Genomic DNA, 57,671 nt, shown 5'->3' with positions numbered 1-57,671 from the left:
GCGTCGGGCCTTCTCCTCCCGACGAGCGGGGCCCAGCTCCTGTGGATGCTCCACCAGGCGCGGGGCGGGCTCGACGGCGTCGACGTGTACGGCTTCTCCACGATCGACGGCAGCGAGGAGCTCGGCCACTACTTCGACGGCCTGGGCGACATGGGCCACCGGCACGACGCCGACGGCGAGGGCGCGTTCCTGCGCGGCCTCCTGGCCGCCGGCTCGCAGCAGTCGGACGGCGCAGCGGACGGCATGACCGACGAGCTCGCGGTGCGCCGCTCGGCCCGGGACGCCGTCCCGCACGCCGGCGAGGTCACGGTGGTCAGCTGCGCCTACCGGCAGTACGACCCGGCCACCGGCAAGACGGGCGGGCCCGGCGGCGTCCTCGCGACGCAGCGGCTGGCGCTCGGCGACGAGTACCGCGGACAGCGGCTCGCGTACCTGTTCGACGAGGGCGGCAAGGGCGCGCTTCGGGACCGGCTGGCCGTGCAGCTCGCGGGGCTGAGCGCCAAGGTCGCGGACATCGTCCTCGGGGCCGAGTACGTCCGGACGTCTCCCGAGGTCCTGCGGGCGCGGGCGGAGGGGCGCAAGCTCCTGCTCGTCTGCCACGAGCTCGGGACCGCGTACGGGGCCCACCTGCTCGGCGTGCCGTACGTGCTCGTCTACCACCAGCAGGGCAGCACCCTCCAGGAGATCCGGTCGCTCGGCCGGCAGCCGGGAGCGCACGAGGCGCACGTCGCGGACCGGCTGGAGCGGCTCGTCCTGGAGAACGCCGAGCGGGTCTACTTCCCGAGCCTCGGCGCCCGCGAGGCCTACCGTTCGACGTCGCGGATCGACGAGGCCGGCCATGTCGAGCTCGCCGACACCGCGCTGTACAACACGGTCTCGGCCGTGGACCACGGCGAGGACGACGGCGACCGTGCCGCCCTGCTCCGTACGCTCGCGCACGAGCTCAAGCTGCCCGAGAAGGACGACCGCACCGACGTCTTCGTCAGCGTCGGCGACTTCAACAGCGACAAGGGCCTGGACCGCGTCCCCGCGCTCCTCGACCGCTACGCGGAGCTCACGGGCCGGCAGGTCGTCTGGGTCGCCGTCGGCGCGGCCGCCGACCGCGCCGAGTTCCTCGCGTTCCGCGACGCGCAGAAGAGCCGGCGGTTCGTCGCCCGGCTGTTCGGCGAGCGGATGACCCACGACAAGCTGCTGGCACTCCTCGACTACGCCGACTACTACGTGATGCTCCACCGCAGCTCGATCTTCGACCTCGCGACCCTCGAGGCGATGCGCGCGGGCAAGGCGCTCGTCCTCTCGCCGGTCGGCGGCAACCTCGAGGTGGACCTGGACGGCAACGTCCTGTTCGTCGACGACGCCACGATCGACGACGCGTGCCGGGTCATCGAGAGCCGCGACGCGGTCGCCTGGGGCGAGCGCAACCGCCGGGTCTTCGAGGACCACTTCTCGCTCGCACACTTCGCCGAGCGCTACCGGGCGATGCTCGACGAGCAGCTCGACGCGCTGCTCGACCCCGCGCCGTCCGACGCGGCCGAGGGGCAGGCGTCGTGAAGCGCGCGCTCTGGATCACGTGCGGGCCGCGCGGCAACGCCGGCGACGCGCTCCTGTACGAGGTCACGCGGTCCCTGTTCGACGGGCTCGTCGACCTCGACTTCCGGCACGTGAGCGACACGTCGTACCTGCGCCGCGGCGACAGGCGCACGGACAACGTGATCATCGGCCCGGGCGGGCTCTTCGTGCAGACCAACTCCTCGCGCCACCTGCACGCCAAGCTCGCCAAGCAGTGGGACGCGTTCGAGAGCAAGAAGTTCTTCCTCTGGTCGACCGGGATCCTCCAGCAGCCGTCCGAGGAGGAGCTGCCGGCGGTCCGTCGGGTGACCTCGCGCTCCCGGCAGATCGTGGTGCGGGCGACCAAGGAGGCGGAGCTTCTCCGCGCGATCGGGCCCGTCACCGACCCGGTGTGGGCGCCGTGCGCGTCGCTGTTCACCGACCGCCTGCTCGACGTGCCGAAGACCGTCCGCGACGTCGTCGTGCTCAACCTCGACGCGTTCCTGTTCACGGCGGAGAACGCTGCCGACCACCCGCTGCGCCGGTTCGTCGACCACGCGAACGCCCAGGGCCTCGAGGTCAGGTCGATGGTCAACGCGTCGGGCGACTTCAACCCCTGGCTGCTCGACCTCGTCCCGCCGATCGACATCGACGCCGCGCCGTTCAAGGCCGCGCTCGACGCGCAGCTGCCCGCCAAGGACTTCCACCGGACGTTCAACGAGGCGCTCGCCGCGCACCCGTCCTACGGGGCGCGCTACACGTCGTGCCGGTTCGCGTTCGGCAAGCGCCTGCACGGCTGGCTGCCGTTCCTCGCGTTCGACCAGCCCGCCGCGTTCGTCGGGATGCAGGCGCGCCGGGGGATGCCGCGCGACTACTTCGGAGACGACACGTTCCTGTGCGCCGTGCCGCGCCGGAACCCGATGTCTGGCGCGCAGCTGGATGCGACCGCCGACGCGATGGTCGCCAAGCTCGACACCTTCATCCGGGACGAGGACATGCTGTCGGCGCGGATCGCCGAGCGTCGCGAGGAGCTCTGGGCCCAGCTCCACGGGCAGGCGCGGGCGCTCGCCGACGCGCTCACCTGACGCGACGACCCGTCGCGGCTCGCTAGGATGGGCGGCACAAGGCGTCGACCCGGCCATCACCGGCGAGCCTCCGGAAGAACGGCCGCCGCGACGGGGCTCAGTAGAACCGGACGGGAGGGCCCGTCACAGCCCTGAAGGAGCGGTCGTCGGAACGCCGGCGACAAGCGGGGTGGTACCGCGGTCCGCCGCCGGGCAACCGGTCGGCAGGTCGTCCTCGCAGCACCGCCGCACGCGACCACCCTCTCCACCGCTCCGGGAGCCGAACCGATGGCCCAGTATCCCCAGCACCGCTCCGGCGACGACGCGCGCGTCCCCGCCTCGCCGAACCTGCCCGCCGTCGAGCAGGCGAGCCTCGCCTTCTGGAAGGCCGACGGCACGTTCCAGGCGTCGATCGACCAGCGGCCGGCGGGCGAGGACGGCAGCAACGAGTTCGTCTTCTACGACGGCCCGCCCTTCGCGAACGGCCTGCCGCACTACGGCCACCTCCTCACCGGGTACGTCAAGGACGTGGTGCCGCGCTACCAGACGATGAAGGGCCGCCGGGTCGAGCGGCGCTTCGGCTGGGACACGCACGGCCTGCCCGCGGAGCTCGAGGCGGAGCGGATCCTCGGCATCACGGACAAGTCGCAGATCGACGAGATGGGCATCGCGGCGTTCAACGAGGCGTGCCGCGCGTCGGTGCTGAAGTACACGAAGGAGTGGGAGGACTACGTCGAGCGGCAGGCCCGCTGGGTGGACTTCGAGCACGACTACAAGACGCTCGACGTCACCTTCATGGAGTCGGTGCTGTGGGCGTTCAAGCAGCTCTACGACAAGGGTCTCGCGTACGAGGGCTACCGGGTTCTGCCGTACTGCTGGCGCGACGAGACCCCGCTGTCCAACCACGAGCTGCGGATGGACGACGACGTGTACGCGTCGCGCCAGGACCCCGCTGTCACGGTCGGGTTCCGGTTCGCGGGCGCCCGGGACGGGTCGGCGGCAGCGGCGCTGACGCCCGAGGTGCGTTCAGTCGTCGACGGCGCCCTCGTGCTCGTGTGGACCACCACCCCCTGGACGCTGCCCTCGAACCTGGCGGTCGCCGTCGGGCCGGACGTCGACTACGTCGTCGTGCAGGCGCAGGACGGCTCGCCGTTCGCCACCGAGCACCCGGGGGAGCGCGTGCTGCTCGCGCAGCCGCGCCTCGGGGCGTACGCCCGCGAGCTCGGCGAGGAGCCGACCGTCCTCGCGACGGTCCGCGGCGCGGACCTGGCGGGCGCGACGTACCACCCGCCCTTCGACTACTTCGCGGGCCACGAGAACGCCCACCAGGTGCTCCTCGGCGACTTCGTCACCACCGAGGACGGCACCGGCGTCGTGCACATGGCGCCCGCGTTCGGCGAGGACGACATGGCGGCGTGCGACGCGGCGGGCATCAAGCCCGTCGTGCCCGTCGACCAGCGCGGCCGGTTCACGAACCAGGTGGGCGACTACGCGGGCGAGCAGGTCTTCGACGCCAACCCGATGATCATCGCGGACCTCAAGAGGGTCGCCGGGCCCGTCGAGCGCCGGGCGGCGGACGAGCGCCCCGTGCTCGTCCGGCACGAGACCTACCAGCACTCCTACCCGCACTGCTGGCGCTGCCGGAACCCCCTGATCTACAAGGCGGTGTCGAGCTGGTTCGTGCGCGTCACCGAGTTCCGCGACCGCATGGTCGAGCTCAACCAGGAGATCTCCTGGACGCCCGAGCACATCAAGGACGGGCAGTTCGGCAAGTGGCTCGAGGGCGCACGCGACTGGTCGATCAGCCGCAACCGCTACTGGGGCTCGCCCATCCCCGTGTGGCAGAGCGACGACCCGGCGTACCCGCGCACCGACGTGTACGGGTCGCTCGCGGAGCTCGAGCGCGACTTCGGGCGCCTGCCCACCAACGAGGCGGGCGAGCCCGACCTGCACCGCCCGTTCATCGACGACCTGGTGCGCCCCAACCCGGACGACCCGACGGGCCGCTCGACGATGCGCCGCATCCCCGACGTGTTCGACGTGTGGTTCGACTCGGGCTCGATGCCGTTCGCCCAGGTGCACTACCCGTTCGAGAACACCGAGTGGTTCGAGCACCACTTCCCGGGCGACTTCATCGTCGAGTACGTCGGCCAGACGCGCGGCTGGTTCTACCTGCTGCACGTGCTGTCCACGGCGCTGTTCGACCGCCCCGCGTTCCGCACGGCCGTCTCGCACGGCATCATCCTGGGTGACGACGGCCGCAAGGCCAGCAAGTCGCTGCGCAACTTCCCCGACCCCCGCGAGATGTTCGACGCCTACGGCTCGGACGCCGTCCGCTGGTCGCTCATGAGCAGCCCGGTGCTGCGCGGCGGCAACCTCGTGGTCGCGGAGGACAGCATCCGCGACTCCGTCCGCCAGGTCCTGCTGCCGCTGTGGAGCACGTACTACTTCTTCACGCTGTACGCGGGCGCGGTGAACGGTGGCGAGGGCTACCTCGCGCGAACGATCGGCGCCGACGGCGGTAGCTCGCCTGCGAGCCTCGGCGCGCTCGACCGGTACGTCCTCGCGCGCACGCGCTCGCTCGTCGGGCGCACCACCGAGCTGCTCGACGCGTACGACGTCGCGGGGGCGTGCGAGGCCGTGCGCGAGCACCTCGACGTGCTCACCAACTGGTACGTGCGCACGCAGCGGGACCGGTTCTGGGCCGAGGACCGCGCCGCGTTCGACACGCTCTACACGGTCCTCGAGCTCCTCACGCGGGTCATGGCGCCGCTGGCGCCGCTCGTCACGGAGGAGGTCTGGCGCGGGCTGACGGGAGGGCGCTCGGTGCACCTGGCCGACTGGCCCACCGTCGACGAGCCGGCGCTCGCGGGCGTCGGCGACGCCGCGGCCGAGGCGCTCGTCGCGTCGATGGACGAGGTCCGGGCCGTCGTGTCCGCCGCGCACGGCGTGCGCAAGGCGCACCAGGTGCGGGTGCGGCAGCCGCTCGCGCTGCTGACGGTGCTCGTCGCCGAGCCGGGGGCGCTCGCACCGTACGCGGAGCTGATCGCCTCCGAGCTCAACGTGAAGGCGGTCGAGCTCGGGGGGACATCGGACACCGGGTCGGGCGCCCCCGCGGCCCGCTTCGGGATCAGCCAACGCCTCGCGGTCAACGCGCGGGCCGCCGGGCCGCGCCTCGGGCGCGGGGTGCAGGCCGTCATCAAGGCCGCGAAGGCGGGGGACTGGTTCGTGTCCGACGGCGACCGGGTCGCGGTCCGCACGCCCGACGGCGACGTGCCGCTCGAGCCCGCCGAGTACGAGCTGAGCACGGTCGTCGGCGGCGGGACCTCCGAGGGCGCGGAGGAGAACGTCGGCGCCGCCGTGCTGCCGGGCGGCGGGTTCGTCGTCCTCGACCTCGCGCTCGACGACGCCCTGCGCTCCGAGGGCTACGTGCGCGACCTCGTGCGCGCCGTCCAGGACGCGCGCAAGGCCGCCGACCTCGACGTGGCCGACCGGATCGACCTACGCGTCGAGGTGCCCGCCGAGCACGTGGCCGACGTCGAGGCGCACCGGGAGTTCCTGGCCGCCGAGACGCTCGCCACGAGCCTCGACCTGGCCCCGCTCGCGGACGTGGCGCAGGACCGCGCGCCGGTCGTCGTCGTGAGCCGGGCGGTGCGGTCATGAGCCCGCGCAAGGGCGGCGCGGCCGAGACGCCCGCGGACGCCGCCGCCCGGGCCGACCTCGACCGGATCTGGGCGCACATCGTCGCGCGGGCGCCGGAGCACGACTTCGACCCGACGCTGGCGCGCGTCGCCCGGGTGTTCGAGATCCTCGGTGACCCGCAGCACGCGTTCCGCTCGATCCACCTGACGGGCACCAACGGCAAGACGAGCACCGCCCGGATGGCCGAACGGCTCGTGCGCGAGCACGGACTGCGGACCGGTCTCTTCACGAGCCCGCACCTGTCGAGCGTCACCGAGCGCATCCAGATCGACGGCGAACCGATCTCGGCGCAGCGCTTCGTCGACACCTGGAACGACGTGTTCCCGTACATCCAGATCGTCGACGGCGAGCTGGAGGGCTCGGGCCAGTCGCAGCTGTCGTTCTTCGAGGTGCTGACCGTCGTCGCGTTCGCGGCGTTCGCGGACGCGCCCGTGGACGTGGCCGTCGTCGAGGTCGGGATGGGCGGCGAGTGGGACTCGACGAACGTGATCAACGCCGAGGTCGCGGTGGTGACGCCGATCGCGCTGGACCACCAGCGCTGGCTCGGCAACACGGTGGGCGAGATCGCGAGCGTCAAGGCCGGGATCATCAAGGACGGCGCGACCGTCGTCACGGCGGAGCAGTCCGAGGAGGCGGCCGAGGTGCTGGCGGACGCTGCGGCCGCTCGCCACGCCCGGCTCCTGCGCGAGGGCGACGAGCTCGCCGTCCTCGAGCGGACGGTCGCCGTCGGCGGTCAGATGCTCACGCTGCGCACCGCCGGCGCGGTCTACCAGGACGTGTACCTCCCGCTGTTCGGCGAGCACCAGGCGCACAACGCGCTGCTCGCGCTGGCGGCCGGCGAGGCGCTGCTCACCGGTGGGCGCGCGCTGGACGGCGCGGTCGTCGAGGCCGCGTTCGGGGACGCGACGTCGCCCGGCCGGCTCGAGGTCGTGCGCTCGTCGCCGACCGTCGTCGTGGACGCCGCGCACAACCCGGCCGGCGCGGAGGCGCTCGTCGCCGCGCTCGACGAGGCGTTCGCGTTCACGCGCCTGGTGGGCGTCGTCGGGATCCTCGGCGACAAGGACGCCGAGGGCCTGCTCGCGGTCCTCGAGCCTGTCCTGGCGGAGGTCGTCGTCACCCAGTCGTCGTCGCCGCGCTCGACGGCGCCCGAGGACCTCGCCGAGATCGCGAGCGACGTGTTCGGCGAGGACCGCGTCCACGTCGCCGACCAGCTCTCCGAGGCCCTGCAGATCGCCGTCGACCTCGCCGAGGCCGGCGACGAGACAGGCGTCGGCACCGGCACGGGCGTCCTGGTCACGGGCTCGGTCATCATGGCGGCGGACGCCCGGACCCTCCTCGGCCGCGGCTGAGGAGGGTCCGCGGCGGCGGGAAGGGGCGCACGGTCTTCCATCCGCCTCGCTCGTTCCTCGCTCGGCTCCCGCCAGACCCTCCACGACCGTGCGCCCCTTCCCGCCGCCGCTTCTCGTCGGTCACCTCCGGCGGGGGTCCGTGCACGTTCTCTCGGGCGCCGGGCGCGAACGCGCACGCCGGTGTTTGATTGATCCAGGCGGCGGGCACCTGGGGGCGGCGCACCGTCGGCGACGTCGCCCCGGGCACCTCCGGGGCTCAGCACAGCCACGGAGGACGAGCACAGTGAAGAAGCTGCTGAACGATCCCGCGAACGCCGTCGTCGAGTCCGTGGAGGGCTTCGCCGCGGCGCACTCCGACATCGTCGAGGCGCACTACGACCCGATCTACGTGACGAGGGTCGGCGGCGCCGTCCAGGGCAAGGTCGGGCTGGTCTCCGGCGGTGGTTCGGGGCACGAGCCGCTGCACGCCGGCTTCGTCGGGCAGGGCATGCTCGACGCCGCCGTGCCGGGCCCGGTGTTCACGTCGCCGACGCCGGACCAGATCGCCCCGGCGTTCGTCGCGTCGAACGGTGGCGCGGGCGTCCTCGCGATCGTGAAGAACTACACGGGCGACGTCCTGAACTTCGAGACTGCGGTCGAGCTGGCGGAGGCCGAGGACGTGGAGGTCGCGTCGGTCGTCGTGAACGACGACGTGGCCGTCGAGGACTCCCTCTACACGGCGGGACGCCGCGGCGTCGCCGGGACGGTGTGCGTCGAGAAGATCGCGGGCGCGGCGGCGGACCGCGGCGACGACCTCGCGGGGGTCGCGGCCGTCGCGGGGCGTGTGGTCGCGAACGTGCGGTCGATGGGCGTGGCGCTGACGGCGTGCACGGTCCCGGCGTCGGGCCGGCCCAGCTTCGACCTGCCGGACGACGAGGTCGAGATCGGCATCGGAATCCACGGCGAGCCCGGACGGCACCGGATCGGCCTGGAGCCGGCGGACGCGATCACGCAGCGCCTGCTCGACCCGGTCGCGGACGACCTGGCCCTGGCGGGCGGCGAGAACGTGCTGCTGTTCGTCAACGGGATGGGCGGGACGCCGTCGTCGGAGCTGTACGTCGTCTATCGTCAGGCGCGCAAGCTGCTCGAGGCACGGGGCGTCGTCGTGACGCGCTCGCTGGTCGGCAACTACGTGACCTCGCTCGAGATGCAGGGCGCGTCGGTGACCGTCCTGCGGCTCGACGACGAGCTGACGACCCTGTGGGACGCTCCCGTGCACACGGCGGCGCTGCGCTGGTGACGCCGGCGGGCACCGGCCGAGGAGCACGGACGACGAGAACGAGGAGGGCGGCATGGCGGCTGACGTGGCATGGGCGGAACGCTGGGTCCGGGGATGCGCGCGCAGCATCGCGGAGCACAAGGACGAGCTGACCGAGCTGGACCGGCAGATCGGCGACGGCGACCACGGCGAGAACATGAACCGCGGCTTCACGGCGGTCGTCGCCAAGCTCGACGCGCTGCCGGAGCCCCCGGCGCACGTCTCGGACGTCCTCAAGCTCGTCGCGACGACGCTGATGTCGACCGTCGGCGGCGCCGCCGGCCCCCTGTACGGGACGGCGTTCCTGCGGGCCGCGAAGGTCGCGGACCTGCCGGAGCTCGACGGCCGCGGGGTCGTCGCGGTCCTGGAGGGCGCGCTCGAGGGGGTCCAGGCGCGCGGGAAGGCGACGGTCGGCGAGAAGACCATGGTCGACGCGCTCAGCCCAGCCGTGCAGGCGGCGGTCCAGGCCGCCGACGAGGGCGGCGACGCGCGTGCCGTGTTCGCCGCGGCCGCCGCTGCCGCGCAGCGGGGGGCCGAGGAGACCATCCCGCTGCTCGCGACGAAGGGCCGCGCGAGCTACCTCGGCGAGCGCAGCGTCGGGCACGAGGACCCGGGCGCCGCGTCGACGGCGCTGGTGCTCGCGGCCGGGGTGGCCGCGTCCGAGGGCGCGGACGGCGGGGAACCGCTGCCATGACGGACCCCGACACAGGCCGCCCGCACACCGCGCTCGTCCTCGTCTCCCACGCGGACGAGCTCGCCCGCGGCGCCGCCCGGCTCGCCGCGCAGATGGCCCCGGCCGTCACGATCGAGGTCGCGGGCGGGCTGCCCGACGGCGGCCTCGGGACCGACTTCGATCGCGTCCAGGAGGCGCTCGGGCGGGCGCTCGCGGCCGCGGACGGCGTCGTCGTCCTGGCCGACCTCGGTTCGGCGATCCTCACGGTCGAGTCCGCGACCGAGTTCCTCGACGCCGACGACGCCGCGCGCGTCCACCTCGCGACCGCGCCGTTCGTCGAGGGCGCGGTCGCCGCTGCGGTGTCCGCGAACGGGGGCGCGGGCGCGGAGGAGGTCCTGCGGGTCGCGGAGCGCGCCGGCGGGTCCTTCGCGCCGACGACGACGCCGGGACCGCCGGCGCCCGCCGCGCTCGACGCCGGCGGCAGGGCGGGCCTGGGCGCGCCCGCCGAGGTGCTGCGCCGGACCGTGACGATCCGTAACGCGCTCGGCCTGCACGCGCGCCCCGCGGCCGAGCTCGCGCGGACGGCGTCCGGATTCGACGCCGAGGTGACGGTCGGCGGGGTCGAGGCCGCGAGCGTCCTCGAGCTCATGGGCCTCGGCGCGACGGGCGGGCAGGCGGTCGAGGTCACCGCGCAGGGGCCGGAGGCCGCCGAGGCGCTCGACGCCGTGGCCGGTGCGATCGAGGGCGGCTTCGGCGAGGCCTGACCGCCGCCCCTCCGCGAGGTAGACGGGCGGCCCGTCTGCTTCGCGAGAGTGGGGGAGCCGCGCCGGACCGTATCCTGGAGCGGTGAGCAGCACCCCCTCCGACGGACCCGCGCGGCCCGAGCCGCCGCGCCGCACCCTGCCCAAGGACGTGCCGCTGCCCGGCGACCGGATCAAGCCGCGCGCCGCAGCGAAGCCGCAGTTCACCCAGACGGTGCTGCTGCTCGAGGCGTTCGTCGTCTTCTTCTGCACCCTGGTCGCCTACGGGCTGCGGACCGTCCCGAACGCGTGGCCGCTGTTCGACCCGCCGAGCGGCGCGGTCATCTGGACCGTCGGGCTCGTGCTCTCGGTCGTCCTGCTCGTCCTGTCCCGCGTCGTGACCCGGCCGGGCGGCTACGTCGCAGGCACCGTCGTGCAGGTCCCGGTCATCGCCGGGGGCCTCGCTGTCCCGTTCATGTTCCTGGCGGGTGGCATCTTCGCGGTGCTCTGGGTGGCCGCCCTGCGGCTCGGCGGGCGCGTCGACGTGGAGCGCGCGCGCTACGACGCGGAGCACCCCGAGACCGCCCCGAACGTCCCGCCGCGCGCGGCCGGGCGCCGCCCGGCGGGCAGCGACCCTGCGAGCTGACGCGAGCGGGAACCGGGCAGGGCGGCCTTCGCCGCGCCGGTAGGGTGTGGCCCATGAGCACGCCGAACAGCACCGAACGCACCCTCGTCCTCGTCAAGCCCGACGGCGTCCGCCGCGGCCTCGTGGGGGAGATCCTGCGCCGGGTCGAGGCCAAGGGCTACACGCTCGCGGCGGTCCAGCTGCTCACGGCGTCCGACGACCTCCTCGCCGCGCACTACGCCGAGCACGAGGGCAAGCCGTTCTACGGCCCGCTGGTCGAGTTCATGAAGTCCGGGCCGGTCGTGGCCGTCGTCGCCGAGGGACAGGGCGTCATCGCCGGCTTCCGCTCGCTCGCGGGCGCGACCGACCCCACGGCGGCGGCTCCCGGCACGATCCGCGGCGACCTCGGCCGCGACTGGGGCCTCAAGGTCCAGCAGAACCTCGTGCACGGCTCGGACTCGACCGAGTCGGCCGAGCGGGAGATCGGGCTCTGGTTCCCCGGCCTGTGAGCCGCCCGGCCCCGCGGCGCCGGCCGACCCGGCGGGCGCCCGAGGTCCCCGGAATCCCGCGGCCGTCGAACTAGGCTCGGGGCCGTGCACCTCAAGACGCTCACGCTCCGCGGGTTCAAGTCGTTCGCGTCGGCGACGACGCTGCGGTTCGAGCCCGGCGTGACGTGCGTGGTGGGGCCGAACGGCTCGGGGAAGTCCAACGTCGTCGACGCGCTCGCCTGGGTGATGGGCGAGCAGGGCGCCAAGTCGCTGCGCGGCGGCAAGATGGAGGACGTCATCTTCGCCGGCACCTCCGGCCGCCCGCCGCTGGGCCGCGCCGAGGTCTCGCTCACCATCGACAACGCCGACGGCGCGCTGCCGATCGAGTACTCCGAGGTGACGATCAGCCGCACGCTGTTCCGCAGCGGCGGCAGCGAGTACGCGATCAACGGGTCGTCGTGCCGCCTGCTCGACATCCAGGACCTCCTCTCCGACTCGGGCATCGGGCGGGAGATGCACGTCGTCGTCGGCCAGGGCCAGCTCGACGCGGTCCTGCGCGCGACGCCCGAGGAGCGCCGGGGTTTCGTCGAGGAGGCCGCCGGAGTCCTCAAGCACCGCAAGCGCAAGGAGAAGGCGGTCCGCAAGCTCGACGCGATGCAGGGCAACCTCACGCGGCTCGCGGACCTCACGGCCGAGGTGCGGCGCCAGCTCGGGCCCCTCGGGCGGCAGGCCGAGGTGGCGCGCAAGGCGCAGACCATCCAGGCCGACGCCCGGGACGCGCGGTCTCGCCTCCTCGCCGACGACCTTGCGCAGGCGCTCGCGGCGCTCGAGCAGGACCTGGCCGGCGAGACCGCGCTCCGGGAGCAGCAGGCGCGCGTCGAGGCCGCCCTGGCGGCCGCACGTGAGGCCCTGGCCGCGCTCGAGCAGCAGGCCGCGGAGGCGAGCCCGGCCGTCGCCGAGGCCAACGACACCTACTACCGGCTGTCCGCGCTCCGCGAGCGGCTGCGCGGCACGCAGACCCTCGCGGCCGAGCGGCTGCGGCTGCTCGGCGCCGCGGAGCCGGTCCAGCGCGGCGCCGACCCCGACGACCTCGACGCGCAGGCCGAGCGCGCCCGCGACGCCGAGCGCGAGCTCACGAGCGAGGTCGAGCTCGCGCGCGCGGCGCTCGAGGCGGCGGTGGCCGGCAGGGCCGGGGCCGAGGACGCGGCAGCCGCCGCCGAGCGCGAGCTGGCGACGCTGCAGCGCGCCGCCGCCGACCGGCGCGAGGGCCTCGCTCGGCTCTCGGGCCAGGTCGCGGCGCAGCGTAGCCGCGTGGAGGCGACCCATGCCGAGCTGGGCCGGCTGCGCGAGGCCGTGGCCGAGGCCGAGCGCCGCGGCGTCGAGGCGGGGGCGCGCTTCACGGAGCTGGAGGCCCGGGTCGTCGGCGACGAGGCGGGCGAGGTCGACCTCGACACCGAGCACGAGGAGGCGTCCCGGGCGCTCGAGGCCGCGTCCGCGCGCGTCGCCGAGCTGCGCGAGCAGGCCGCCACGGCCGAGCGCGACCGCACGCAGTGGTCCGCGCGCGTCGAGGCGCTCGAGCTCAGCCTGGATCGCAAGGACGGCGCGGGCGCGCTGCTCGCCGACGACCGACCCGGCACGCTCGGCTCGGTGGCCGCGACCCTCGCCGTCGAGCCCGGCTTCGAGGACGCGGTCGCCGCCGCGCTCGGCCCGCTCGCCGACGCCGTCGCCGTCGAGTCGCTCGACATGGCGGTCGACGCCCTCCGCTGGTTGCGCGAGCAGGACGCCGGACGCGCGGCGCTCGTCGTCGGCGAACCCGCCGGGTCCGCGGCGCCTCGCCCCGACGACGTCCCGCTGCCCGACGGCGCCCGCTGGGCCTCCGACGTCGTCACCCCGGCCCCCGACGCGCGGGCGGGGATCGGCGCGCTGCTCGCGGACGTCGTCGTCGCGCCCGACCTCGCCCACGGGCGCGCCCTGGTCGCTGCGCACCCCCGCCTGCGGGTCGTGACCCTCGCCGGGGACCTGCTCGCCGGGGCGCACGCCGTGGGTGGCTCGGCCTCCTCGCCCAGCGTCCTGCACCTCCAGGCCGCGCTCGACGAGGGACGGCAGGCCCTCGACGTCGCCGTCGCGGCGGGGGAGCGCGCCCGCTTCGAGCTCGCCGGCGCCACCCGGGCCGAGGAGTCCGCCCGGGAACGGCACGACGAGACCCTCGCCCGCCTCAACGAGTCCGACGCGCGGCTCGCGGCCGTCGCCGAGGAGCTCGGGCACCTGGGCGCGACCGCCCGCGCGGCCCGCGCGGAGGCCGAGCGGGCGGGGGAGCGGCTCGCCGCGGCGGAGGCGTCGCTCGTCGAGCAGGAGGAGGCGCACGCGGCCCTCGCGGCCCGGCTCACGGCCGCCGAGCGAGCGCCCGAGGAGTCCGAGGACGCGATCGACGCGGCGGCCGCCGAGCGGGACGCGCGCGCCGAGGCCGCCACGGCGGCCCGGCAGCAGGAGACCGAGGCGCGCCTCGCTCTGCGGACGAGCGAGGAGCGGGCGCGCGCCCTGGCGGGCCGCGCCCAGTCGCTCGCCCGGGCGGCCGCCGCCGAGCGCGAGGCGCGCCGCGTCGCGGCCGAGCGCGAGCGGGCCCGAGCCGTCCAGGCGGCCCGTGCGCGCGCCGTCGGCGCCGGGGCCGCGGAGGCGGCGGGCGCCGTCGAGCGTGCCGTCGCCGGAGCCGCCGACGAGCGCGCCGCCGCCGAGGTCGCCCGCGCCGAGCGGGAGGCGGGGCTCGTCGCCGCCCGCGCCGACGTCGAGAAGCTCACGGGCGAGCTGCGCGAGCTCACCGACGTCGCCCACCGCGACGAGGTCGCGCGGGCGCAGCAGCAGCTCCGTGTCGAACAGCTCCAGCAGCGCGCCGTCGACGAGCTCGGGCTCGACCCCGAGGTGCTCGTCGACGAGTTCGGGCCGCACCGGCCGGTCCCTGTCCTCGGGGGCCCGCCCTCCGGGGGCGAGTCCGACGACGACGCCGAGGACGCCCCGCGCGAGGTCCCCTACGACCGCGCCGAGCAGGAGAAGCGGCTCCGGACCGCCGAGCGCGGACTCGGGCAGCTCGGCCGCGTCAACCCCCTCGCGCTCGAGGAGTTCGCCGCCCTCGAGGAGCGGCACACGTTCCTCACCGAGCAGCTCGCCGACCTCAAGAAGTCGCGCGCCGACCTGCTCGAGATCGTCAAGGAGATCGACGAGCGCGTCGAGCGGGTGTTCGCGGAGGCCTACGCCGACACGGCCGCCCAGTTCGAGCAGGTCTTCCCGCGGCTCTTCCCCGGGGGCGAGGGGCGGCTCGTGCTCACCGACCCGACCGACATGCTCGCCACCGGCATCGAGGTCGAGGCGCGGCCTGCTGGGAAGAAGGTCAAGCGACTGTCGCTGCTGTCCGGCGGCGAACGCTCCCTCACCGCTGTCGCGCTGCTCGTGTCCATCTTCAAGGCCCGGCCCAGCCCGTTCTACGTCATGGACGAGGTCGAGGCCGCGCTCGACGACACCAACCTCGGGCGGCTCCTCGAGATCTTCGCCGAGCTGCAGCGCGACTCCCAGCTCATCGTCATCACGCACCACAAGAGGACGATGGAGATCGCCGACGCGTTGTACGGCGTGACGATGCGTGGGGACGGCGTGACGACCGTGATCAGCCAGCGGCTGCGGTCGGAGGAGTCGGTCGGCGCGTAGGCGAGGACGCGTGCAGACTCGGCGAGGCGGGCTTGCCGCTCATCGACCTCCCACCACGTCACGGTGAGGTCACGGATCCGTAGCAGTTGTGTGCCCCGAGTGAAGGTGTGTATCGATTCGGATACGCACAGGGTGCCTGACGTGCGCGCCCAGGGTGGGCCACGATACTGGGACCGTGGTGCAGCTCTGGTTCTGGATGGTTCTCGCTCTCGTCGCCGCCGTCGCGGTGCTCTACGCCGTGCACCGGGTCGAGCGGCGGGACAACCCCGAGCTGCCCTCGACGGGGCTCAGGGGCTTCGCCGGTGACTTCCGCGCCGGCTGGCAGGACATCCGTGCCGAGCGCTTCGCGCGGCGCCACCCCGACCGGGCGCTCAACGTCGCCTCGCACCTCGCGCCGCCCGTCGTCGACACGGACCTCGACGAGGTGTTCGAGTGGTCCGAGCCCGACGACGCCGACCACGACTGGCACGACTGGCGGCACGCCGCCCGCGGCTGAGCGCACGAGGCCGGTCCCGCCGTCACCGGCCGACTGCGTCGAGCGGGTCGGGTAGGCCGAGGCCGCCGGGCCTGGAACACTGGTCCGCGTGAAGGACCTCTGGCTGTGGATCGTCATCGCTGTCGTGCTCGTCGCCCTCGTGGCGGGCTTCGTCGGGAACCGGGTCGCGACGTCGCGCAGGCGTGGCGCAGATGCGGGAGCGCCGCCCGTCGCGGAGGCACCGCCGTCCGCGGCGCCCGGGCCGGCCGGTGCGCCGGCCCCCGAGGCACCCGAGACGCCCGAGACGCCCGAGACCCCCGAGGCCGAGCTTCCCGAGGCGGCGCCCGCGCTCGAGCAGCCCGAGCCCGTCGCCGGCCGGCTGGTCCGGCTCCGGGGGCGGCTCGCCCGGTCCGGCTCGCCGCTCGGCGCGCGCCTGCTGGCGGTCCTCTCGCGCGACCACCTGACCGAGGACGACTGGGACGAGCTCGAGGAGACGCTCCTGCTCGCCGACGTCGGCGCCGGCCCGACGGGTGAGATCGTCGAGGCGCTGCGGACCCGCGTCCGCGTCGAGGGCGTGAAGGACGCGGCGCAGGTGCGTGAGCTGCTGCGCTCCGAGCTCCTCGCGATCGTGGACCCGACCCTCGACCGCTCGCTCGCGACCGAGCGTCACCCCGGCGCCGACGGGAACGACGTCCCGGCGGTGCTGCTCGTCGTCGGCGTCAACGGGACCGGCAAGACGACGACCATCGGCAAGCTCGCCCGCGTGCTCGTCGCGGAGGGGCGCACCGTCGTCCTCGGGGCCGCGGACACGTTCCGCGCCGCCGCCGCCGACCAGCTCCAGACCTGGGGCTCGCGCGTCGGCGTGCCGACGGTGCGCTCCGACCGTGACGGTGCCGACCCCGCCGCGGTGGCGTTCGACGCCGTCCGGACGGGGCGCACGGAGGGCGTGGACGTCGTCGTCGTCGACACCGCCGGCCGCCTGCAGAACAAGGCCGGTCTCATGGACGAGCTGGGGAAGATCACCCGGGTGATCACCAAGGAGGCGCCCCTCACCGAGGTGCTGCTGGTCCTCGACGCGACCACCGGCCAGAACGGGCTCACGCAGGCCCGCGTGTTCGGCGAGGTGGCCGGGGTCACCGGCATCGTGCTGACCAAGCTCGACGGCACGGCTCGCGGCGGGATCGTCGTCGCCGTGCAGCGCGAGCTCGGGGTGCCCGTGAAGCTCGTCGGTCTCGGCGAGGGCCCGGACGACCTCGCGCCGTTCGACCCCGAGGCGTTCGTCGACGGCCTCCTGGGCGACTGACGGCCGCGCGAAACCCAACATTTACGCTCGCGAGGTTCATGTCACCTGCCCGTAACACGGCCCGCGACCGAGTGAAACCTGTCGCCGAGAACGTTGTCCCCGACCGGCCGCCCAGGTCGGCGGAGGGAGAGACGGGCACATGGCAACAGGAGCCTTGATGGCAGCGGATGCCTTCAAGCTGGACACGGGCAACACGGCGTGGATGATGACGTCGGCGGTCATCGTGCTGATGATGACGGTCCCCGGGCTGGCGTTCTTCTACGGCGGCATGGTCCGCTCGAAGTCGGTCCTCAACATGATGGTGATGAACTTCGTCGCCGTCGGGGTCGTCGGGTTCATCTGGATCCTCTACGGGTACTCGATGACGTTCGCGGGCAACACGACGGGCTACGCGCAGTTCTTCGACAACCCGTTCAAGTACTTCGGCCTGGTCGGCCTTCAGGACGACGGCGGCCTGGGTGCCGCCACGGGCGTCCCGGCGCTCGTCGGGGTCGGGTTCCAGGCCACGTTCGCGGTCATCACGGTCGCGCTCATCACGGGCGCCATCGCCGACCGCATCAAGCTGGGCAGCTGGATCGCGTTCTCCGCCGTCTGGGTCACGGCCGTCTACTTCCCGCTCGCGCACATGGTGTGGGGCGGCGGCTTCCTCGGCGTCGGCGGCAAGGTCTCCGAGTGGCTGTCGACGCCCATCGACTTCGCGGGCGGCACGGTCGTCCACATCGACGCCGGTGCGGCGGGCCTCGCGCTCGCGCTGCTGCTGGGCCGCCGCAAGGGCTGGCCGAAGGAGCCGATGCGCCCCCACAACCTGCCGTACGTGATGCTGGGCGCGGCGCTCCTGTGGGTCGGCTGGTTCGGCTTCAACGCGGGCTCCGAGGGCGCGGCCGACGGCACCGCCGGGCGCGCGTGGATCAACACCTTCGTCGCCACCTGCGTCGCGATGCTCGCCTGGATGCTCACGGAGAAGTTCCGCGACGGCAAGGCCACGTCGCTGGGCGCCGCGTCGGGCGTCGTCGCCGGCCTCGTCGCGATCACCCCGGCCGCCGCGGCGGTCGACTCGTACGGCGCGATCGTCATCGGCCTGGTGGCCGGCGTCGTCTGCGCGCTCGCCGTCGGGCTCAAGTTCAAGTTCGGCTTCGACGACGCGCTCGACGTGGTCGGCGTCCACCTCGTCGGCGGCCTGACGGGCACGATCCTCATCGGCTTCTTCGCGACGAACAAGCAGGGCGGCTGGTACCCCGACGGCGCCAAGAACGGCCTGCTCTACGGCGGCGGCCTGACCCAGCTCGCGACCCAGGTGCTGGTCGCCGTGATCGCCGTCGTGTTCTCCTTCGTGCTGACCTACGTGATCGGATACATCATCAAGGCCATCACCGGCCTGCGCGTGGCCGAGGGCGACGAGGTCGGCGGCGTCGACTTCGCCATCCACGGTGAGACCGCGTACGACACCACCCCCGCCACCGGCGGGCGCGTCAAGGAGGGCATCTCGGCATGAAGCTCGTCACCGCAATCATCCAGCCTCACCGGCTCGACGACGTGAAGTCGGCCCTCGAGGCGGCCGGCGTCAAGGGCATGACCGTCTCGGAGGCGAGCGGCTACGGGCGCCAGAAGGGCCACACCGAGGTCTACCGCGGCGCCGAGTACACCGTGGACCTGGTCCCGAAGGTCCGCGTCGAGGTCCTCGTGGACGACCCGGACGCGTCGGCCGTGACCGAGGCGATCGTCTCGGCGTCGCAGACCGGCAAGATCGGCGACGGCAAGGTCTGGACCGTCCCGGTGGACGCGGTCACCCGGGTCCGCACCGGGGAGAACGGCGCGGAGGCGCTCTAGCCGATGACCGACCCACGACAGCCTGCCAGGGGGCAGCAGCCTGTCGGGGAGCCGCACGAGCCGCAGGTCCCGGGCCCCGCTGGGGTCCGGGACCTGCGGTCCGCGCTCCTCGAGACCGGGACCCGCCTGTCGGGTCCGGGACGCAGCGGCGTCGCGCGTCGCGCGGCGCTCGTCGAGCTCGTCGAGGACGCGCTCCGGGGACTGTGGTCGGAGGCGACCTCGGACCTCGCCGACGACGACGGCGCGACGCCGGGCCTGGCGCTCGCCGCGGTCGGCAGCCTCGGCCGGCGTGACCTGGGGCCGGCGAGCGACCTCGACCTCGTCCTCGTCCACGACGGGCGGACCCACGACGCGGACACCGTGACGCGCGTCGCCGAGGGTCTGTGGTACCCGCTGTGGGACGCGAAGATCGAGCTCGACCATGCGGTCCGCACGCTGTCGCAGTGCCGCCAGGTGGCGTCCAAGGACCTGCCGGCGGCGGTCGGCTGGCTCGACGTGCGCCCGGTGGCGGGCGACGCCGTCGTGGTCCACCGGGCGGCGTCGGCGGTGCTGGGGGACTGGCGGTCGGCGTCGCGCCGCCGCCTGCCCGAGCTGCTTGCGTCGACCAAGGAGCGCGCCGACCGCTTCGGCGAGCTCGCCTACCTGATCGAGCCGGACCTCAAGGAGTCCCGCGGCGGCATCCGTGACGCCGTCGTGCTCTCCGCGCTCGCGGCGACCTGGCTCACGGACCGCCCGCACGGCGACGTCGACCGGGCCGCGTCCCACCTCCTCGACGTGCGCGACGCCGTCCACGTGGTCGCGCGCCGGCACACCAACCGGCTGGTCCTGCAGGACCTCGACGACGTGGCCGCGGTCGCCGGCTACGACGACGGCGACGCCCTCCTCGCGAGCCTCGCCGAGTCCGGGCGCGAGGTCAGCTACGCGCTCGACACGACGGTGCGCCGGGCCCGGCAGTCGCTCCAGCGTCCGCGCCTCGGCCGGCCCGTCCTCGTCCGGGGTCGACGCGCCGCGCCCCGGCTGCGCCCCGTGGGGGACGGGCTGGTCGAGCACGACGGCGAGCTCGTCCTCGCCGTCGACGCCCACCCCGAGGCCGACCCGGTCCTCCCGCTGCGGGCGGCGGCGACGGCGGCGCGCACGGGCCTCGTGCTGTCGCCCGTCTCGGTCGGCTCGCTGGCTCGCTGTCCCGCCCTGCCCGAGCCCTGGCCTCGCGCAGCCCGTCAGGCGTTCCTCACCCTGCTCGGCAGCGGCCACGCCCAGGTGCCGGTCTGGGAGGCGCTCGACCTCGCGGGCATCGTGACCACCTGGATCCCCGAGTGGGCAGGGGTGCGGAACCGCCCGCAGCGCGCCGCGATCCATCTGCACACCGTCGACCGGCACCTGGTCGAGGTGGTCGCGCGGGCCGCCCGGGACAAGCGGCAGGTCGCGCTGGGCGACACGCTCCTGCTCGCCGCGCTCCTGCACGACATCGGCAAACGAGCCGGCGCCACGGACCACTCCGTCGAGGGAGCGCGGCTCGTCCCGGCGATCCTCGACCGGATGGGCTTCGAGCCCGGCGTGCGCGACGACGTCGCGCTGCTCGTGCGCCAGCACCTGACGCTGTCGCGGCTCGCCGTCGGCTCTGACCCGGACGACCCGGAGACGGTCGCGGCGCTCGCCGCCGCGGTGGACCACCGGGCCGACCTGCTCGAGGCGCTGCGCGCCCTGACCGAGGCCGACGCCTCCTCGCTCGGGCCGGGCGCGTGGACGGCGTGGCGCCGTCGGCTCGTCGACGACCTCACCGGGCTCACGAGGGTCGCGCTGGGGGGCGTCGCAGCCGACGGATAGGGGTGGGGGCGCGGCCCGACGCCCGCGGGTCCGAGCCCGCCGGGTAGGCTGGTGACGCTCAGGATCCCGAGCCCTGCGTCTTTCGAAACCGTCCCCGAAACCTTGAGGTCCCCTGGTGTTCAACACGCTCTCCGACCGGCTCGCGCAGACCTTCAAGAACCTGCGCACCAAGGGTCGCCTGTCCGAGGCGGACATCGACGCGACCGTCCGCGAGATCCGTCGCGCCCTGCTCGACGCCGACGTCGCGGTGCCCGTCGTGCGCGAGTTCACCGGTCAGGTGCGCGAGCGCGCCCTGTCGGTCGAGGTGTCGGGCGCGCTGAACCCGGCGCAGCAGGTCGTCAAGATCGTCAACGAGGAGCTCGTCGGCGTCCTCGGCGGCCAGACCCGCACCCTGCGGTTCGCGAAGAACCCGCCGACCGTGATCATGCTCGCGGGCCTGCAGGGCGCCGGCAAGACGACGTTCGCGGGCAAGCTGGGGCGCTGGCTCAAGGAGCAGGGCCACACGCCGCTCCTCGTCGCGGCGGACCTCCAGCGCCCGAACGCGGTGACCCAGCTGAGCGTCGTCGCCGAGCGCGCGGGCGTCCCCGTCTTCGCGCCGCACCCCGGCAACACGAGCGGCGCCGACGCGGAGGACGGGCCCGTCATCGGCGACCCGGTCGCCGTCGCCCGCGACGGCGTCGAGACCGCGCGCCAGCGCCAGCACGACGTCGTGATCATCGACACCGCGGGCCGCCTCGGCGTGGACGCGCTGCTCATGCGCCAGGCGTCGGACATCCGCGACGCCACGCAGCCCGACGAGGTCCTGTTCGTCATCGACGCGATGATCGGCCAGGACGCCGTCGCGACCGCGAAGGCCTTCGAAGAGGGCGTCGACTTCACCGGCGTCGTCCTGTCCAAGCTCGACGGCGACGCGCGCGGCGGTGCCGCGCTGTCCGTCACGGGCGTCACGGGCCGGCCCATCCTGTTCGCGTCGACGGGCGAGAAGCTCACCGACCTCGAGGTCTTCCACCCCGACCGGATGGCCTCGCGCATCCTCGACATGGGCGACGTGCTGACGCTCATCGAGCAGGCCGAGAAGGCGTTCGACGCCGAGCAGGCCGCCCAGATGGCCGCCAAGGTGGAGTCGGGGCAGGACTTCACGCTCGCCGACTTCCTCGTGCAGATGCAGCAGCTCAAGAACATGGGCTCGATGAAGAAGATGCTCGGGATGCTCCCGGGCATGGGCCAGATGCGCGACGCGATCGAGAACTTCGACGAGCGCGAGGTCGACCGCATCGAGGCCATCGTCCGGTCGATGACGCCCGCGGAGCGCGAGAACCCGAAGATCATCAACGGCTCGCGCCGCGCGCGCATCGCGCGGGGCTCGGGCAGCACCACGACGGACGTCAACCAGCTCCTCGAGCGGTTCGAGAACGCGCAGAAGATGATGCGCCAGGTCGCGCGCGGCGGCGGCGTCCCCGGGATGCCGGGCATGGGCGGGATCCCCGGGCTCGGCGGCGGCAAGAAGGCGCGCGGGCGTCAGGCGCCGCAGCGCAAGGTCAAGGGCAAGTCCGGCAACCCCGCCAAGCGCGCGGCGCAGGAGCGCGCCGCCGCCGCCCGGGCCGCCGGGCAGACGGTGGCCGGCCCGAGCGCGCCCGGGTCCGCGTTCGGCGTCGGGGGAGGGGCCGCGTCGTCGGACCAGGCCGGCGCCGGGCTCGACGGCCTCGAGCTGCCCCCGGACCTGGAGAAGTACCTGGGTCGATGACGGCCCACCGAGCCGCTATCGTTTCGTCACCCGGCCGGGCGCGCTCACCGCGGCGCTGACCCGCACGCCGGCGGCGGCCGCGGCCTGAGATCGTCCGTCGTGCCGTCCGTCGTGAAGGAGCCGAATGTCCGCGCTCGAGGGCCCGTCCCTGCATCTTCGCGGCCACGTGCTGCTCGGCGACTCCCGCGAGCTCACGGAGCTCTGGGTCAAGGACGGCGTCGTGACGTTCACGCGGCCGTCCGCGCCCGGCACCCACCAGCGGACCGTCGAGGGCTGGGTGCTGCCGGGGCTGGTGGACATGCACGCGCACGTCGGGCTGGGAGCGTCCGGCGCGGTCGGGCTCGCGGAGGCCGAGGAGCAGGCGCGGGCGCACCGCCGCGCGGGCGTCCTCGCCGTGCGGGACGCCGGCTCGCCGACGGACACGTCGCCCCTGGTGCACCGGCCCCACCTGCCGCGCATCGTCCGGGCGGGTCGGCACCTCGCGCGGCCCAGGCGCTACGTCCGCGGCCTCGCCCGCGAGCTCGACGACGTCGCCGGGCTGCCGGAGGCGGCGCGCCAGGAGGCGCGCGCGGGGGACGGTTGGGTCAAGCTCGTCGCCGACTGGATCGACCGCGACCTCGGTGCGGACGCCGACCTCACGCCCCTGTGGCCGGGCGACGTGCTCGCTGCCGCGGTCGCCGCGGCGCACTCCGAGGCCGCGCGGGTCACGGCCCACACATTCTCGGCGGAGGCCGTCCCCGGCCTGCTCGCGGCGGGGGTCGACTGCCTCGAGCACGGCACCGGCGTGCCCCCGGAGCTCATGGGCGAGCTGGCGGCGCGAGGCGTCCCCGTCGTGCCGACGCTGCTCCAGGTCGGCCAGTTCGACCGGTTCGCGGCGCAGGCCGACGGCAAGTACCCGCGCTTCGCGGCGCGCATGCGGCGCATGCACGAGAACCGCTACGCGCAGGTCCGTGCGCTGTTCGACGCGGGGGTCCCGCTGCTCGTCGGGACGGACGCCGGCACGACCGTCGAGCACGGCCGCCTCGCGGACGAGTGCGCCGAGCTCGTGGCCGCCGGCATCCCGGCGTCCGAGGTGGTCGCGGCGGCCAGCTGGCGTGCGCGGCAGTTCCTGGGCCTCGGGCAGCTCGTCGAGGGCGCGGTGGCCGACCTCGTCGTGTACGACGCGGACCCGCGCGAGGACGTCAGCGTGCTGCGGTCGCCGAAGGCCGTGATCGTCGCGGGGGAGAACCCGCGCCGGTAGGCGTCGTCGTCGTGAAGGGGCCGGCTTGGAGCCGGTTGTCGTCGTCTGGCACAATGGAGCCGTACTCGGCGTGCCCGGCCCCTCTCTCCGCGCACCGCCGCGTCCCTGGTCCACCATCGTCCCTGGCCCCACCTGGGACGGAGCACGGACCTCACCCCACGAACCAGGAGAGACCACCACTGTGGCCACCAAGATCCGTCTGAAGCGCCTCGGCAAGATCCGGGCCCCGTACTACCGCGTCGTCGTCGCCGACTCGCGCACCCGCCGTGACGGCCGTGCGATCGAGGAGATCGGCAAGTACCACCCGACCGAGGAGCCGTCGTTCATCGAGATCGACAGCGAGCGCGCGCAGTACTGGCTGGGCGTCGGCGCGCAGCCGACCGAGCAGGTCCTCGTCCTCCTCAAGATCACCGGCGACTGGCAGAAGTTCAAGGGCCTGCCGGGCGCCGAGGGCACCCTGCGGGTCAAGGGCGAGAAGACCGACGCCGCTGCCGCGGTCGCGGCCGCCGCCGAGGCCGCCGAGAAGCACAAGGCCACCGTCGCCGAGAAGGCCGCCGCCAAGGCGACCGCGCCTGCCGAGGAGCAGGAGCCGGCCTCCGACGAGCAGGCCTGATGCTCGCCGACGCGCTCGAGCACCTCGTCCGGGGGATCGTCGACAACCCTGACGACGTGCGTGTCGCGTCGCGTGCGACGCGCCGCGGCGACCTCCTCGAGGTCCGGGTCCACCCGGACGACCTCGGGCGGGTCATCGGCCGCGGCGGCCGCACCGCCCGCGCGCTGCGCACCGTCGTGGGTGCGCTCGCGCGGGACGAGCAGGTGCGGGTCGACGTCGTGGACGTCGACCGCCGCTAGGCACGGCTGTCTCGTGCCCGGCGCTCCGGTGCCTCGGCACCGCAGCAAGCATGACGCGTGAGGCCCGGTCCCCCCGTGGGGCCGGGCCTCACGCGCACCACCGACCCGAACGAGAGGACGCCCCCATGGAGCTGACCGTCGCACGCATCGGACGCGCGCACGGCCTGCGCGGCGAGGTGCGGCTCGACCTGCGCACCGACGACCCCGAGACGCGGCTGCACGTGGGCGCCCGGCTCACCACGGTGCCGGCGTCGGCGGGCCCGCTCACGCTGGACGGCGTCCGGAACCAGCACGACGCGTGGTACGTGCGCTTCGCGGAGGCGTCCGACCGGACGGCCGCCGAGGGGCTGCGCGGCGTCGAGCTCGTCGTCGACGCGGAGGACTCCGACGAGGAGGACGCCTGGTACCCCCACGAGCTGGCGGGCCTGCGGGTCGAGCTCGCGGACGGCACCGTGGTCGGCGAGGTCGAGGGGCTCGACACGTCGTCGCCCGCGCACGACCTGCTCCTCGTCCGCGAGACCGGCGGCGAGCGCACGCTCGTGCCGTTCGTCCGAGCGATCGTCCCGGTCGTGGACGTCCCCGGGGGCCGCGTCGTCCTCGACCCGCCGGGAGGCCTCCTGGCGCGGGACGCCGCGCTGCTCGAGGTGGACCTTCCGGACGACGGCGCGGCCTCCGAGGGCGGGGCCTGACGTGCGCGTCGACGTCGTCTCGATCTTCCCCGACTACCTGGCGCCGCTCGAGCTGTCCCTCGTCGGCAAGGCGCGGCAGTCCGGCCTGCTGGACCTGCGCGTCCACGATCTGCGCGAGTGGGCGCACGACCGCCACCGCACCGTCGACGACACCCCGTTCGGCGGCGGAGCGGGCATGGTCATGCGCCCCGACGTGTGGGGGCGCGCGCTCGACGACGTCATCTCCGGCGAGGACGACGCGGTGCGCCTGGTCGTCCCGACACCGTCGGGCGAGGTCTTCACGCAGCGCACCGCCGAGGCGTGGGCGCAGGACGACCGGCTCGTGATCGCCTGCGGGCGCTACGAGGGCATCGACGCGCGGGTCGCGGACCACTACCGCGAGCGCGGCGTCGTCGTGAGCGAGATCTCGATCGGCGACTACGTCCTCAACGGAGGCGAGGTCGCGGCGCTCGTGGTGGTCGAGGCGGTCGGCCGCCTGCTGCCCGGCGTCGTCGGGAACCCGGAGTCGCTGGTCGAGGAGTCGCACGGCGCTGCCGGGCTCCTCGAGTACCCCGTCTACACGAAGCCGCCGGCGTGGGCGGGCCTCGAGGTGCCCGAGGTCCTGCTGTCGGGCCACCACGCGCGGATCGCCCGGTGGCGGCGGGACCGCGCGCTCGAGCGCACGGCGGCGCGCCGGCCGGACCTGCTCGCGGCACTCGACCCGGACGCCCTGGACGCGCACGACCGGGAGGTCCTGCGCGCGGTCGGCTGGGAGTCGCCGGCGTCCTGAGGACGCCGCGCTGCGTCGGCCGGGCGCCGGAGTCGGCCGTCCATTGGTGGGCAGCGGCCCCGCTGTGGCAAGATTGGCCCCTGGTGTGCGCCCGACGTCGCCGTCCCGCCCGCTCTGCCACGGGGGAGCAAGGGACGCACGGGCACACGCGCACCACACCCGCATCCCGCACCGGACCGTCCGCGGCACGCCCGCCGACGGCCACGAGATCGGACCTGACCCGTGGCAGGCCAGGAGACCGACATGCACACGCTCGACAGCGTCGACGCAGCATCGCTGCGCAGCGACGTCCCGGCATTCCGCCCGGGCGACACCCTCAAGGTCAACGTCAAGGTCGTCGAGGGCACCCGCTCCCGCGTCCAGGCGTTCCAGGGCGTCGTCATCGCCCGCCAGGGCGGCGGTGTCCGCGAGACGTTCACCGTCCGCAAGATCAGCTTCGGCGTCGGCGTGGAGCGCACGTTCCCCGTGCACTCGCCGCAGATCGACACCATCGAGGTCGTGACGCGCGGTGACGTGCGTCGCGCCAAGCTGTACTACCTGCGCAAGCTGCGCGGCAAGAAGGCCAAGATCAAGGAGAAGCGCGAGACCACGCCCTCGAAGTAGGCATCGCGCAGCACCCCGCGACGGGCGGTCGTCCTCACCGGACGGCCGCCCTTCGTGCGTTCGGGGAAGGCGCCCTTCCGGCCGACACGTCCAGTCGAGCCGCGTTTCGTGGGGCACAGGTGAAGGTGGCACAGTGGGCGGCGTGACCGAACCCACGCCGGACGTCGCGCGCGTCCCGACGCCGCCCGTCGACGCCCAGCCGACGGACGCCCAGCCCACGGCGGGCGCCGACCCCCACCCCCACGAGCCCGCGGCCGGGCACGGCTCGGACGATGGCCGGGCGACGTCGAGGCATGCCGCGGCGGCGGCCCCCGCGCCGAGGCGGTCGTCGGTCCTGCGGGAGACGGCGATCATCGTCGTCGCCGCGCTCGTCCTGTCGTGGCTCATCAAGACGTTCCTCGTGCAGGCGTTCTACATCCCGAGCGAGTCCATGGAGGACACGCTCCAGATCGGCGACCGGGTCATGGTGTCGCGGCTCGTCCCGTCGCACCTCGACCTCCACCGCGGTGACGTCATCGTCTTCAAGGACCCGGGGGAATGGCTCCCGCAGCAGGAGAAGGCGGACCACGGTCCGGTGGGCAACGCCGTCGTCGACGCGCTCACGTTCGTCGGGCTCCGGCCCAACGACGCGGTCGGGCACCTCATCAAGCGGGTGATCGGGCTGCCGGGCGACACGGTCGCGTGCGCGGGCCCGGGCAAGCCGGTGACCGTGAACGGCGTGGCGATCGACGAGCCCTACATCAAGCCGGGCTCCGAGCCCAGCCAGGACGCGTTCAACGAGAAGGTCCCCGCGGGCATGCTCTTCGTGATGGGCGACAACCGGCAGGACTCGAGCGACTCGCGCTACAACACCGGCAAGCCCGGCGGCGGCTTCGTGCCGCTGGACGACGTCGTCGGGACCGCCTTCGTCAAGGTCTGGCCGCTGTCGGACGCGGGGCTCATGCGCAACCCCGGCGACACGTTCAAGGACGTCCCCAACCCGTGACGACGACCCCCACCCGCACCTCCCGTCCGGCGGCCACCCGCCCGGCGGCCCGTCCCCGTACGGCGCACCTCAAGCGCGAGACCGCGTGGTTCGAGTCCGGGGCGCGGACCGTCGCGGGCATGGACGAGGTGGGGCGCGGGGCGCTCGCCGGTCCGGTCACGGTCGGGGTCGTGGTGGTCGACGTGACCACCCGCCGCGCGCCGCGAGGGCTCACGGACTCGAAGCTCCTCGCGCCCGCGCTGCGCGAGGAGATGGTGCCGCGGGTGCGCCGGTGGGGGCTCGCGTGGGCCGTCGGGCACGCGAGCAGCGCCGAGATCGACGACGTCGGGATCATCGGTGCGCTCCGGCTTGCGGGCCGGCGCGCGCTGGCCACGGTCGCGGACGCGGGGGTCGAGGTCGACGCGGTGCTCCTCGACGGCTCGCACGACTGGCTCTCCGACCCGCAGCGCGACCTGCTCGACGAGCTCGAGGCGCTGGACGGCGAGCCGGGCCCGGACCCCGTCCCGGCCCCGGCTCTCGGCACGCGGTACCGGACGCTCGACCCGGCGACCCTGCCGGCGCGGGTCCCGCCGCTCGGCGTGCGCACCCTGGTGAAGGCTGACGTCCAGTGCGCGTCCGTCGCGGCGGCGAGCGTCCTCGCCAAGTGCGAGCGCGACGCGCTCATGCGGGACCTCGCCGGCGAGCACCCGGCGTACGAGTGGCACCAGAACAAGGGCTACGCGACAGCCGCACACGTGCGGGCGCTCGCGGAGCACGGCCCGAGCGCCCTGCACCGCACGAGCTGGAACCTGCCCGGCGTCACGTCGTCCGGCGGCGCGGGCGGCGCGGCCGTCGTCCTTGATGGTCCATGATGGACGCGTGAGTGCCGAGGACCTCGAGAACTACGAGACAGAGATGGAGCTCGCGCTCTACCGCGAGTACCGGGACGTCGTCGGGCTGTTCTCGTACGTGGTGGAGACCGAGAGACGCTTCTACCTGGCGAACCACGTCGACCTGCAGGTGCGGTCGGCGGCGGGCGAGGTCTACTTCGAGCTGAGGCTCGCGGACGCGTGGGTGTGGGACGTCTACCGGTCGGCGCGCTTCGTGAAGTCGGTGCGCGTCGTGACGTTCAAGGACGTGAACGTCGAGGAGCTCGCGAAGGCCGAGCTCCAGCTCTAGCCTCGCCGCGGACCTGGGGGGCCACCCACAGGGACCGGCAGCGACCGGCAGCGCACAACGGCCGTACCGCCCTCCGCACGAGGACGCCGCCCCCGGGCAGGGTTGCCCGCGGAGGTGAGGCCCATGCGGGCGAAGGACGCGGTCGGGCGGTACGGCGAGAAGGTGGCGGCGCGCCACGTGGAGGGGCGCGGCTGGCGGGTCGTGGACCGCAACTGGCGGGGACCGGGCGGCGAGCTCGACCTGGTCGCGCTCGACGGCGACGTGCTCGTCGTGGTCGAGGTCAAGACGCGGCGGGGCCTCGGCTTCGGGCATCCGGCCGAGGCGGTGACGCCCGTGAAGCTCGCGCGGCTGCGCCGGCTCGCCGCGGGCTGGCTGACCGCCCACCCGGAGGTGCGGTTCCGCTCGGTGCGGATCGACGTGGTGGCCGTGCAGCTGCCCCGCGCCGGGGCCGCGCGGGTCGAGCACCTCGAGGACGTCGCGTGAGCGCGCTCGGCACCACGCGCGCCGTCGCGCTCGTCGGCCTCGAGGGCCACGTCGTCGAGGTCCAGGCGCACCTGGCCGCTTCCGTTCCCGGCTTCACGCTCGTGGGCCTGCCCGACGCCGCGCTGAGCGAGTCCCGGGACCGGGTGCGGGCGGCGGTCGCGTCGTCCGGGCTGCGGTGGCCCAACAAGAAGATCACGGTCAACCTGTCGCCGGCCGCGCTGCCGAAGGCCGGCTCGAGCTTCGACCTCGCGATCGCCGTCGCAATGCTCGCCGGGGCGCGTCTCGTCGACGCCGAGCGCCCGCAGCAGGTGGTCCACCTCGGGGAGCTCGGCCTCGACGGGCGCGTGCACCGCGTCCGCGGCGTCCTGCCCGCGGTGGCGGCCGCCGTCGCGGCCGGCTACCCGCGTGTGGTGGTCCCCGAGCACGACGCGAGCGAGGCGCGGCTGGTGCCCGGCGCGGAGGTCGTCGGGGTCCGGCACCTCGCCGAGCTGGCGGCGCTGTACGGCGCGGACCTCGAGGAGCTGCCGGACCTGCCCGGGGACCTACCGGCCCCGCCCGTCGCGACCACCGCGGCGACGGGCGACCTGGCCGACGTCCTGGGCCAGGCCGAGGCGCGTGCGGCCCTCGAGGTGGCGGCGGCAGGCGGCCACCACCTGCTCATGGTCGGGCCGCCGGGCGCCGGCAAGACCATGCTCGCCTCGCGGCTGCCCGGCATCCTGCCGGACCTCGACGAGGCGGCGGCCGTGGAGGTCACGGCCATCCACTCCGTCGCCGGCACCCTCGACGCCGCGCAGGGCCTCGTCCGCCGGCCGCCGTTCGAGGACCCGCACCACACGGCGACCCCGGCCTCCGTCGTCGGAGGCGGGTCGGGGCTGCCGCGGCCGGGCGCGGCGTCGCGCGCGCACCGCGGCGTGCTGTTCCTCGACGAGGTGCCCCACTTCGGCTCCAGGGTCCTGGAGACGCTGCGGCAGCCGCTCGAGCACGGCGAGATCGTCATCCACCGCGCCGCCGGGACGGCGCGCTACCCCGCACGGTTCCAGCTCGTGCTCGCCGCCAACCCGTGCCCGTGCGGCAAGGCCGTCGGCAAGGGGCTCGACTGCACGTGCACGCCGATCGAGCGCCGGCGATACCTCGGGCGGCTCTCGGGGCCACTGCTGGACCGGGTGGACGTCCAGGTCGAGCTTCCGCGCGTGAGTGCGGTCGAGCGGCGCGAGCGCGGGGAGGCCAGCGCGGCCGTCGCGGCCCGGGTCGCGGCGGCGCGGGCCGCGGCCGCCGAGCGGCTCGCGGGCACGCCGTGGGCCCTCAACGCCGACGTGCCGGGCACCTGGCTGCGCGAGCGGCTCGGCCCCGCCCCGAGCCTCCTCGTGGACGTCGACCGAGCCCTCGAGCGAGGGACGCTGAGCCTGCGCGGCGCCGACCGGGTGCTCCGGCTCGCGTGGACCCTGGCGGACCTCGCCGGCCGGGAGGCGCCCAGCCGGACCGACGTGGGCCGAGCCCTGACCCTGCGCACCCGAGGTCACCGTGGCTGACGCGCGCGTGGACCTCGACGACCCGCGCGCGGTCGCCGCCGCGTGGAGCCGCCTGGCGGAGCCCGCGGACGTGGGCGCAGGCCGGCTGGTCGGGGCGCTGGGGGCCGCGGCGGCGCTGGCGTGGCTGCTGGAGGCAGCGCCCGGACCCGACGTCGCGGAGCGCGCGATCCGGCGCCTGCACGCCGAACGGCCCGCGCTCCCGGAGGACCTGGCGCCGGCTCGCCTCCTGCGTGCCGTGTCCCGGTGGGCGCCCCGCACGCGCGGGCTGGACCCGCGCCGCGAGCTGCGCGCGCTCGACCTGCTCGGCGGCACGCTGCTGCTGCCCGGCGACCCGCGCTGGCCCGGTGCCCTCGCCGACCTCGGGGCCGCCGCGCCGCACTGCCTGTGGGTCCGCGGGGCCCCCGACCTCGCGGAGCCGGCCGCGCGCTCCGTCGCCCTGGTGGGGGCGCGCGCCTGCACGGAGTACGGGCGGCACGTGGCCGCCGAGCTCGGTCACGGCCTCGTCGGGCGCGGGTTCACGGTCGTGTCCGGCGGCGCGTACGGGATCGACGCCGCGGCGCACCGGGCCGCGCTCGCGGGCGACGGGCGCACCGTCGCCTTCCTCGCGGGCGGCGTCGACCGGCTCTACCCGGCCGGGAACGCCGACCTGCTGCGCGGCGTGCTCGACGCCGGCGGGGCGGTGGTCAGCGAGGTGCCGCCCGGCTCCGTACCGAGCCGGGTGCGGTTCCTGCTGCGCAACCGGCTGATCGCCGCGACCGCCCGGGCGACCGTGGTGGTCGAGGCGGCCTGGCGGTCGGGCGCGCTCTCGACCGCGACCCGGGCGACGGAGCTCCTGCGCCCGGTGGGCGCTGTCCCCGGGCCGGTCACCTCGATGGCGTCCGGCGGCTGCCACCGGCTGCTGCGCGACGGCATGGCGGTCTGCGTCACGGATGCCGACGAGGTCGCCGAGCTCGCGCTGCCGGCCGGCGCCGGCGAGGCGCCAGGTACGGGCGGCCGGGGCGCCGGCGCGGGCGCGGGGGAGACCGAGGCGCTGGACGACCTCGACGGTGTGGGGCGGCGGCTGTTCGACGCGCTGCCGCTCCGGCGGGCCGCCGACGTCGCGTCGATCGCCCGCGCCGCTGGGCTCGCCCTCGACGAGACGCGCGGCGCGCTCGGGCTGCTCGAGCTCGCCGGGTTCGCCGTGCAGGAAGCGGGGTCGTGGCGGCGGGCTCCGCGCGGCTCCTTGCCCCGGGGCGACCGCTCCGCGACCCTGGGGACGTGAGCGCATCGCACGGCGAGTTCGAGGAGGCGGTCGCGGCGTTCGTCCGGCACCTCGACCTCGAGCGCGGGGCGAGCGCCCACACGCTGCGCGCCTACGCGGGAGACGTCGGCGGCCTCGCGGACTTCGCGCGCGAGCACGGCGCCCGCGGGCCCGGGGACGTCGACCTCGCGCTCCTGCGCTCGTGGCTGGCCGACCTCGCGTCGACGGGCCATGCGCGCTCGACGCTCGCGCGACGCAGCGCCGCCGCCCGCGCGTTCTTCGCGTGGACGGCGCGGACCGGGCGCACCCCGACGGACCCGGCGTCGCGCCTCGGAGCACCCCAGGTGGACCGGCACCTGCCGCAGGTCCTGTCCGTCGCCGCCGCGCGCACGCTGGCCGACCACGCGGCGGCGCTCGCGGCCGACGGCGCGCCCTCGCGCCTGCGGGACTGGGTGACGGTCGAGCTCCTGTACGCGACCGGCCTGCGCGTGGGAGAGCTCGTGTCGCTCGACGTCGACGACGTCGAGCTCGGCACCCGCACGGTCCGAGCGCTCGGCAAGGGCCGCAAGGAGCGCGTCGTGCCGTTCGGCGTGCCAGCCGCGCGGGCGGTGGACCGGTGGCTCGGCGGGGGGCGGCCGGAGCTCGCGACGCCGACGAGCGGCCCGGCCCTGCTGCTCGGCGACCGCGGGGGGCGCTGGGACCAGCGGCGGGCGAGGGAGTCGGTGCACCGGCTCGCGGCGGACGCGGGCGTGCCGGACCTCGCCCCGCACGCGCTGCGGCACACCGCGGCGACGCACCTGCTCGAGGGCGGCTCGGACCTCCGGAGCGTGCAGGAGGTCCTCGGGCACTCGAGCCTCGCGACGACGCAGCGCTACACGCACGTCAGCGCGGAGCGGCTGCGGGCGTCGTACCGGCAGGCGTTCCCGCGCGCCTGAGCGCGGACGCTCAGCCCAGCGGCAGGAGCACGATCGGCTCGGTCGCCACGAGCGCCATCGGGTCGAGGTAGGTCTCGCCCCGGCGCACGCCCCAGTGGACGCACGAGGCGGGTAGGCAGTGCCCGCCGGGCGTCGCGTCGTCGAGCGTCGCGACCGGGTCGCCCTGCCCCACCCGGTCCCCGGCATGCAGCGTCGTGGTGACGGGCTCGAACGAGCTGCGGAGGCCGTCGTCGTGCAGGAGCGTGAGCACGCCTCGCCCGGCGACGGTACCGGCGAACGCCACGGTGCCCGCGGCGGGCGCGCGCACCTCGTCGCCGACGGCGGCCGCCAGGTCCACGCCCCGGTGCCCGGCGCCCCACCGCACCGCGGGCGGGTCGAACGCGCGCACGACGGCGCCCGGGACGGGCACGCGGAACGCGGCGTCTGTGGCGTCGGGCGGCTCGTCCGCGGCGCCGGCGGTGCCGGGGGCGGGAGCGATCAGCGCGGCCGCGAGCGCGACGACGACCGCGGCGGCCCCGCGGCGCGCCGGTGGCCGACCGACGGGGCGCCGGGGCGGCGCGAGCCGTTGCTTCCGGACGGGGTGGCGGGGGAGCCTCATGGCCTCAGCGTGCCCCGCCCGCGCGCGAGCCGGTCGGCGGCGGCCGCGCCCTGTGGACGAGCGGCCTCCGCGCGCCCCGGTGGGTGGCGTCCGGCTCCCGTCGGCCGGTCGGCCCCGGGCACGGACGGCCGCTCGTCATCCGGTAGACTTTCCGGTGCATGCGCCCAGCGCATGACATCGCGCACCACACACGCTCCCGTTGCCGGCTCTGGCCGGCGCGCGTGCTGCCCGTCGGACGTCGTCCGCCGCGCCGCCCGCACCGGAGCCGCGGCGTGGGCGACGGTCTTCCGGTCCCGTCCTCGGGCGAGCCGGAGGCGTCCCGCCGCGTGGTGCCAGGGACGACGGCCGACCGGCCGCCGTCGACAACCGGAACAGCGGCACCGCCCCGGGCGGGCCGCGCAACCCGTGCGCAGGCGAGGGACTCGCGGCGCACGACGAAAGGACGTGCCATGGCCGTCGTGACCATGCGCCAGCTCCTCGAGAGCGGTGTCCACTTCGGGCACCAGACCCGCCGTTGGAACCCGAAGATGAAGCGCCACATCCTCACGGAGCGCAACGGCATCTACATCGTCGACCTGCAGCAGTCGCTGTCCTACATCGACCGCGCGTTCGAGTTCGTCAAGGAGACGGTCGCGCACGGCGGCTCGATCCTCTTCGTCGGCACCAAGAAGCAGGCGCAGGAGCCCGTCGCCGAGCAGGCCGCGCGCGTCGGCATGCCGTACGTGAACCACCGCTGGCTGGGCGGCATGCTCACCAACTTCTCGACGGTCCACAAGCGCCTCCAGCGCCTCAAGGAGCTCGAGGAGATCGACTTCGACGACGTCGCCGGCTCGGCGCTCACCAAGAAGGAGCTCCTGGTCCTGCGTCGCGAGAAGGACAAGCTCGCCCGCACGCTCGGCGGCATCCGCGACATGGCCAAGGTCCCCTCGGCCGTGTGGATCGTCGACACCAACAAGGAGCACCTCGCGGTCGACGAGGCGCGCAAGCTCGGCATCCCCGTCGTCGCGATCCTCGACACGAACTGCGACCCGGACGACGTCGACTTCCCGATCCCGGGCAACGACGACGCGATCCGCGCCGTGACGCTCCTGACCCGCGTGGTCGCGGACGCCGTGGCCGAGGGCCTGCTGCAGCGCCACTCGGGCCGCTCGGGCGCCGAGACCGGCCCCGACGCCGACGCCGAGCCGCTCGCCGAGTGGGAGCGCGAGCTCCTCGCCGGTGCCGAGAAGCAGCTCGAGCAGGACGAGGCAGCCGCCGGCGCCGAGGTGACCGCCGCTGTCACCGAGGCCGTCGCCGAGGAGGCTGCCGAGGTCGCCGAGGAGGCTGCTGAGGCCGCCGTCGAGGCCGTCGAGGCCGCCGCCGAGGCCGAGGTCGTCGCCGAGGTCGCGGCGGAGGCTGCTGCCGAGGCCGACGTCGAGGCGATCGTCGCCGAGGAGAACGCCGAGGGCGACGCCGACGCGAAGTGACGAGCAGGGACGCGCCGCGCACCCGAACGGTGCGCGGCGCGTCCCCGCCCCGCGGGCGCGTCCCGCCACACGCATCGCCCGGCCCGCGCCGGGCACCCGAACAGCCGAAGGAATGTGACATGGCGAACTACACCGCCGCTGACATCAAGGCGCTGCGCGAGCGCACCGGTGCCGGCATGCTCGACGTCAAGAAGGCGCTCGACGAGGCCGACGGCAACGCCGACAAGGCCATCGAGATCATCCGCAAGAAGGGCCTGGCGCGCGCAGCCAAGCGCGAGGGCAACGCGACCACCGAGGGCCTCGTGGCCGTCAAGGTCGAGGACGCCGCCGCCGGCCAGGTCGCCACGCTGATCGAGCTCGACGCCGAGACGGACTTCGTCGTCAAGAACGAGAAGTTCCTCGCGCTGGCCGACGCCGTCCTCGACGCCGCGGCCGCCGCGGGCGCCACGGACGCGGAGTCCGCGCTCGCCGCCCCGGCCGGCGAGGGTACCGTTGCCGACGCGATCGCCGCCCAGGGCGCGACCCTCGGCGAGAAGATCGTGCTGAGCCGCGTGGCCCGCGTCGAGGCCCCGAAGGTCACGACGTACCTGCACCGCACCGCCAAGGACCTGCCGCCGTCGATCGGTGTGGTCGTCGCGACGGACGAGGCCGCCGAGCCGGTCGCCAAGGACGTCGCGCAGCACATCGCCGCGCTGGCGCCGCGCTACCTGTCGCGCGAGGACGTCCCCGCGGACGTCGTCGACAAGGAGCGCGAGATCGCCCGCGAGGTCTCGATCGCCGAGGGCAAGCCCGAGGCCGCGCTGCCGAAGATCGTCGAGGGCCGCCTGAACGGCTTCTTCAAGGACGCCGTGCTCGTGGACCAGCCGCTGGCCAAGGACACCAAGACGACCGTCGCCAAGCACGTCGCCGCCACCGGTGGCAACCTGCTCGGCTTCGTCCGGTTCCGCGTCGGCAGCTGAGGCGCCTGCGACGCAAGGATCCGTCTGTGCACCCCGGGGCCCGGGTCGCCGCTCTCGCAGCGGCCCGGGCCTCGGTGCGCGCGGGCGGTCGCTAGGGTGGGACGGGCGCCCGGCACGGTCGACGACCTGCGGGCCCCGACGGACAACGCACGCGCCCCAGGCGGCGCGGACGACGAGAGAAGACGGGTGAGGTCGTGACGGACGGTGTCGTGACGGACGGTGTCGTGACGGACAGCGAGGGGGCCGAGGCGGCCGCCACCAAGGCGAGGCGCGTCCTCCTCAAGCTCTCGGGCGAGGTCTTCGGCGGCGGCGAGGTCGGGCTCGCGGTGGATGTCGTGCAGGCGACCGCTGCCCAGATCGCGGCGGCCGTCGCGGAGGGCGTCCAGGTCGCCATCGTCGTCGGAGGCGGCAACTTCTTCCGGGGCGCCGAGCTGTCGCGCTCGGGCCTGGACCGGGCCCGCGCGGACTACATGGGCATGCTCGGCACCGTGATGAACTGCCTCGCGCTCCAGGACTTCCTGGAGCAGCAGGGCGTGAAGACCCGCGTGCAGACGGCGATCGCGATGGGGCAGGTCGCCGAGCCCTACATCCCGCTGCGCGCGATCCGCCACCTCGAGAAGGGCCGCGTGGTCATCTTCGGCGCCGGCGCCGGCATGCCGTACTTCTCGACGGACACGGTGGCCGTCCAGCGGGCGCTCGAGACGCACTGCGACGAGGTCCTCATGGGCAAGAACGGCGTCGACGGCGTCTACACGGCCGACCCGCGCACCGACCCGACGGCCACCAAGCTCGACCACATCACGTACACCGACGCGCTCGTCCAGGACCTCGGCGTCATGGACACGACGGCGCTCAGCATGTGCCGCGACAACGACCTGGAGATGCGCGTGTTCGGGATGAACGAGCCCGGCAACGTGACGCGGGCGCTCGTGGGCGAGAAGATCGGCACGCTGCTCACGACGACCTGAGCCCGGTCCGCACCGGACCTGCGGGCGGCCGAGCCGCAGACCACCACCGTGACAGACGGAAAACCGTGACAGACCGAACCAAGGAGCACCGGTGATCGACGACACCCTCCTCGAGGCCGAGGACAAGATGGACAAGGCGATCGAGGTCGCCAAGGAGGACTTCGCGGGGATCCGCACGGGCCGCGCGAGCGCGGGGATGTTCGCGAAGATCTCGGTCGACTACTACGGCGCGCCCACCCCGCTCCAGCAGCTCGCGTCGTTCAACAACCCCGAGGCCCGCACGATCCTCGTCTCGCCGTTCGACAAGTCGGCGACGCCCGCGATCGAGAAGGCGATCCGCGACTCGGACCTGGGCGTGAACCCGTCGACCGACGGCAACGTCATCCGCGTCGTGCTGCCGGCCCTCACGGAGGAGCGCCGCCGCGACTACGTGAAGCTCGCGAAGGCCAAGGCGGAGGACGCGCGGGTCTCGATCCGCAACGTCCGGCGCCGCTCCAAGGAGGAGCTCGACCGCATCGTCCGCGACGGCGAGGCCGGCGAGGACGAGGTTTCCCGCGCGGAGAAGGAGCTTGAGTCGCTCACCAAGAAGCACGTCGATGCGATCGACGCGCTCCTGGCGGGCAAGGAGAACGAGCTGCTCGAGGTCTGATGGCGGCCACGAAGCGCAGGAAGTCCGGCCGGCCGACGCCGTCGTACCGACGGTCGGCGGCGGGTGCCCCGGCCCCCGGCGACGCGGTCGCCGGTGACGTCGTCGCCGGCGACCCCGCCGACCGCGCCCGCGCGGAACCGTCCACGGACCCCGCGCCCGAGGGCGCGGCGCCCGCGTCCGCGCAGCCCGCTCCGAAGGCGGGCCGGAACCTGCCCGCGGCGATCGCCGTCGGCGTCCTCCTGCTGGCGCTCGTCGCGGCGTCCCTCGTGTTCCGCCCGGAGTTCTTCGTGGCGTTCGCGGTGCTCGCCGTCGGCGGCGCCGTCTGGGAGCTCGCGCAGGCGTTCAAGCGCAAGAACATCCGCCTGCCGCTGCTCCCGCTGCTCGTGGGCACGGCGGGGATCCTGGTCTCCGCGTACTACTCGGGCTCCGAGGCCCTCATGGTCTCGTTCCTGCTCACCGTGGGCGGCGTCGTGGTCTGGTGCGCGCTGGAGGAGTCCGGCGCGGCCGGGGTCCGCGACGCCGCGGCGGGGGTGTTCGCGACGGCGTGGCTCCCGTTCATGGCCGGGTTCGTCATGCTCCTCTTGGCCGAGCCGGACGGCGAGCTCCGGGTCGCGCTGTTCGTCCTGCTGGCCGTCGCGAGCGACACCGGCGGCTACGTCGCGGGCGTCCTGTTCGGCAGGCACCCGCTCGCGCCGACGGTGAGCCCGAAGAAGAGCATCGAGGGCCTCATGGGCTCGTTCGTGCTGGCGATCGCCGTCGGCCTGGTGGGCGCGCACGTGCTCGACGCCGACCCGTGGGTGGGCGTCGCGCTCGGCCTGCTCGCGCCGCTGACGGCCACGCTCGGGGACCTCGCCGAGTCGCTCCTCAAGCGCGACCTAGACTTGAAGGACATGGGACGCCTGCTGCCGGGCCACGGCGGCATCCTCGACCGGCTCGACTCCCTGCTCATCACGGCCCCCTTCGTGTACGTGCTCCTCGCGGCCGCCGTGCCGGGGAGCTGACCCTCGCCTGCCGACCACCCTCCGACCTCTGGACCCCGACATGCCGACCGTCACCCCGCCCGCGGGCCGCACCCCGCTGCAGCTCGCCGCCCCCCGCAGGGGCAAGCCGCCGCGCCACTTCGCGGACCTCACCTCCGAGGAGCGCGCGCAGGCGGTCGTCGACCTGGGTGAGAAGCCGTTCCGGGCCAAGCAGCTCGCGACGCACTACTTCACGCACCTCACGTCGGACCCGCAGGCGATGACCGACCTGCCGGCCGCGACGCGCGACGTGCTCGCCCAGACGCTCTTCCCGCCGCTGCTGGAGAAGGCGCGCGTGCTCGAGGCGGACGGCGGCACGACCGTCAAGACGCTCTGGCACCTGTTCGACGGTGCCAAGGTCGAGTCGGTCCTGATGCGGTACACGAGCCGCACCACGCTGTGCGTGTCGAGCCAGGCCGGCTGCGGCATGGCGTGCCCGTTCTGCGCGACCGGCCAGCTCGGGCTGACCCGCAACCTGTCGACGGCGGAGATCGTCGAGCAGGTCCGCTCGGCCGCGCGGTCGCTCGCCGACGGCGAGGTGCCCGGCGGCCCGACACGCCTCAACAACCTCGTGTTCATGGGCATGGGCGAGCCGCTCGCCAACTACAAGGCCGTCCTGGGGACGGTGCGCACGCTCGTCGCCAAGGAGCCCGAGGGCCTCGGGATGTCGGCGCGCAACGTGACCGTCTCGACGGTCGGGCTGGTGCCCGCGATGCGCAAGCTGGCCGACGAGGGCATCCCCGTGACCCTCGCCCTGTCGCTGCACGCGCCCGACGACGAGCTGCGTTCGGAGCTCGTGCCGATCAACACCCGCTGGTCGGTCGACGAGGCGCTCGACGCCGCGCGCCACTACTTCGAGGTGACCGGGCGCCGCGTCAGCATCGAGTACGCGCTGATCCGCGACATGAACGACCACGCCTGGCGCGCCGACCTGCTGGGCGACAAGCTCAACGCGCGGGGCCGCGGCTGGGTGCACGTCAACCCCATCCCGCTGAACCCGACGCCCGGCTCCATCTGGACCGCGAGCGACCCCGCGGTCGAGGCGGAGTTCGTGGCACGATTGCGCGAGCACGGGATCCCGACCACGATCCGGGACACCCGTGGCAGTGACATCGACGGCGCGTGCGGTCAGCTCGCCGCGGAAGAGGAGTGACGTGTCCAGGTTCAGCACCGTGGGGAAGCTCACCACCGGCTACGACCCCGACGAGGTGGACGACTTCTTCGACTACGCCCGAGCGGTCTACGAGGGTCGCGAGGCCGGCCCGTTCACGAGCGCCGACATCCAGGCGGTGTCGTTCGAGCTCGTCCGCGGCGGCTACGACACCCACGAGGTCGACGCGGCGCTCGATCGACTCGAGTCCGCGTTCTCGGTGCGGGACCGCGGGGCGTTCGTCGCGCAGAACGGCGCGCAGGCCTGGATGGACCGCATCGCCGAGGAGGCCCGGACGCTGTACCCGCGGCTGAACCGGCCGTCCTGCGAGAAGTTCGCCCCCGCGGGCCGCGGCGAGGCGGGCTACGACATGGACGACGTCGACGCTCTGCTGGACAGGCTCGTCGACTACTTCGACCGCCAGGTGCCGATCAGCGCGTCGGAGATCCGCGGCGCGACGTTCCGCCGCCGCCGAGGCGCCGACGCGTACGGGGAGGGCCCGGTCGACGCGTACCTGTCGCGGGCCGTCGAGGTGCTGCTCGGCGTCGAGTGACGGCGCCGCCGCACCCGTGAACCACCGCACGACGACGCGGCCGTGGGTCCGCGCGTTCGCGCGCGGGCTGGCGGGACTCAACGCCCGCCACCCGTGGAGCCACAACGACCACTTCCACGGCTGGGTGCTGCGCCGCCTGCCCGTGCGTCGTCGGTCCGCGCTCGACGTGGGCTGCGGGCTCGGGGGACTGGTCGGCCTCCTCGCGGACCGGTTCGACCGGGTGGACGACGTGGACGCGGATGCCGCCGCGGTGCGGTGGGCGGCCGAACGCTTCTCGGACGACGGTCGGGTCACGGTCCGCGAGCAGGCGTTCGGCGACGTGCGCCCGCCCGAGGGGTCGGACGGCTACGACCTCGTCACGATGGTCGCGGTGCTCCACCACCTCGACCTCGTCCCGGCTCTCGAGCACGCGCGCGGGCTGGTGGCACCCGGCGGGCGGTTCCTCGTCGTCGGGCTGGCGCGGGTGAGCACGCGGCGCGACGTCGCGGTCGACCTCCTCTCCGCGTTCGCCAACCCCGTCGTCGGTCTCGTCAAGCACCCTCGTGCCGTCCGGCCGGCGCGCTCCGGAGCGGCGGAGGACGGCTCGCCCGCGGCGCCGGACGTCCTGCTGCGCGACGCGACGGACACGGTCGACGCGATCGCCCGCGCGGCGGAGAGCGCGCTCCCGGGCGCCCGCGTGCGCCGTCGGCTGTTCTTCCGGTACACGCTGGAGTGGACCGCGCCGCGGGTCTGACGGCGGCTCCGGGCCTGCGAGGATGTCCGTATGGCTGCCAGCACAGTGAGCCCCCGCACCGTGACCCTGCTCGGCTCGACCGGGTCGATCGGCACCCAGGCCGTCGACGTGATCAGCCGCAACCCCGACCGCTTCGTCGTGGAGGCGCTCAGCGCCGGCGGGGCGGACCCGCGGCTCGTGGTCGAGCAGGCGCGCGCGCTGGGTGTGCGCGCCGTGGCCGTCGCGGACCCGGGCGCGGCGCGCGTGGTCCGGGAGGCGCTGGGCTCGGTCGAGGTGCTCGACGGCCCTGCCGCGGCCGCCGAGGTCGCGGGCCGGGGGAGCGACGTCGTCCTCAACGGCATCACGGGGGCCGTGGGCCTGCGGCCCACGCTCGCCGCGCTGGGCGCGGGCTCCACGCTCGCGCTCGCGAACAAGGAGTCCCTCGTGATCGGGGGCCGGCTCGTCACGGGCGCCGTGCAGCGCCCGGACCAGGTCGTCCCCGTCGACTCCGAGCACTCGGCGATCGCGCAGTCCCTGCGGTCGGGCGCGTCGTCCGAGGTCCGTCGGCTGGTGCTCACCGCGAGCGGCGGCCCGTTCCTGCGGCGGTCGCGCGACCAGATGAAGCAGGCGACGCCGGCCGAGGCGCTCAAGCACCCCAACTTCGCCATGGGGCGCGTCGTCACGACGAACTCCGCGACCCTCGTGAACAAGGGCCTCGAGGTGATCGAGGCGCACCTGCTCTTCGACGTGCCCTTCGACCGCATCGACGTCGTCGTGCACCCGCAGCAGCTCATCCACTCCATGGTCGAGTTCCACGACGGCTCGACCATCGCCCAGGCCGGACCCCCGCGCATGCTGGTGCCGATCGCGCTGGGTCTGTCGTGGCCGGAGCGGCTCCCCGACGTCGACGTCCCGATCGACTGGACGCAGGCCGCGACCTGGGAGTTCACGCCGCTCGACGAGGACCGGTTCCCGGCGGTCGCGCTCGCCCGCCGGGTCGGGACCGAGGGCGGGGTGGCGCCGGCCGTCTACAACGCGGCGAACGAGGTGTGCGTGGACGCGTTCCACGACGGGGCGATCGGGTTCCTCGACATCGTCGACACGATCGCGCGGGTCGTCGACGCGCACGTCGACGCCGACCTCGACGCGTCGAGCGTCGAGGGTGTGCTGCACGCCGACGCGTGGGCGCGCGACGAGGCGCGGGCCGTGCTCGCGCGCCGCTGACCGCGTCAGGCCCAGCCCCTCTTCAGCCCGCGCCCAGCCGTACGGGGCATGCTGGGCCTGCTGTCTCCCGCTTCCCGAGGCCCCTGGAGGATCGAAACGCATGGCCGTCCTGATCGCGGTGCTCGTCGTGGTGGTGGGCGTGCTGGTGTCCATCGCCCTGCACGAGGTCGGCCACATGGTCCCGGCCAAGCTGTTCGGCGTGCGCGTGAGCCAGTACATGGTGGGGTTCGGCCCGACCCTGTGGTCGCGCGCCAAGGGCGAGACGGAGTACGGCCTCAAGGCGATCCCCGCGGGCGGGTACGTGCGGCTCGTCGGGATGTACGCGCCGGCGCCCGCCGGCCACCGGCCCCGCCGGGGCTGGTTCGGGGAGATGACCTCGGCGGCCCGCGAGGCGTCGGCGGAGGAGATCCTCCCCGGCCAGGAGTCGCGGGCGTTCTACCGGCTGTCGGCGCCCAAGAAGGTCGTCGTCATGCTCGGCGGGCCCGTCATGAACCTCCTCATCGCCTTCGTCCTCACGCTGATCGCCCTGAGTGCCATCGGCGTCCAGACCCCGACGACGACCGTCGGCGCCGTCCCGGCATGCGTGCAGGCGTCGTCGGGCGGCTCCTGCCAGGCCGGGGACCCGGCGTCGCCCGCGTCGAAGGCCGGGCTGCGGGCCGGCGACACGGTCGTCGCGTACGGCGACACCGCCGTCGAGAGCTGGGACGACCTCTCCACGGCGATCCGGGAGGGCGGGACCGACCCGACGACGCTCGTCGTGCAGCGCGGCGGCCAGGAGGTGACGCTCGACGTCACGCCCGCCGAGCACACGGTACAGACCACCGCCTCGGACGGGTCGGCGACCACGACGACCGTGCCGTACCTCGGCATCGAGCCGACCGCGGAGCGCGTGCACCAGTCCCCGGGCACGGCCGTGAGCCAGACCTGGGACATGACCACGCAGACCGTGAAGCTCGTCGCGCAGCTGCCCGTCAAGGTCGTCGACGTCGCGCGGGCGACGTTCGGGGACGAGCCCCGCAGCGCCGACTCCGTGATGAGCGTGGTCGGGGTCGGGCGGGTCGCGGCCGACGTCGCCGGCGCCGACCAGGCGTCCGTGGTCGCGCGCGTCCAGGCGATGCTCATGCTGCTCGCGAGCCTCAACGTCGCCCTGTTCGTCTTCAACCTCATCCCGCTCGTGCCGCTCGACGGCGGCCACGTGGTGGGCGCGCTCTACGAGGGCGCGAAGCGGACGGTCGCGCGGGTGCGACGCCTGCCGATCCCGGGCCCCGCCGACACCGCCCGGATGATGCCCGTCGCCTACGCGATGTTCGGGCTCCTCACGGTCATGGGCGTGCTGCTGATCTACGCGGACATCGTGGACCCGGTCCGCCTGACCTGACCTCCCGCGCGGCGCACCTCACCACAGCCGCCGCAGCTGCGCCGCCCGGGCGAGCAGGTCCGGCTCCTGGCGAGCGCGTCGGGGCGGCGTACCCCGCACCGGCTCGAACCCGGCGGGCTCGGTGACGAGGACGCCTTCCCCGCGCGTGAGGGCGGGGAGCGTGCGCTCGAGGGCGGACACGGCTGCTGCCCGGACCCGGCCGGTCACCACGACGGCGTCGTCGTGGCCCGAGCCCTCCGGCAGGCGTCCCGCGAGGGTCCCGCCCCCGGCGGCGAGGGCGGCGACGACGGCGGGCACGGCGTCGGCGGGGGTCTCCAGCTCGAACCGCGCCACGGGCTCGCACACCCGCGTCCCCGCCTCACGCAGCGCGTCGGCGAGCACGACGGTCGCGAGGTCCCGGAACGCGCCGGCGGTCGCGCCAGTGCCGTAGCGCCCGTGGGTCAGCGTCACGCGGACGTCCGTGACGGGCCAGCCGTCAGGGCCCTGCCGGAGCAGCGCGCGGACGGTCTCCTCCACGGCCACGTGGAAGCCACGCAGCAGGAGACCGCGCTCGGCACCGACGACGTAGGCGACGCCCGACCCGGGTGCGGCCGGCTCGACCCTCAGGCCGACCGTGACGAGCCCGAACGGGTGCGTGCCCATCACCTGCTGCGCGGCACCCGCGCGCCGCGGGCGCTCGACGTGGAGCGCGCGCGAGTCCGAGAACGCGACGGGGATCCCGTGCTCGCCGTCGAGGGTCGCCGCGAGGACCTCCTTCTGGACCTCTCCGTACAGGCTGACCGCGAGCTCGCCGGTGGCGTCGTCGAGCCGCACGCCGACGAGGGGGTCGCGGGCGGCGAGGTCCTGCAGCGCGTCACGCAGGGCGAGCCGCTGCGCCGGGCGCACGGGGGTGACCGTCGCCGAGAGCGTCGGCAGCGCGAACAGGTCGCGTCGGCCGACGAGGGCCCCGTCGCCGAGGCCGTCGCCGACGCGGACCCCGTCCAGGCCCGTGACGCGTGCGATGCCGCCCGGACGGAGCACGCCCTCGCGGGTGCGGGTGCCGTCCACGAAGATCCGCACCGCGGTCGCGAGCGCGGGGCGCCCCGCGGAGTCGCCGGCGGACACGAGCCGGACGCGGTCTCGGGCCCGCAGCGTGCCCGAGCGGAGCCGGACCACCGCGACGCGCTCCCCGCCCGGGCCCCGGTCGACGGCGAAGACCGTCCCGCGCGCCGGTCCTGCGGCCGCGTCGCCGTCCGGGTCGGTCGTGGCGAACCACCGGCCGACCGCGCCGACCAGGGCGGGGACGCCGGCGCCGGTCGCGGCGGAGCCGAGCAGGAGCGGGTGGAGCGTGCCCGCGCGGACGCCGTCGGCCAGCACGTCGTCGGGGGCCTCGACGAGCGGTCCGCGGCCCGCGAGGTACGCGTCGACGAGCGGAGCCGACGAGGGCTCGTCGAGCAGCGCGGTCGCGAGGTCCTCCGACACGCCCGCCGGGTCGCGGGGCGCGACACGTGCCTCGTGCGTGCCCGCCGCGGTCACGGTGGAGACCGGGACGACGCGCGGTGTCAGGCGTGCACGGATCTCGTCGGCGAGCGCCTCGGTGCGGGCTCCGGCCCGGTCCACCTTGTTGGCGAACAGGACGGTGGGGACGCCGAGGCGGCGCAAGGTGCGCAGCAGCACCCGCGTGCGCGCCTGGACGCCCTCGACCGCGGACAGCAGCAGCACGGCGCCGTCGAGCACCGTCACGGCGCGGGCGACCTCCGCGACGAAGTCCGCGTGACCGGGCGTGTCGACGAGGTTCACGGTCAGGTCGTCCAGGCGCAGGGCCGCGACGGCCGAGCGGATGGTGATGCCGCGGCGGCGCTCGAGCTCGAGCGTGTCGGTCTGGGTGTCGCCGGAGTCGACGCTCCCGGCGTGGTCGATCGCGCCCGCGTGCAGCAGCAGGCGCTCAGTCAGGGTGGTCTTGCCGGCGTCGACGTGCGCGAGCACGCCTATCGTGACGGTCCTCATGCGGACGTGGGCTCCTCGGGCAGGCGACAGGGACAGGGGTGCCGGTCGTCGTCTGCCGCATCGGGGCCTCCGTGGTCGAGGGAACTCGTCCGACGCTAGGCCGCTGACCGTCGGGCCGTCACGGCCTTTCTCGTGCCGCCGCCTCCCGCGCCGCGGCCCCTCCGGGGGCGGTCTTCCCGACATCGCCACGAGATCCGACGCCCGCCTCGCACCGCTCGCGCCCGACGCACGCCCCGGGCGAGGGATACTGGAGCCGTGAGCGTCCCGATCAACCTCGGCATGCCCGAGGCCCCCGTACCCGTCCTCGCCCCCCGCCGCAAGACGCGCAAGATCCGCGTCGGCAAGGTGGAGGTCGGCGGTGACGCCCCGATCAGCGTCCAGTCCATGACGACGACGCTGACCTCGGACATCAACGCCACCCTCCAGCAGATCGCCGAGCTGACCGCGGCCGGCTGCGACATCGTCCGCGTCGCCGTGCCCAGCGCCGACGACGCCGCCGCGCTCCCCGCGATCGCCACCAAGTCGCAGATCCCCGTCATCGCGGACATCCACTTCCAGCCGAAGTACGTGTTCGCGGCGATCGAGGCGGGCTGCGCCGCCGTCCGCGTGAACCCCGGCAACATCCGCAAGTTCGACGACCAGGTCAAGGAGATCGCCCAGGCGGCGAAGGACCACGGCACGTCGCTGCGCATCGGCGTCAACGCCGGGTCTCTCGACCCGCGCCTGCTCGCCAAGTACGGCAGGGCGACGCCGGAGGCGCTCGTCGAGTCCGCCGTCTGGGAGGCGTCGCTCTTCGAGGAGCACGACTTCCACGACTTCAAGATCTCCGTCAAGCACAACGACCCCGTCGTCATGGTGCGGGCCTACGAGCTGCTCTCCGAGCGGGGCGACTGGCCCCTGCACCTCGGCGTGACCGAGGCCGGTCCGGCGTTCCAGGGCACCATCAAGTCGGCGACGGCGTTCGGCGCACTCCTCAGCAAGGGCATCGGCGACACCATCCGCGTGTCCCTGTCCGCGCCGCCCGTCGAGGAGGTCAAGGTCGGCATCCAGATCCTCCAGTCCCTCAACCTGCGGCCCCGCAAGCTCGAGATCGTCTCGTGCCCGTCGTGCGGCCGAGCGCAGGTCGACGTGTACTCGCTCGCCGAGCGCGTCACCGCCGGCCTCGAGGGCATGGAGGTACCGCTGCGCGTCGCGGTCATGGGCTGCGTCGTCAACGGCCCGGGAGAGGCCCGCGAGGCCGACCTCGGCGTCGCGTCCGGCAACGGCAAGGGCCAGATCTTCGTCAAGGGCGAGGTCATCAAGACCGTGCCCGAGGCCATGATCGTCGAGACCCTGATCGAGGAGGCCATGCGCATCGCGGACGCCATGCCCGCCGAGGAGCGCACCCCCACGGGGCCCGTCGTCACCGTCAGCTGAGGCGGCCGACCAGGCCCCGGACGGCGCGCCAGCCACCGGCGCCTGGCGGCGGCCGTCGGCCCGTTGGGGGAGAATCGGCGCATGGTCCGCCTCTTCGCACGCGACGACGCGCACGGCGTCCGCGCCGTCCCCGCGCGCGTCCTGGGGCGGCACGAGGTCGCCGCGGCGCTCGCGGTGTGCGCCGTCGACCCCGTGACGGCGGCCCTCGCGGCGGCGCGCGTCGCCGAGTGGCCCGAGGCGGGTGCGCGCGGTGGCGGCAGCGTCTGGGCGTACCCCGCGTCCGGGCCGCCGACGGCGATCTGCTGGTCGGGCGCCAACCTGTTCCCCGTGGTCCCCGAGACCGGCTCCGAGCGCGAGGCGGCGCTCGACGCGTTCGCCGCCGCGGCGCGGCTCGAGGGCCGGCGCAGCTCGTCCATCGTCGGCGACGCGGCCGTCGCGCTCGGGCTGTGGGAGCGGCTCGCCCCCACCTGGCCCCGGCCGCGGGAGATCCGGGCCTGCCAGCCGTCGATGGCGATCGCGCGCGACCCCGACGTCGCCCCCGATCCCGCCGTGCGGCGCGGGCTGCCCGAGGAGCTCGGTGCGATCCTGCCGGCGTGCGTGCGGATGTTCGTCGAGGAGGTCGGCTACTCGCCGGTCGTCGGGGGCAGCTCGGCCTACGAGCGCCGCGTCCGGCAGCTCATCGCGACCGGACGGTCGTTCGTGCGCCTCGAGCGCGGCGCCGACGGGCGCCCGTTCGTGGCCTTCAAGGCCGAGCTCGGCGCCGTGACCGACCAGGTCGCCCAGATCCAGGGCGTCTGGGTCGACCCGGTCCGGCGTGGGCACCGCCTGTCGGAGAGCGGCGTGGCCGCCGTCGTCGTCGCCGCGCGGCGCGACGTCGCGCCCGTCGTCTCCCTCTACGTCAACGACTTCAACGCGCCCGCGCTCGCCGCCTACCGCCGCGTCGGGTTCGAGCAGGTGGGCACGCTCGCGACCGTCCTCTTCTGAGCGGGGCGTCGCCGTCGGCGGGACCGGTCAGCGCAGGAGGCGGGACATCCGCCGGTCCGCGAGCACCTGTCCGCCCGTCTGGCACGTCGGGCAGTACTGCAGCGACCGGTCGGCGAACGACACCTCGTGCACCGTGTCGCCGCACGGCACGCCGTCCCAGCCGGGGCACGGCTCGCCCGTCCGCCCGTGCACCCGCATGCCGCGGCGCTTGGCGTCCTTGACCTCCGCCGCCGGCCTGCCCGACGACGCCGCCACGGCCTCCCGCAGCACGTCGCGGATCGCGGTGTGCAGGGCGACGACGTCGTCGGACGGAGCGGCGGAGCCCGGGGGAGGGGCGTACGTCTTGGTCAGCCTGAACGGGCTGGTCCGGGCGACGAGCAGGATCTCGTCCGAGTAGGCGTTGCCGATGCCCGCGATCGCCCCCTGGTCGCGCAGCAGGCCCTTGACCTGCTGGTTCTTCCTGGCCAGCAGCTCGGCGAGGACCTCGGGCGTGAACGCGTCGGACATCGGCTCCACGCCGAGCGACGCGATCTGCGGCACCGCGTCAGGGTCCGTCGCGACGTAGACCGCGAGCCGCTTGCGCGTGCCGGCCTCGGTGAGGTCGAAGCCGGCGCCGTCGTCGAACCGGACGCGCAGCGCCAGCGTCGGACGGTTGCCGCCGCCCCCGCCCGCCCGCGGCCGGACCGGCGTCGTCGGCGCCTGCTCGGACCAGCGCAGCCAGCCGCCCCGCGCGAGGTGGAAGACGAGGTGCAGCGGGTCGCCGTCGGTTTCGCCGGCCGGTGCCGCCACCACGTCCAGCCACTTCCCGTGCCGGACGACGTCGCTCACGCGCCGCCCGACGAGCGCGTCGAGGGGAGGGGCGTACGTCTTGAGCGCGGAGATCTGGCCCAGCGCGACGGACGTGATCAGGCGGCCGCTCGTGCGCTCCCGCAGGAACCCGACGAGCGCCTCGACCTCGGGCAGCTCCGGCATGGTCCGATCATGCTCCAGACCGGTCGGCGCCGCCCGGCACCGGGGCTCGCGTCGCTGGTCGGGGCGCGGGCGCCCGCCGGCCCGCCGGTAGGCTGTGCCGCATGTCGCACGACCACCTGACCTCCTCGTCCGCCGCCGTCCTGCGGATGTCCACGCTGTTCGTCCGGACCCTGCGGGAGGACCCGGTGGACGCGGAGGTCGCGAGCCACAAGCTCCTCGTCCGCGCCGGCTACATCCGCCGCGCGGCGCCGGGCATCTACACGTGGCTGCCGCTGGGTCTGCGGGTCCTCGCGAAGGTCGAGGCCGTCGTCCGCGAGGAGATGCAGGCCGCCGGCGGGCAGGAGGTGCACTTCCCCGCGCTGCTGCCGCGCGAGCCCTACGAGGCGACGGGCCGGTGGACCGAGTACGGCCAGGGGCTCTTCCGGCTCCAGGACCGCAAGCAGGCCGACTACCTGCTCGCGCCCACGCACGAGGAGATGTTCACGCTCCTCGTGAAGGACCTGTACTCCTCGTACAAGGACCTGCCGCTCACGCTCTTCCAGATCCAGACCAAGTACCGCGACGAGGCCCGTCCCCGCGCGGGGCTGATCCGCGGCCGCGAGTTCATCATGAAGGACGCGTACTCGTTCGACATCGACGACGCCGGCCTGGACGCCTCCTACGCGGTGCAGCGCGCCGCGTACCAGCGGATCTTCGACCGGCTCGGCCTCGAGTACGTGATCGTGGCCGCGACGAGCGGTGCCATGGGCGGGTCGCGGTCGGAGGAGTTCCTCACCCCGACCCCCATCGGCGAGGACACGTTCGTCCGGTCGCCCGGCGGGTACGCCGCGAACGTGGAGGCCGTCGTCACGCCCGTCCCCGAGGCCGTGCCGTACGACGACGCCCCCGCCGCGCACGTCGAGGACACCCCGGACACCCCGACCATCGAGTCGCTCGTCGCGCTCGCGAACGAGCGGTTCCCCCGCCCCGACCGCGCCTGGACGGCGGCGGACACGCTCAAGAACGTCGTCCTCGCGACGACCCACCCGGACGGGCGCCGCGAGGTGCTGGTCGTCGGGCTCCCGGGGGACCGCGAGGTCGACGTGAAGCGTCTCGGCGCTGCCCTCGAGCCGGCCGAGGTCGAGACGGCGGGCGCCGCGGACTTCGCCGCGCACCCGGAGCTCGTCAAGGGCTACATCGGCCCCGGCGCGCTCGGTCCGCAGGGCGCGCGGCTCACCCAGGACGACGGCGCCGAGGTCTCCGCGATCCGCTACCTCCTCGACCCGCGCGTGGTCGAGGGGACCCGCTGGATCACGGGAGCGAACGAGCCCGGCCGGCACGTGTTCGACCTCGTGGCGGGCCGCGACTTCACCGCGGACGGCACCATCGAGGCGGCCGAGGTCCGGGCCGGCGACGAGGCGCCCGACGGCTCCGGCCCCCTCGAGCTCGCGCGGGGCATCGAGATCGGCCACATCTTCCAGCTCGGGCGCAAGTACGCGCAGGCCCTCGGGCTGACGGTCCTGGACCAGAACGGCAAGCAGGTCGTCGTGACCATGGGCTCGTACGGCGTCGGCGTGACGCGCGCCCTCGCCGCGCTCGCCGAGGCGAACCACGACGACAAGGGGCTCGCGTGGCCGGCGCACGTGGCGCCCGCGCACGTCCACGTCGTCGCGACCGGCAAGGGCCAGGACGTGTTCGACGCGGCGGGCACCATCGCGAGCGGCCTCGCGGCGCGCGGCGTCGAGGTGCTCTACGACGACCGCCTCAAGGTGTCGCCCGGCGTCAAGTTCGCGGACGCCGAGCTCATCGGCGTGCCGCTCGTCGTCGTCGTGGGCCGCGGGCTCGCCGACGGCGTCGTCGAGGTCCGCGGCCGTGCGGGCGGCGACGCCGAGCAGGTGCCGGTGGCCGAGGCCGTCGAGCGCGTGGCCGAGCGGGTCGCCGCGCTCCTCTGACGGCCCGCGAGGTAGACGGGCCCCCCGTCTACCTTGCGACGTATACGGGCGGCCCGTCTACTTCGGGGTGCCGCCGGGGAGGGCCGTGACGGGCGCGCCCGCGGCGACCGCGGCGCGGGCGGCGTCGGTGAGCAGGTCGGCGACCTGCGCGCGTCCCCGCGGCTCGAGCGTGTCGAGCAGCGCGGCATAGTCGGTGACCAGGCGCGACTCGACGGTGCGCGCGACGGCCTCGGCGGGCAGCGCGTAGGCGGTGCGCCGCGGGTCGCCGTCCGTGCCGGCGACGCCCGCCGCGTCGGCCCAGTCCTGCGCGCGCGTGCGGTGCACCGCGGCGCGGGCGGCCGCCTCCGAGCGGGCCGCGCCGTGGGCCCGCGCTGCGACGACCTCCAGCAGGTACCCGGCCGCGTCCTCGTTCTCGACGACCGTGGCTGCGACCCCCGCGCGGGCGCCCGCGGGGAGCGTGGCGGGGCCCTTCGCAGCTGTGGTGGTCGCGCGCTCCTTCACGTGGCCCGCGCTCGCGAGCGCGTCCGCGTCGAGCGCCTGCCCGGTCCCGACCTGGGCGACCAGGCGCGCCAGGTGGGCGTCGTCGGCGTCGGCGAGGCGCTCCCGCGCGGTGACGGACGCACCCCGCAGCCGCACGACGACGGCGCTCACCGCCGGCTCGCCCGTGGCCGTCGGGGTCGCGGTCGCCGCCGGTCCGGTGGTCGGCGACGGGCCGTCGTAGACGCCGCCGAGCGCCGTGAGCTGCGTGCCGGCGTGCTGGACGACCGCCCGGAGCCGCGCGGCGGTCGCGCCCTTCGCCCCGCCGTCGGACAGCGTCGCGCGCGCCAGGTCGCGGACCGCGACGACGTCCGCCACGGTCGCGGCGCGGACGCGCTCGTCGGCGGTCGGGGTGAGCGGCGCCGGCGGGGACGACTCGAGGCGCACGCCGCAGCCCGCCAGCGCGAGCGCGAGCACGACGGACGCCGCCGCGGCGAGGAGGGCGGACGGAGCGGGCCGGCCGGACCGCGCGCGCGGCGCGGGGTCGGGCGTCGGGTGGTGGCGCATCGCGCCCGATGATCCCACGACCTGCTCCGGTGCGGCGCCCGGCCCGCCGTCCCCGCGGGGGGTCGGCACGCCGATGCCCCGGCGAGTCGGTAGTCTTGGTGCGCACAACAGCACACCGGTCGAGACGATCTCGATCGCTGCCCGGCGCACCCGGCTCGCGATCCCTAGAAGCTCGCGTCCCGCGGGTGGGCCGTGAGAACCGACAGGAGAAGCAATTGCCCAGGCAGCAACCGGCGGACATGCTCCGCGAGGTCGTCGCGCCGGTGGTCGAAGGCGCCGGCCTCTACCTCGAGGACGTGGTCGTGGCCCGCGCCGGGAGCCGTTCGGTCGTCCGCGTCACGCTCGACCTGCCCGAGGACGTCCTCGGGAGCCTCGACCTCGACGCCGTGGCGGACGTCTCGCGCCAGGTCTCGGACGTGCTCGACGCGTCGTCCGACGTCCTGCCGGGGCAGTACACGCTCGAGGTCTCGACGCCCGGGACCGCCCGGCCTCTCACCGAACCGCGCCACTTCAAGCGGGCGCGCGGGCGGCGCGTGAGCCTCGCGCTCCGCGACGGTCGCACCTACGAGGGCCGGCTGTCCGACGTCGAGGGCGACGAGCTCGTCCTGACCGAGGTCCCCGCCGGGCAGCCCGAGCGGGTCGACCGCTCGGAGGTCGCGCGCGGCCGCATCGAGGTCGAGCTCTCGCGCTCTGCTGACACCACCGACGACGAGGAGGCCTGATGGACATCGACATGAGCGCTCTGCGCGCGATCGAGCGCGAGCGGGACATCAGCCTGGACGTGCTGGTGGGCGCGATCGAGCAGGCCCTGCTCTCGGCGTACCACCGCAGCACCGGCGCGCAGCCGCACGCGCGCGTCGAGCTGGACCGGACGTCCGGGCGCGCCGCCGTGTGGGCGCGCGAGGAGATCGTCGACGAGGACGGGGTCCGCACGTTCGGCCCCGAGTTCGACGACACGCCCGCCGACTTCGGCCGCATCGCCACCGCGACCGCCCGCCAGGTCATCGTCCAGCGTCTGCGCGACGCCGAGGACGACGCCATCCTGGGCCAGTTCCGCGGCAAGGAGGGCGAGGTCATCGCCGGCGTCATCCAGCAGGGGCGCGACCCGCGCGTCGTGCTGGTGGAGGTCGGAGGCGTCGAGGCCGTCCTGCCGCCCCACGAGCAGGTGCCGACGGAGGAGTACGTGCACGGCGAGCGCCTGCGCGCGTACGTCCTCGAGGTGACGCGGGGAATGAAGGGCCCCCAGATCACGTTGAGCCGCACGCACCCGAACCTCGTCCGCAAGCTGTTCGAGCTCGAGGTGCCCGAGGTCGCGGACGGCTCCGTCGAGATCGTCGCGCTCGCCCGTGAGGCGGGCCACCGGTCCAAGATGGCCGTCCGGTCGACGGTGTCGGGGCTCAACGCCAAGGGTGCGTGCATCGGCCCGATGGGTGCCCGCGTGCGGGCGGTCATGGCCGAGCTGCACGGCGAGAAGATCGACATCGTCGACTACCACGCCGACCCGGCGCGCTTCGTGGGCAACGCCCTCTCGCCGGCCAGTGTGAGGGAGGTCACGATCGTGGACGAGGACACGCGCTCCGCCCGGGTCGTCGTCCCCGACTACCAGCTGTCGCTCGCCATCGGCAAGGAGGGGCAGAACGCCCGCCTCGCGGCGAAGCTGACCGGCTGGCGCATCGACATCCGGTCCGACGAGGCGGCACCCGACGCGGGCGCAGCCCGCCCGACGGCGGGGTGACGAGAGGACGACGGGGTAAGATGTCCGACAACGGGTCTCAGGCCCGGCCGATGTCGCACGTCCTCCCCGCTACTCGCACCCCGAGGGAGCCCCTCCGGGCTCCGGTGCGGACGTGCGTCGGCTGCCGGTCCCGCGACCTTCGGTCCGACCTCGTGCGCCTCGTGGCGCGGACGGACGACGACACGGCGGGCGCCGCCTCTGCGGCGGTGCTGGTGGTGGACGTCGGACGCTCGCTCCCGGGGCGTGGCGCGTGGCTGCACCCGCGGATGCGCTGCCTGGAGCTGGCCGAACGCCGCCACGCGTTCACGCGTGCGCTGCGCTTGCGCAGCGCACCGGACGCGAGCGACGTCCGCCGGTTCCTCGTCGCCCTCGGTGCCGAGTGACGACCACGTGCGCGAGCACGACATGCCAGACACGTCTATCAGGAAGCGGGTCAGAAACACATGGGCACGCGATGAGCACCCTGCGATGAGCACCCCTCAGCATTAACGACGGTCCTCCCTGTCCGGGCGGGCCGAGACAGGAGAGTTGTGGCCAAGGTCCGCGTCTACGAGCTCGCCAAGGAGCTCGGTATCGAGAGCAAGACCATCATGACGAAGCTCACCGAGCTCGGTGAGTTCGTCCGCTCGGCGTCCTCGACGATCGAACCACCCGTCGTGCGCAAGCTGCGCGACGCCTTCCCCGCCGGTGCAGCTGCCGGTTCGAAGCCTGCCGCGAAGCCCGCGGCGGCCAAGCCCGCCGCACCCCGCCCCGCAGCGCCCCAGGCGCCGGTAGCGGAGGAAGCGCCGGCACCCGAGCGTCCCGCGTCGAGCGGCTCCGCGCCGCGCCAGTCCGCGCCGACGCCCGGTCCCAAGCCCGCCGCGGCACCCAAGCCCGCCGCAGGCAACGAGTCGCCCGCACCGCGTCCGGGTGCCCCGCGCCCCGGCTCCGCGCCGCGGCCCGGCAACAACCCGTTCGCGTCGAGCCAGGGCATGCCGCGCCCGCGTCCGGGCAACAACCCGTTCGCCCCGCAGCAGGGCATGCCCCGCCCGCAGTCGCGTCCCGACCGCGGTGAGGGCTCGGCCGAGCGCTCCGGCGGTCCGCGTCCCGCGGCGCCGCGTCCCGGCGGCGCAGCCCGGCCGGGTGGCGCCCCGCGTCCCGGCGGAGCTCGCCCCAACCCCGGCATGATGCCGGGCAAGACGTCGCTCGGTCGTCCCGGCGCCGGCCAGGGTGCCGGCGGCGGCGGTCGTCCCGGCGGCGGTGGCCGCGGTGGCTTCGGCGGCGGCGGTGCCGGTGGCGGCGCGGCCCGTCCCGGCGGTGGCGGCGGCTTCGGCGGTCGTCCCGGCGGCGGTGGCCGCGGTGGCGCCGGTCGCGGCAGCACGCAGGGCGCCTTCGGGCGTGCCGGCGGCCGCCCCGTGCGCGGACGGAAGTCGAAGCGCGCGAAGCGCCAGGAGTTCGAGCAGATGCAGGCGCCGTCGCTCGGCGGCGTCAGCGTCCCCCGCGGCGACGGCTCGACCGTCGTGCGTCTGCGCCGTGGCGCGTCCCTGTCCGACTTCGCGGACAAGATCGACGCCAACCCCGCGAGCCTCGTGACCGTCCTCTTCCACCTCGGTGAGATGGCGACCGCCACGCAGTCGCTCGACGAGGACACCTTCGGCACCCTCGGTGCCGAGCTCGGCTACGTCATCGAGATGGTGTCGGCCGAGGACGAGGACCGCGAGCTGCTCGGGGCGTTCGACATCGACCTCGAGGGCGAGCTGGAGGCCGAGGGCGACGACGTGCTCGAGCCCCGTCCGCCGGTCGTCACCGTCATGGGCCACGTCGACCACGGAAAGACCAAGCTGCTCGACGCGGTCCGGTCCTCCGACGTGGTCGCGGGCGAGGCCGGTGGGATCACCCAGCACATCGGCGCCTACCAGGTGCACCACGAGCACGAGGGCGTCGACCGGGCGATCACGTTCATCGACACCCCGGGTCACGAGGCGTTCACCGCCATGCGTGCCCGCGGTGCCCAGGTCACCGACATCGCGATCCTCGTGGTCGCGGCCGACGACGGCGTGATGCCGCAGACGATCGAGGCGCTCAACCACGCCCAGGCCGCCGGCGTCCCGATCGTCGTCGCGGTGAACAAGGTGGACAAGGAGGGGGCCAACCCCGCCAAGATCCGCCAGCAGCTCACCGAGTACAACCTGGTGGCCGAGGAGTACGGCGGCGACACGATGTTCGTCGACGTGTCCGCCAAGAACCGGATCGGCATCGAGGACCTGCTCGACGCCGTCCTGCTCACCGCGGACGCCTCGCTCGACCTGCGCGCCAACCCCGACAAGGACGCGCGCGGCGTCGCCATCGAGGCCAACCTCGACAAGGGCCGCGGCTCCGTCGCGACGGTCCTCGTCCAGTCCGGCACCCTCGCCGTCGGCGACTCGATCGTCGCGGGCACCGCCCACGGGCGCGTCCGTGCGATGTTCGACGAGCACGGCGAGAACCTCGACGTGGCGCTCCCGTCGCGTCCGGTCCAGGTGCTCGGCCTGACGTCCGTGCCCCGCGCCGGCGACACGTTCATCGTGGCGCCCGACGACCGCACGGCCCGTCAGATCGCCGAGAAGCGCGAGGCCGCCGAGCGTGCCGCGACGCTGGCCAAGCGTCGCAAGCGCATCAGCCTCGAGGACTTCACGCAGGCGCTCGAGCAGGGCAAGGTCGAGACCCTCAACCTCGTCCTCAAGGGCGACGTGTCCGGTGCCGTCGAGGCGCTGGAGGACGCGCTGCTCAAGATCGACGTCGGCGACGAGGTCGAGCTGCGCGTCATCCACCGCGGTGTGGGTGGCATCACGCAGAACGACGTCAACCTCGCCACGGTCGACAACGCGATCATCATCGGCTTCAACGTGAAGTTCGGCGAGCGCGTCGAGGACCTGGCCGAGCGGGAAGGTGTCGAGGTCAAGTTCTACTCGGTCATCTACCAGGCCATCGATGACGTCGAGGCCGCGCTCAAGGGCATGCTCAAGCCCGAGTACGAAGAGGTCCAGCTCGGTACGGCGGAGATCCGCGAGATCTTCCGGTCCTCCAAGGCCGGGAACATCGCGGGCACGATCGTCCGGTCGGGCGTCATCACCCGTAACTCCAAGGCTCGCGTGCTCCGCAACGGCGTCGTGGTGGGGGACAACCTCCAGATCGACTCGCTCAAGCGGTTCAAGGACGACGCCACGGAGGTCCGCGAGGGCTACGAGTGCGGTATCGGGCTCGGGTCGTTCAACGACATCCAGCTCGAGGACGTCATCGAGACGTTCGAGATGCGGGAGAAGCCGCGTTCGTGACGCGCGCTCTTCGTCGGTGACGGTCTCTCGTCACCTTCGCCCTGCCCTCCGGGAGAGGTGTGGCGGGTCTACCGCGGGCCTGGCGGCCCGTGCCAGACCCACCACGACCCGCCACACCTCTCCCTCCGGGCAGGGCTTTCGTCCGTCCGTCACCATGGCGGGACGGGCGCGGCACGTTCGCATGCTTTGGGGAACACGGGGCCGCGCGGGGCGCGGCCGGAGATGAGGGTTGATGGCTGAGAGTGTGCGGGCCAGGAAGCTGGCCGAGCGGATCCAGCAGGTCGTCGCGACCATGCTCGACACACGGGTCAAGGACCCGCGGCTCGGGTTCGTGACCGTGACCGACGTGCGCGTGACGGGCGACCTGCAGAACGCGACCGTGTTCTACACGGTGCGCGGCACGGAGGAGGAGCGGGCCGGAACCGCCGCGGCGCTCGAGAGCGCCAAGGGCCTCATCCGGTCCGAGGTCGGCAAGCAGACCGGGATCCGGCTCACGCCGACGCTCGAGTTCCAGCTCGACGCGATCCCCGAGAACGCCGCCCAGCTCGAGGACGCGCTTCGCACCGCCCGCGAGCGGGACGCCGAGCTCGCGGCGTTGCGCCAGGGCAAGGACTTCGCCGGCGAGGCCGACCCCTACAAGCGTCCGGACGAGGACGATGAGGCTGACGAGGCCTGAGGGCGCGCCAGCGCACCAGGCCTCCACGTCGAACACGGGCTCGCCCGGCCCGCCGGGCGGCCGCCCGGCGGGCGGCCCCCGGTGGACGGGGGGGGGGGGGGGGGGGTTTAAAAAAAAAGC

51 protein-coding genes (1 of these 51 cut by a window edge) are annotated in these 57,671 nt (G+C 74.6%); 47 read left to right on the top strand and 4 right to left on the bottom strand.

Going from position 1 to position 57,671, the window contains the following annotated elements:
- The 29 genes from ACLQ14_RS16820 to ACLQ14_RS16680 form a co-directional block, all read left to right on the top strand.
- A protein-coding gene (locus tag ACLQ14_RS16820) for a glycosyltransferase family 29 protein (RefSeq protein ID WP_425815116.1) crosses the window boundary here: on the top strand, positions 1-1,551 show its 3' portion. It extends 834 nt beyond the left edge of the window; 1,551 of the gene's 2,385 nt are visible here — the last part of the coding sequence; its start codon lies off the left edge, out of view; its stop codon occupies positions 1,549-1,551.
- A complete protein-coding gene (locus tag ACLQ14_RS16815) occupies positions 1,548-2,633 on the top strand; it encodes a polysaccharide pyruvyl transferase family protein (RefSeq protein WP_425815115.1) in 1,086 nt (361 codons plus the stop codon). Before ACLQ14_RS16820 ends, ACLQ14_RS16815 begins: the two co-directional genes overlap by 4 nt.
- 267 nt (positions 2,634-2,900) lie before the next feature.
- Positions 2,901-6,275, top strand: coding sequence for an isoleucine--tRNA ligase (gene ileS, locus ACLQ14_RS16810; protein ID WP_425815113.1), 3,375 nt, complete (start codon positions 2,901-2,903; stop codon positions 6,273-6,275).
- Positions 6,272-7,663, top strand: coding sequence for a bifunctional folylpolyglutamate synthase/dihydrofolate synthase (locus ACLQ14_RS16805; RefSeq protein ID WP_425815111.1), 1,392 nt, complete (start codon positions 6,272-6,274; stop codon positions 7,661-7,663). Before ileS ends, ACLQ14_RS16805 begins: the two co-directional genes overlap by 4 nt.
- A 283-nt stretch (positions 7,664-7,946) precedes the next feature.
- Positions 7,947-8,942 (top strand): dihydroxyacetone kinase subunit DhaK, encoded by a 996-nt coding sequence (gene dhaK / locus ACLQ14_RS16800; protein WP_425815109.1) that lies wholly within the window; start codon positions 7,947-7,949, stop codon positions 8,940-8,942.
- 52 nt (positions 8,943-8,994) lie between these two features.
- Entirely contained in the window at positions 8,995-9,654 is a 660-nt protein-coding gene (gene dhaL, locus ACLQ14_RS16795; RefSeq protein ID WP_425815107.1) for a dihydroxyacetone kinase subunit DhaL, read from the top strand.
- Entirely contained in the window at positions 9,651-10,397 is a 747-nt protein-coding gene (dhaM, locus tag ACLQ14_RS16790; RefSeq protein WP_425815105.1) for a dihydroxyacetone kinase phosphoryl donor subunit DhaM, read from the top strand. The genes dhaL and dhaM overlap by 4 nt, the downstream gene beginning before the upstream one ends.
- Before the next feature lie 82 nt (positions 10,398-10,479).
- Positions 10,480-11,019 (top strand): DUF4233 domain-containing protein, encoded by a 540-nt coding sequence (locus ACLQ14_RS16785; protein ID WP_425815103.1) that lies wholly within the window; start codon positions 10,480-10,482, stop codon positions 11,017-11,019.
- Between the two features lie 53 nt (positions 11,020-11,072).
- Complete coding sequence (gene ndk, locus ACLQ14_RS16780; protein WP_386797911.1) at positions 11,073-11,507, top strand: nucleoside-diphosphate kinase; 435 nt, start codon at positions 11,073-11,075, stop codon at positions 11,505-11,507.
- A gap of 84 nt (positions 11,508-11,591) precedes the next feature.
- Positions 11,592-15,182, top strand: a complete 3,591-nt coding sequence (gene smc / locus ACLQ14_RS16775; RefSeq protein ID WP_425815100.1) for a chromosome segregation protein SMC — start codon at positions 11,592-11,594, stop codon at positions 15,180-15,182.
- A gap of 175 nt (positions 15,183-15,357) precedes the next feature.
- Positions 15,358-15,678 carry a hypothetical protein gene (locus ACLQ14_RS16770; protein WP_425815098.1) on the top strand — a complete coding sequence of 107 codons (321 nt, stop codon included), beginning with the start codon at positions 15,358-15,360 and terminating at the stop codon, positions 15,676-15,678.
- An 88-nt stretch (positions 15,679-15,766) separates the two neighbouring features.
- Entirely contained in the window at positions 15,767-16,960 is a 1,194-nt protein-coding gene (gene ftsY, locus ACLQ14_RS16765) for a signal recognition particle-docking protein FtsY (protein ID WP_425815096.1), read from the top strand.
- Positions 16,961-17,117: 157 nt separating this feature from the next.
- Positions 17,118-18,452 (top strand): ammonium transporter, encoded by a 1,335-nt coding sequence (locus tag ACLQ14_RS16760; protein ID WP_425815094.1) that lies wholly within the window; start codon positions 17,118-17,120, stop codon positions 18,450-18,452.
- A complete protein-coding gene (locus ACLQ14_RS16755) occupies positions 18,449-18,787 on the top strand; it encodes a P-II family nitrogen regulator (protein ID WP_425815093.1) in 339 nt (112 codons plus the stop codon). Before ACLQ14_RS16760 ends, ACLQ14_RS16755 begins: the two co-directional genes overlap by 4 nt.
- A gap of 3 nt (positions 18,788-18,790) precedes the next feature.
- Positions 18,791-20,611, top strand: coding sequence for a [protein-PII] uridylyltransferase (locus ACLQ14_RS16750; RefSeq protein WP_425815091.1), 1,821 nt, complete (start codon positions 18,791-18,793; stop codon positions 20,609-20,611).
- A 115-nt stretch (positions 20,612-20,726) separates the two neighbouring features.
- Positions 20,727-22,355, top strand: coding sequence for a signal recognition particle protein (gene ffh / locus ACLQ14_RS16745; RefSeq protein WP_425815089.1), 1,629 nt, complete (start codon positions 20,727-20,729; stop codon positions 22,353-22,355).
- A 124-nt stretch (positions 22,356-22,479) separates the two neighbouring features.
- The gene (locus ACLQ14_RS16740; RefSeq protein ID WP_425815087.1) at positions 22,480-23,595 is read left to right on the top strand and encodes an amidohydrolase family protein; all 1,116 of its coding nucleotides are present in this window, start codon (positions 22,480-22,482) and stop codon (positions 23,593-23,595) included.
- Between the two features lie 181 nt (positions 23,596-23,776).
- Complete coding sequence (gene rpsP, locus ACLQ14_RS16735; protein WP_425815085.1) at positions 23,777-24,208, top strand: 30S ribosomal protein S16; 432 nt, start codon at positions 23,777-23,779, stop codon at positions 24,206-24,208.
- On the top strand, positions 24,208-24,447 hold the full coding sequence (locus ACLQ14_RS16730; protein WP_425815083.1) for an RNA-binding protein: 240 nt from the start codon (positions 24,208-24,210) through the stop codon (positions 24,445-24,447). The genes rpsP and ACLQ14_RS16730 overlap by 1 nt, the downstream gene beginning before the upstream one ends.
- Positions 24,448-24,572: 125 nt before the next feature.
- Positions 24,573-25,136 (top strand): ribosome maturation factor RimM, encoded by a 564-nt coding sequence (rimM, locus tag ACLQ14_RS16725; protein WP_425815081.1) that lies wholly within the window; start codon positions 24,573-24,575, stop codon positions 25,134-25,136.
- A 1-nt stretch (position 25,137) separates the two neighbouring features.
- Complete coding sequence (gene trmD, locus ACLQ14_RS16720) at positions 25,138-25,905, top strand: tRNA (guanosine(37)-N1)-methyltransferase TrmD (RefSeq protein ID WP_425815079.1); 768 nt, start codon at positions 25,138-25,140, stop codon at positions 25,903-25,905.
- A 243-nt stretch (positions 25,906-26,148) separates the two neighbouring features.
- Positions 26,149-26,508 (top strand): 50S ribosomal protein L19, encoded by a 360-nt coding sequence (gene rplS / locus ACLQ14_RS16715; protein WP_425815077.1) that lies wholly within the window; start codon positions 26,149-26,151, stop codon positions 26,506-26,508.
- Between the two features lie 142 nt (positions 26,509-26,650).
- Positions 26,651-27,493 (top strand): signal peptidase I, encoded by an 843-nt coding sequence (gene lepB / locus ACLQ14_RS16710; protein ID WP_425815075.1) that lies wholly within the window; start codon positions 26,651-26,653, stop codon positions 27,491-27,493.
- Complete coding sequence (locus tag ACLQ14_RS16705) at positions 27,490-28,344, top strand: ribonuclease HII (protein WP_425815073.1); 855 nt, start codon at positions 27,490-27,492, stop codon at positions 28,342-28,344. Before lepB ends, ACLQ14_RS16705 begins: the two co-directional genes overlap by 4 nt.
- Before the next feature lie 7 nt (positions 28,345-28,351).
- Positions 28,352-28,651, top strand: coding sequence for a DUF2469 domain-containing protein (locus ACLQ14_RS16700; protein WP_036951525.1), 300 nt, complete (start codon positions 28,352-28,354; stop codon positions 28,649-28,651).
- Positions 28,652-28,774: 123 nt separating this feature from the next.
- Complete coding sequence (locus ACLQ14_RS16695) at positions 28,775-29,134, top strand: YraN family protein (RefSeq protein ID WP_425815071.1); 360 nt, start codon at positions 28,775-28,777, stop codon at positions 29,132-29,134.
- Positions 29,131-30,663, top strand: a complete 1,533-nt coding sequence (locus ACLQ14_RS16690; RefSeq protein WP_425815069.1) for a YifB family Mg chelatase-like AAA ATPase — start codon at positions 29,131-29,133, stop codon at positions 30,661-30,663. The genes ACLQ14_RS16695 and ACLQ14_RS16690 overlap by 4 nt, the downstream gene beginning before the upstream one ends.
- Positions 30,656-31,924 (top strand): DNA-processing protein DprA, encoded by a 1,269-nt coding sequence (dprA, locus tag ACLQ14_RS16685; protein ID WP_425815067.1) that lies wholly within the window; start codon positions 30,656-30,658, stop codon positions 31,922-31,924. The genes ACLQ14_RS16690 and dprA overlap by 8 nt, the downstream gene beginning before the upstream one ends.
- On the top strand, positions 31,921-32,838 hold the full coding sequence (locus ACLQ14_RS16680) for a tyrosine-type recombinase/integrase (protein ID WP_425815065.1): 918 nt from the start codon (positions 31,921-31,923) through the stop codon (positions 32,836-32,838). Before dprA ends, ACLQ14_RS16680 begins: the two co-directional genes overlap by 4 nt.
- Positions 32,839-32,848: 10 nt before the next feature.
- Here the strand turns inward: ACLQ14_RS16680 and ACLQ14_RS16675 are convergent, their stop codons facing one another.
- Positions 32,849-33,436, bottom strand: coding sequence for a murein hydrolase activator EnvC family protein (locus ACLQ14_RS16675; protein WP_425815063.1), 588 nt, complete (start codon positions 33,434-33,436; stop codon positions 32,849-32,851).
- 449 nt (positions 33,437-33,885) lie between these two features.
- Between ACLQ14_RS16675 and rpsB the strand changes: the two genes are divergently transcribed.
- From rpsB to ACLQ14_RS16625, 10 genes are all read left to right on the top strand, one after another.
- Positions 33,886-34,902: a 30S ribosomal protein S2 gene (rpsB, locus tag ACLQ14_RS16670; protein ID WP_425815062.1), complete on the top strand. Its 1,017-nt coding sequence runs from the start codon at positions 33,886-33,888 to the stop codon at positions 34,900-34,902.
- Between the two features lie 119 nt (positions 34,903-35,021).
- Positions 35,022-35,861, top strand: a complete 840-nt coding sequence (tsf, locus tag ACLQ14_RS16665; RefSeq protein WP_425815061.1) for a translation elongation factor Ts — start codon at positions 35,022-35,024, stop codon at positions 35,859-35,861.
- Positions 35,862-36,085: 224 nt separating this feature from the next.
- A complete protein-coding gene (pyrH, locus tag ACLQ14_RS16660) occupies positions 36,086-36,829 on the top strand; it encodes a UMP kinase (protein ID WP_425815158.1) in 744 nt (247 codons plus the stop codon).
- Between the two features lie 91 nt (positions 36,830-36,920).
- Positions 36,921-37,478, top strand: a complete 558-nt coding sequence (gene frr, locus ACLQ14_RS16655; protein WP_425815059.1) for a ribosome recycling factor — start codon at positions 36,921-36,923, stop codon at positions 37,476-37,478.
- Positions 37,478-38,479, top strand: a complete 1,002-nt coding sequence (locus ACLQ14_RS16650; protein WP_425815057.1) for a phosphatidate cytidylyltransferase — start codon at positions 37,478-37,480, stop codon at positions 38,477-38,479. Before frr ends, ACLQ14_RS16650 begins: the two co-directional genes overlap by 1 nt.
- 40 nt (positions 38,480-38,519) lie before the next feature.
- The gene (rlmN, locus tag ACLQ14_RS16645; RefSeq protein WP_425815055.1) at positions 38,520-39,650 is read left to right on the top strand and encodes a 23S rRNA (adenine(2503)-C(2))-methyltransferase RlmN; all 1,131 of its coding nucleotides are present in this window, start codon (positions 38,520-38,522) and stop codon (positions 39,648-39,650) included.
- Between the two features lies 1 nt (position 39,651).
- On the top strand, positions 39,652-40,200 hold the full coding sequence (locus ACLQ14_RS16640; protein ID WP_425815053.1) for a DivIVA domain-containing protein: 549 nt from the start codon (positions 39,652-39,654) through the stop codon (positions 40,198-40,200).
- A 16-nt stretch (positions 40,201-40,216) separates the two neighbouring features.
- Positions 40,217-40,933: a class I SAM-dependent methyltransferase gene (locus ACLQ14_RS16635; RefSeq protein WP_425815051.1), complete on the top strand. Its 717-nt coding sequence runs from the start codon at positions 40,217-40,219 to the stop codon at positions 40,931-40,933.
- A 30-nt stretch (positions 40,934-40,963) separates the two neighbouring features.
- The gene (gene dxr, locus ACLQ14_RS16630) at positions 40,964-42,136 is read left to right on the top strand and encodes a 1-deoxy-D-xylulose-5-phosphate reductoisomerase (protein WP_425815049.1); all 1,173 of its coding nucleotides are present in this window, start codon (positions 40,964-40,966) and stop codon (positions 42,134-42,136) included.
- Between the two features lie 100 nt (positions 42,137-42,236).
- Complete coding sequence (locus tag ACLQ14_RS16625) at positions 42,237-43,514, top strand: M50 family metallopeptidase (protein WP_425815047.1); 1,278 nt, start codon at positions 42,237-42,239, stop codon at positions 43,512-43,514.
- Between the two features lie 18 nt (positions 43,515-43,532).
- Here ACLQ14_RS16625 and ACLQ14_RS16620 read toward each other — a convergent pair whose 3' ends face one another.
- Positions 43,533-45,500, bottom strand: coding sequence for a GTP-binding protein (locus tag ACLQ14_RS16620; protein WP_425815045.1), 1,968 nt, complete (start codon positions 45,498-45,500; stop codon positions 43,533-43,535).
- Positions 45,501-45,755: 255 nt separating this feature from the next.
- On the opposite strand from ACLQ14_RS16620, the gene ispG reads away from it, so the two are divergent.
- On the top strand, positions 45,756-46,916 hold the full coding sequence (ispG, locus tag ACLQ14_RS16615) for a flavodoxin-dependent (E)-4-hydroxy-3-methylbut-2-enyl-diphosphate synthase (RefSeq protein ID WP_425815043.1): 1,161 nt from the start codon (positions 45,756-45,758) through the stop codon (positions 46,914-46,916).
- Between the two features lie 81 nt (positions 46,917-46,997).
- Positions 46,998-47,900, top strand: a complete 903-nt coding sequence (locus ACLQ14_RS16610) for a GNAT family N-acetyltransferase (RefSeq protein ID WP_425815041.1) — start codon at positions 46,998-47,000, stop codon at positions 47,898-47,900.
- 27 nt (positions 47,901-47,927) lie between these two features.
- On the opposite strand, the gene ACLQ14_RS16605 is transcribed toward ACLQ14_RS16610, so the two are convergent.
- Complete coding sequence (locus ACLQ14_RS16605) at positions 47,928-48,872, bottom strand: Fpg/Nei family DNA glycosylase (protein WP_425815040.1); 945 nt, start codon at positions 48,870-48,872, stop codon at positions 47,928-47,930.
- A 101-nt stretch (positions 48,873-48,973) separates the two neighbouring features.
- Between ACLQ14_RS16605 and ACLQ14_RS16600 the strand changes: the two genes are divergently transcribed.
- On the top strand, positions 48,974-50,803 hold the full coding sequence (locus ACLQ14_RS16600) for a proline--tRNA ligase (protein ID WP_425815038.1): 1,830 nt from the start codon (positions 48,974-48,976) through the stop codon (positions 50,801-50,803).
- Positions 50,804-50,860: 57 nt separating this feature from the next.
- Here ACLQ14_RS16600 and ACLQ14_RS16595 read toward each other — a convergent pair whose 3' ends face one another.
- Positions 50,861-51,916, bottom strand: a complete 1,056-nt coding sequence (locus ACLQ14_RS16595) for a DUF4439 domain-containing protein (RefSeq protein WP_425815036.1) — start codon at positions 51,914-51,916, stop codon at positions 50,861-50,863.
- Between the two features lie 146 nt (positions 51,917-52,062).
- On the opposite strand from ACLQ14_RS16595, the gene rimP reads away from it, so the two are divergent.
- From rimP to rbfA, 5 genes are all read left to right on the top strand, one after another.
- Positions 52,063-52,569, top strand: a complete 507-nt coding sequence (rimP, locus tag ACLQ14_RS16590) for a ribosome maturation factor RimP (protein WP_425815034.1) — start codon at positions 52,063-52,065, stop codon at positions 52,567-52,569.
- A complete protein-coding gene (nusA, locus tag ACLQ14_RS16585; RefSeq protein WP_425815032.1) occupies positions 52,569-53,582 on the top strand; it encodes a transcription termination factor NusA in 1,014 nt (337 codons plus the stop codon). The genes rimP and nusA overlap by 1 nt, the downstream gene beginning before the upstream one ends.
- Before the next feature lie 20 nt (positions 53,583-53,602).
- Positions 53,603-53,965, top strand: coding sequence for a YlxR family protein (locus tag ACLQ14_RS16580; RefSeq protein ID WP_425815030.1), 363 nt, complete (start codon positions 53,603-53,605; stop codon positions 53,963-53,965).
- Positions 53,966-54,112: 147 nt separating this feature from the next.
- A complete protein-coding gene (gene infB, locus ACLQ14_RS16575) occupies positions 54,113-56,875 on the top strand; it encodes a translation initiation factor IF-2 (RefSeq protein WP_425815028.1) in 2,763 nt (920 codons plus the stop codon).
- A gap of 232 nt (positions 56,876-57,107) precedes the next feature.
- The gene (gene rbfA / locus ACLQ14_RS16570) at positions 57,108-57,551 is read left to right on the top strand and encodes a 30S ribosome-binding factor RbfA (RefSeq protein ID WP_425815026.1); all 444 of its coding nucleotides are present in this window, start codon (positions 57,108-57,110) and stop codon (positions 57,549-57,551) included.
- The last annotated feature ends 120 nt before the right edge of the window (positions 57,552-57,671 follow it).

The organism is Luteimicrobium sp. DT211 (genome assembly GCF_049844995.1).
Taxonomy (GTDB): Bacteria; Actinomycetota; Actinomycetes; order Actinomycetales; family Cellulomonadaceae; genus Luteimicrobium.
This window is presented reverse-complemented; position numbering and strand designations above follow the sequence as displayed.

Excerpts from the sequence above, each read along its gene's own strand:
- ileS (WP_425815113.1), top strand. The coding sequence starts at position 2,901 with ATGGCCCAGTATCCCCAGCACCGCTCCGGCGACGACGCGCGCGTCCCC.
- ACLQ14_RS16805 (WP_425815111.1), top strand. The coding sequence starts at position 6,272 with ATGAGCCCGCGCAAGGGCGGCGCGGCCGAGACGCCCGCGGACGCCGCC.
- dhaL (WP_425815107.1), top strand. The coding sequence starts at position 8,995 with ATGGCGGCTGACGTGGCATGGGCGGAACGCTGGGTCCGGGGATGCGCG.
- dhaM (WP_425815105.1), top strand. The coding sequence starts at position 9,651 with ATGACGGACCCCGACACAGGCCGCCCGCACACCGCGCTCGTCCTCGTC.
- ndk (WP_386797911.1), top strand. The coding sequence starts at position 11,073 with ATGAGCACGCCGAACAGCACCGAACGCACCCTCGTCCTCGTCAAGCCC.
- ACLQ14_RS16760 (WP_425815094.1), top strand. The coding sequence starts at position 17,118 with ATGGCAGCGGATGCCTTCAAGCTGGACACGGGCAACACGGCGTGGATG.
- ACLQ14_RS16755 (WP_425815093.1), top strand. The coding sequence starts at position 18,449 with ATGAAGCTCGTCACCGCAATCATCCAGCCTCACCGGCTCGACGACGTG.
- ACLQ14_RS16750 (WP_425815091.1), top strand. The coding sequence starts at position 18,791 with ATGACCGACCCACGACAGCCTGCCAGGGGGCAGCAGCCTGTCGGGGAG.
- ACLQ14_RS16740 (WP_425815087.1), top strand. The coding sequence starts at position 22,480 with ATGTCCGCGCTCGAGGGCCCGTCCCTGCATCTTCGCGGCCACGTGCTG.
- ACLQ14_RS16730 (WP_425815083.1), top strand. The coding sequence starts at position 24,208 with ATGCTCGCCGACGCGCTCGAGCACCTCGTCCGGGGGATCGTCGACAAC.
- rimM (WP_425815081.1), top strand. The coding sequence starts at position 24,573 with ATGGAGCTGACCGTCGCACGCATCGGACGCGCGCACGGCCTGCGCGGC.
- rplS (WP_425815077.1), top strand. The coding sequence starts at position 26,149 with ATGCACACGCTCGACAGCGTCGACGCAGCATCGCTGCGCAGCGACGTC.
- ACLQ14_RS16695 (WP_425815071.1), top strand. The coding sequence starts at position 28,775 with ATGCGGGCGAAGGACGCGGTCGGGCGGTACGGCGAGAAGGTGGCGGCG.
- ACLQ14_RS16675 (WP_425815063.1), bottom strand. The coding sequence starts at position 33,436 with ATGAGGCTCCCCCGCCACCCCGTCCGGAAGCAACGGCTCGCGCCGCCC.
- rpsB (WP_425815062.1), top strand. The coding sequence starts at position 33,886 with ATGGCCGTCGTGACCATGCGCCAGCTCCTCGAGAGCGGTGTCCACTTC.
- tsf (WP_425815061.1), top strand. The coding sequence starts at position 35,022 with ATGGCGAACTACACCGCCGCTGACATCAAGGCGCTGCGCGAGCGCACC.
- ACLQ14_RS16650 (WP_425815057.1), top strand. The coding sequence starts at position 37,478 with ATGGCGGCCACGAAGCGCAGGAAGTCCGGCCGGCCGACGCCGTCGTAC.
- rlmN (WP_425815055.1), top strand. The coding sequence starts at position 38,520 with ATGCCGACCGTCACCCCGCCCGCGGGCCGCACCCCGCTGCAGCTCGCC.
- dxr (WP_425815049.1), top strand. The coding sequence starts at position 40,964 with ATGGCTGCCAGCACAGTGAGCCCCCGCACCGTGACCCTGCTCGGCTCG.
- ACLQ14_RS16625 (WP_425815047.1), top strand. The coding sequence starts at position 42,237 with ATGGCCGTCCTGATCGCGGTGCTCGTCGTGGTGGTGGGCGTGCTGGTG.
- ACLQ14_RS16620 (WP_425815045.1), bottom strand. The coding sequence starts at position 45,500 with ATGAGGACCGTCACGATAGGCGTGCTCGCGCACGTCGACGCCGGCAAG.
- ACLQ14_RS16610 (WP_425815041.1), top strand. The coding sequence starts at position 46,998 with ATGGTCCGCCTCTTCGCACGCGACGACGCGCACGGCGTCCGCGCCGTC.
- ACLQ14_RS16605 (WP_425815040.1), bottom strand. The coding sequence starts at position 48,872 with ATGCCGGAGCTGCCCGAGGTCGAGGCGCTCGTCGGGTTCCTGCGGGAG.
- ACLQ14_RS16600 (WP_425815038.1), top strand. The coding sequence starts at position 48,974 with ATGTCGCACGACCACCTGACCTCCTCGTCCGCCGCCGTCCTGCGGATG.
- nusA (WP_425815032.1), top strand. The coding sequence starts at position 52,569 with ATGGACATCGACATGAGCGCTCTGCGCGCGATCGAGCGCGAGCGGGAC.
- ACLQ14_RS16580 (WP_425815030.1), top strand. The coding sequence starts at position 53,603 with ATGTCCGACAACGGGTCTCAGGCCCGGCCGATGTCGCACGTCCTCCCC.
- rbfA (WP_425815026.1), top strand. The coding sequence starts at position 57,108 with ATGGCTGAGAGTGTGCGGGCCAGGAAGCTGGCCGAGCGGATCCAGCAG.